52 protein-coding genes (1 of these 52 only partly in view) are annotated in these 57,279 nt (G+C 65.4%); 26 read left to right on the top strand and 26 right to left on the bottom strand.

What is annotated here, in order from left to right:
* Positions 1–433, top strand: a 433-nt coding sequence (locus ACFFWD_RS34850; RefSeq protein ID WP_376973298.1) for a hypothetical protein, incomplete at its 5' end; no start/stop codon positions are given.
* A 192-nt stretch (positions 434–625) separates the two neighbouring features.
* Complete coding sequence (locus ACFFWD_RS34855) at positions 626–1,792, top strand: NADH:flavin oxidoreductase/NADH oxidase (RefSeq protein WP_376973300.1); 1,167 nt, start codon at positions 626–628, stop codon at positions 1,790–1,792.
* A gap of 1,115 nt (positions 1,793–2,907) precedes the next feature.
* Here the strand turns inward: ACFFWD_RS34855 and ACFFWD_RS34860 are convergent.
* From ACFFWD_RS34860 to ACFFWD_RS34895, 8 genes are all read right to left on the bottom strand, one after another.
* Positions 2,908–4,077, bottom strand: coding sequence for a cytochrome P450 (locus ACFFWD_RS34860; RefSeq protein ID WP_376973302.1), 1,170 nt, complete (start codon positions 4,075–4,077; stop codon positions 2,908–2,910).
* 97 nt (positions 4,078–4,174) lie between these two features.
* A complete protein-coding gene (locus ACFFWD_RS34865) occupies positions 4,175–4,924 on the bottom strand; it encodes a haloacid dehalogenase type II (RefSeq protein WP_376973304.1) in 750 nt (249 codons plus the stop codon).
* A 237-nt stretch (positions 4,925–5,161) separates the two neighbouring features.
* Positions 5,162–5,959, bottom strand: coding sequence for a helix-turn-helix transcriptional regulator (locus ACFFWD_RS34870; RefSeq protein WP_376973306.1), 798 nt, complete (start codon positions 5,957–5,959; stop codon positions 5,162–5,164).
* Positions 5,960–6,016: 57 nt separating this feature from the next.
* Entirely contained in the window at positions 6,017–6,379 is a 363-nt protein-coding gene (locus tag ACFFWD_RS34875) for a nuclear transport factor 2 family protein (RefSeq protein ID WP_376973308.1), read from the bottom strand.
* Positions 6,380–6,474: 95 nt separating this feature from the next.
* Entirely contained in the window at positions 6,475–6,795 is a 321-nt protein-coding gene (locus ACFFWD_RS34880) for a cupredoxin domain-containing protein (RefSeq protein WP_376973310.1), read from the bottom strand.
* Between the two features lie 11 nt (positions 6,796–6,806).
* Entirely contained in the window at positions 6,807–7,331 is a 525-nt protein-coding gene (locus ACFFWD_RS34885; protein ID WP_376973312.1) for a DUF4142 domain-containing protein, read from the bottom strand.
* A 114-nt stretch (positions 7,332–7,445) separates the two neighbouring features.
* On the bottom strand, positions 7,446–8,135 hold the full coding sequence (locus tag ACFFWD_RS34890) for an RNA polymerase sigma factor (protein WP_376973314.1): 690 nt from the start codon (positions 8,133–8,135) through the stop codon (positions 7,446–7,448).
* A gap of 105 nt (positions 8,136–8,240) precedes the next feature.
* Positions 8,241–9,149 (bottom strand): LysR family transcriptional regulator, encoded by a 909-nt coding sequence (locus tag ACFFWD_RS34895; protein WP_376973316.1) that lies wholly within the window; start codon positions 9,147–9,149, stop codon positions 8,241–8,243.
* A gap of 108 nt (positions 9,150–9,257) precedes the next feature.
* Between ACFFWD_RS34895 and ACFFWD_RS34900 the strand changes: the two genes are divergently transcribed.
* Together ACFFWD_RS34900 and ACFFWD_RS34905 are read left to right on the top strand one after the other, a co-directional pair.
* Positions 9,258–10,325 (top strand): aromatic ring-hydroxylating dioxygenase subunit alpha, encoded by a 1,068-nt coding sequence (locus ACFFWD_RS34900; protein ID WP_376973318.1) that lies wholly within the window; start codon positions 9,258–9,260, stop codon positions 10,323–10,325.
* Positions 10,326–10,522: 197 nt separating this feature from the next.
* The gene (locus ACFFWD_RS34905) at positions 10,523–11,665 is read left to right on the top strand and encodes an alpha/beta fold hydrolase (RefSeq protein WP_376973320.1); all 1,143 of its coding nucleotides are present in this window, start codon (positions 10,523–10,525) and stop codon (positions 11,663–11,665) included.
* Positions 11,666–11,740: 75 nt separating this feature from the next.
* On the opposite strand, the gene ACFFWD_RS34910 is transcribed toward ACFFWD_RS34905, so the two are convergent.
* The 3 genes from ACFFWD_RS34910 to ACFFWD_RS34920 form a co-directional block, all read right to left on the bottom strand.
* Positions 11,741–12,091, bottom strand: a complete 351-nt coding sequence (locus ACFFWD_RS34910) for a RidA family protein (RefSeq protein ID WP_376973322.1) — start codon at positions 12,089–12,091, stop codon at positions 11,741–11,743.
* Positions 12,092–12,170: 79 nt separating this feature from the next.
* Positions 12,171–13,151 (bottom strand): CE1 family esterase, encoded by a 981-nt coding sequence (locus ACFFWD_RS34915; protein ID WP_376973324.1) that lies wholly within the window; start codon positions 13,149–13,151, stop codon positions 12,171–12,173.
* Positions 13,117–14,775: an FAD-binding dehydrogenase gene (locus ACFFWD_RS34920; protein ID WP_376973326.1), complete on the bottom strand. Its 1,659-nt coding sequence runs from the start codon at positions 14,773–14,775 to the stop codon at positions 13,117–13,119. The genes ACFFWD_RS34915 and ACFFWD_RS34920 overlap by 35 nt, the downstream gene beginning before the upstream one ends.
* 274 nt (positions 14,776–15,049) lie before the next feature.
* On the opposite strand from ACFFWD_RS34920, the gene ACFFWD_RS34925 reads away from it, so the two are divergent.
* From ACFFWD_RS34925 to ACFFWD_RS34945, 5 genes are all read left to right on the top strand, one after another.
* Complete coding sequence (locus ACFFWD_RS34925) at positions 15,050–15,520, top strand: hypothetical protein (RefSeq protein WP_376973328.1); 471 nt, start codon at positions 15,050–15,052, stop codon at positions 15,518–15,520.
* Between the two features lie 258 nt (positions 15,521–15,778).
* Entirely contained in the window at positions 15,779–15,913 is a 135-nt protein-coding gene (locus tag ACFFWD_RS34930; RefSeq protein ID WP_376973330.1) for a hypothetical protein, read from the top strand.
* 22 nt (positions 15,914–15,935) lie between these two features.
* Positions 15,936–16,526, top strand: coding sequence for an SCO family protein (locus ACFFWD_RS34935; RefSeq protein ID WP_376973332.1), 591 nt, complete (start codon positions 15,936–15,938; stop codon positions 16,524–16,526).
* A 92-nt stretch (positions 16,527–16,618) separates the two neighbouring features.
* The gene (locus ACFFWD_RS34940; RefSeq protein ID WP_376973334.1) at positions 16,619–17,656 is read left to right on the top strand and encodes an ABC transporter substrate-binding protein; all 1,038 of its coding nucleotides are present in this window, start codon (positions 16,619–16,621) and stop codon (positions 17,654–17,656) included.
* 184 nt (positions 17,657–17,840) lie between these two features.
* Positions 17,841–19,484 (top strand): lysine--tRNA ligase, encoded by a 1,644-nt coding sequence (locus ACFFWD_RS34945; protein WP_376973336.1) that lies wholly within the window; start codon positions 17,841–17,843, stop codon positions 19,482–19,484.
* Positions 19,485–19,636: 152 nt separating this feature from the next.
* Here the strand turns inward: ACFFWD_RS34945 and ACFFWD_RS34950 are convergent, their stop codons facing one another.
* A complete protein-coding gene (locus ACFFWD_RS34950) occupies positions 19,637–20,392 on the bottom strand; it encodes a carbonic anhydrase (RefSeq protein ID WP_376973338.1) in 756 nt (251 codons plus the stop codon).
* 239 nt (positions 20,393–20,631) lie between these two features.
* Between ACFFWD_RS34950 and ACFFWD_RS34955 the strand changes: the two genes are divergently transcribed.
* Positions 20,632–21,417 carry a class II aldolase/adducin family protein gene (locus ACFFWD_RS34955; protein WP_376973340.1) on the top strand — a complete coding sequence of 262 codons (786 nt, stop codon included), beginning with the start codon at positions 20,632–20,634 and terminating at the stop codon, positions 21,415–21,417.
* A gap of 153 nt (positions 21,418–21,570) precedes the next feature.
* On the opposite strand, the gene ACFFWD_RS34960 is transcribed toward ACFFWD_RS34955, so the two are convergent.
* A complete protein-coding gene (locus ACFFWD_RS34960; protein WP_376973342.1) occupies positions 21,571–22,224 on the bottom strand; it encodes a S24 family peptidase in 654 nt (217 codons plus the stop codon).
* Between the two features lie 202 nt (positions 22,225–22,426).
* On the opposite strand from ACFFWD_RS34960, the gene ACFFWD_RS34965 reads away from it, so the two are divergent.
* On the top strand, positions 22,427–22,771 hold the full coding sequence (locus ACFFWD_RS34965) for a DUF952 domain-containing protein (RefSeq protein ID WP_376973473.1): 345 nt from the start codon (positions 22,427–22,429) through the stop codon (positions 22,769–22,771).
* Positions 22,768–23,865, top strand: coding sequence for a quinone-dependent dihydroorotate dehydrogenase (locus ACFFWD_RS34970; RefSeq protein WP_376973344.1), 1,098 nt, complete (start codon positions 22,768–22,770; stop codon positions 23,863–23,865). Before ACFFWD_RS34965 ends, ACFFWD_RS34970 begins: the two co-directional genes overlap by 4 nt.
* A 103-nt stretch (positions 23,866–23,968) precedes the next feature.
* Here ACFFWD_RS34970 and ACFFWD_RS34975 read toward each other — a convergent pair whose 3' ends face one another.
* From ACFFWD_RS34975 to ACFFWD_RS34995, 5 genes are all read right to left on the bottom strand, one after another.
* Positions 23,969–25,294 (bottom strand): MATE family efflux transporter, encoded by a 1,326-nt coding sequence (locus tag ACFFWD_RS34975; protein WP_376973346.1) that lies wholly within the window; start codon positions 25,292–25,294, stop codon positions 23,969–23,971.
* A 2-nt stretch (positions 25,295–25,296) separates the two neighbouring features.
* Positions 25,297–26,031, bottom strand: a complete 735-nt coding sequence (locus tag ACFFWD_RS34980; protein ID WP_376973348.1) for an MBL fold metallo-hydrolase — start codon at positions 26,029–26,031, stop codon at positions 25,297–25,299.
* A 20-nt stretch (positions 26,032–26,051) separates the two neighbouring features.
* On the bottom strand, positions 26,052–26,357 hold the full coding sequence (locus ACFFWD_RS34985) for a DUF6460 domain-containing protein (RefSeq protein WP_376973350.1): 306 nt from the start codon (positions 26,355–26,357) through the stop codon (positions 26,052–26,054).
* Between the two features lie 99 nt (positions 26,358–26,456).
* On the bottom strand, positions 26,457–28,265 hold the full coding sequence (locus ACFFWD_RS34990; RefSeq protein ID WP_376973352.1) for an ATP-dependent DNA ligase: 1,809 nt from the start codon (positions 28,263–28,265) through the stop codon (positions 26,457–26,459).
* Positions 28,262–29,299 carry a ligase-associated DNA damage response exonuclease gene (locus ACFFWD_RS34995; RefSeq protein ID WP_376973475.1) on the bottom strand — a complete coding sequence of 346 codons (1,038 nt, stop codon included), beginning with the start codon at positions 29,297–29,299 and terminating at the stop codon, positions 28,262–28,264. The genes ACFFWD_RS34990 and ACFFWD_RS34995 overlap by 4 nt, the downstream gene beginning before the upstream one ends.
* 140 nt (positions 29,300–29,439) lie before the next feature.
* Between ACFFWD_RS34995 and ACFFWD_RS35000 the strand changes: the two genes are divergently transcribed.
* The 4 genes from ACFFWD_RS35000 (at position 29,440) to pdeM (ending at position 35,519) form a co-directional block, all read left to right on the top strand.
* Positions 29,440–30,366, top strand: a complete 927-nt coding sequence (locus tag ACFFWD_RS35000; RefSeq protein ID WP_376973354.1) for a class I SAM-dependent DNA methyltransferase — start codon at positions 29,440–29,442, stop codon at positions 30,364–30,366.
* Between the two features lie 177 nt (positions 30,367–30,543).
* A complete protein-coding gene (locus tag ACFFWD_RS35005; RefSeq protein WP_376973356.1) occupies positions 30,544–31,770 on the top strand; it encodes an ABC transporter substrate-binding protein in 1,227 nt (408 codons plus the stop codon).
* Positions 31,771–32,065: 295 nt separating this feature from the next.
* Positions 32,066–34,792 carry a ligase-associated DNA damage response DEXH box helicase gene (locus ACFFWD_RS35010; protein WP_376973477.1) on the top strand — a complete coding sequence of 909 codons (2,727 nt, stop codon included), beginning with the start codon at positions 32,066–32,068 and terminating at the stop codon, positions 34,790–34,792.
* Positions 34,793–34,847: 55 nt separating this feature from the next.
* Entirely contained in the window at positions 34,848–35,519 is a 672-nt protein-coding gene (gene pdeM / locus ACFFWD_RS35015) for a ligase-associated DNA damage response endonuclease PdeM (RefSeq protein ID WP_376973358.1), read from the top strand.
* Positions 35,520–35,650: 131 nt separating this feature from the next.
* On the opposite strand, the gene ACFFWD_RS35020 is transcribed toward pdeM, so the two are convergent.
* Complete coding sequence (locus ACFFWD_RS35020) at positions 35,651–36,514, bottom strand: LysR family transcriptional regulator (RefSeq protein WP_376973360.1); 864 nt, start codon at positions 36,512–36,514, stop codon at positions 35,651–35,653.
* 109 nt (positions 36,515–36,623) lie between these two features.
* On the opposite strand from ACFFWD_RS35020, the gene ACFFWD_RS35025 reads away from it, so the two are divergent.
* The 3 genes from ACFFWD_RS35025 to ACFFWD_RS35035 all read left to right on the top strand — a co-directional run bounded on the left by ACFFWD_RS35025 (position 36,624) and on the right by ACFFWD_RS35035 (position 39,755).
* The gene (locus ACFFWD_RS35025; RefSeq protein WP_376973362.1) at positions 36,624–37,553 is read left to right on the top strand and encodes a DMT family transporter; all 930 of its coding nucleotides are present in this window, start codon (positions 36,624–36,626) and stop codon (positions 37,551–37,553) included.
* Positions 37,550–38,329 carry an MBL fold metallo-hydrolase gene (locus tag ACFFWD_RS35030; protein ID WP_376973364.1) on the top strand — a complete coding sequence of 260 codons (780 nt, stop codon included), beginning with the start codon at positions 37,550–37,552 and terminating at the stop codon, positions 38,327–38,329. Before ACFFWD_RS35025 ends, ACFFWD_RS35030 begins: the two co-directional genes overlap by 4 nt.
* An 85-nt stretch (positions 38,330–38,414) precedes the next feature.
* Complete coding sequence (locus tag ACFFWD_RS35035) at positions 38,415–39,755, top strand: NRAMP family divalent metal transporter (RefSeq protein ID WP_376973366.1); 1,341 nt, start codon at positions 38,415–38,417, stop codon at positions 39,753–39,755.
* Here the strand turns inward: ACFFWD_RS35035 and ACFFWD_RS35040 are convergent.
* The 5 genes from ACFFWD_RS35040 to ACFFWD_RS35060 all read right to left on the bottom strand — a co-directional run bounded on the left by ACFFWD_RS35040 (position 39,752) and on the right by ACFFWD_RS35060 (position 46,977).
* Positions 39,752–40,489, bottom strand: coding sequence for a TIGR02186 family protein (locus tag ACFFWD_RS35040; RefSeq protein WP_376973479.1), 738 nt, complete (start codon positions 40,487–40,489; stop codon positions 39,752–39,754). The genes ACFFWD_RS35035 and ACFFWD_RS35040 overlap by 4 nt on opposite strands.
* 41 nt (positions 40,490–40,530) lie before the next feature.
* Complete coding sequence (locus ACFFWD_RS35045) at positions 40,531–41,463, bottom strand: sulfite exporter TauE/SafE family protein (protein WP_376973368.1); 933 nt, start codon at positions 41,461–41,463, stop codon at positions 40,531–40,533.
* Positions 41,464–41,726: 263 nt separating this feature from the next.
* Positions 41,727–42,563, bottom strand: coding sequence for a COG3904 family protein (locus ACFFWD_RS35050; RefSeq protein ID WP_376973370.1), 837 nt, complete (start codon positions 42,561–42,563; stop codon positions 41,727–41,729).
* A 111-nt stretch (positions 42,564–42,674) separates the two neighbouring features.
* Complete coding sequence (locus tag ACFFWD_RS35055) at positions 42,675–46,169, bottom strand: hypothetical protein (protein WP_376973372.1); 3,495 nt, start codon at positions 46,167–46,169, stop codon at positions 42,675–42,677.
* Positions 46,170–46,386: 217 nt separating this feature from the next.
* Positions 46,387–46,977 (bottom strand): PadR family transcriptional regulator, encoded by a 591-nt coding sequence (locus ACFFWD_RS35060; protein WP_376973374.1) that lies wholly within the window; start codon positions 46,975–46,977, stop codon positions 46,387–46,389.
* Between the two features lie 159 nt (positions 46,978–47,136).
* Between ACFFWD_RS35060 and ACFFWD_RS35065 the strand changes: the two genes are divergently transcribed.
* The 4 genes from ACFFWD_RS35065 to ACFFWD_RS35080 all read left to right on the top strand — a co-directional run bounded on the left by ACFFWD_RS35065 (position 47,137) and on the right by ACFFWD_RS35080 (position 53,090).
* Positions 47,137–47,553: a nuclear transport factor 2 family protein gene (locus ACFFWD_RS35065; RefSeq protein WP_376973376.1), complete on the top strand. Its 417-nt coding sequence runs from the start codon at positions 47,137–47,139 to the stop codon at positions 47,551–47,553.
* 94 nt (positions 47,554–47,647) lie between these two features.
* Positions 47,648–49,438, top strand: a complete 1,791-nt coding sequence (locus ACFFWD_RS35070) for an acyl-CoA dehydrogenase C-terminal domain-containing protein (protein ID WP_376973378.1) — start codon at positions 47,648–47,650, stop codon at positions 49,436–49,438.
* 75 nt (positions 49,439–49,513) lie between these two features.
* Positions 49,514–50,722, top strand: coding sequence for an acetyl-CoA C-acetyltransferase (locus ACFFWD_RS35075; protein ID WP_376973380.1), 1,209 nt, complete (start codon positions 49,514–49,516; stop codon positions 50,720–50,722).
* A gap of 142 nt (positions 50,723–50,864) precedes the next feature.
* A complete protein-coding gene (locus ACFFWD_RS35080) occupies positions 50,865–53,090 on the top strand; it encodes an FAD-dependent oxidoreductase (protein ID WP_376973382.1) in 2,226 nt (741 codons plus the stop codon).
* Between the two features lie 310 nt (positions 53,091–53,400).
* Here the strand turns inward: ACFFWD_RS35080 and gstA are convergent, their stop codons facing one another.
* A complete protein-coding gene (gene gstA, locus ACFFWD_RS35085; RefSeq protein WP_376973384.1) occupies positions 53,401–54,018 on the bottom strand; it encodes a glutathione transferase GstA in 618 nt (205 codons plus the stop codon).
* Positions 54,019–54,147: 129 nt separating this feature from the next.
* Between gstA and ACFFWD_RS35090 the strand changes: the two genes are divergently transcribed.
* From ACFFWD_RS35090 to ACFFWD_RS35100, 3 genes are all read left to right on the top strand, one after another.
* Positions 54,148–54,672: a MarR family winged helix-turn-helix transcriptional regulator gene (locus ACFFWD_RS35090; protein ID WP_376973386.1), complete on the top strand. Its 525-nt coding sequence runs from the start codon at positions 54,148–54,150 to the stop codon at positions 54,670–54,672.
* A gap of 93 nt (positions 54,673–54,765) precedes the next feature.
* Positions 54,766–56,136: a glutamate--cysteine ligase gene (locus ACFFWD_RS35095; protein ID WP_376973388.1), complete on the top strand. Its 1,371-nt coding sequence runs from the start codon at positions 54,766–54,768 to the stop codon at positions 56,134–56,136.
* A gap of 405 nt (positions 56,137–56,541) precedes the next feature.
* Positions 56,542–57,096 carry a PAN domain-containing protein gene (locus ACFFWD_RS35100; RefSeq protein WP_376973390.1) on the top strand — a complete coding sequence of 185 codons (555 nt, stop codon included), beginning with the start codon at positions 56,542–56,544 and terminating at the stop codon, positions 57,094–57,096.
* 40 nt (positions 57,097–57,136) lie between these two features.
* On the opposite strand, the gene ACFFWD_RS35105 is transcribed toward ACFFWD_RS35100, so the two are convergent.
* Positions 57,137–57,279: the 3' portion of a nucleotidyltransferase family protein gene (locus ACFFWD_RS35105; protein ID WP_376973392.1), read on the bottom strand. 487 nt of this gene lie beyond the right edge of the window; 143 of the gene's 630 nt are visible here — the last part of the coding sequence; the start codon falls outside the window, past its right edge — the gene reads right to left on this strand; it ends in the stop codon at positions 57,137–57,139.

Raw genomic sequence — 57,279 nt, forward strand, 5'->3', positions numbered from 1 at the left:
CACCTGCCCAAACACACAGCAATGCTTCAATTTCTGGGTTTTTCAGCAGACTGCTAGACCAATCGGTATAGTCGTCTGTCATCACGTTGTTATGCCCGCAATTGAAGTTTGGGTCGCTGGGGAATTTCAGCATCACCAGCTAGGAAGCGATGCCGCGCCGGCGAAGATAGTCCGTCAGCGCGACATTGCCTTTCAGAGTCTTGTCCCGGGAAATCGAGCCATGTGGTACGCGCTGCTGGGTCTGGGTGTTGGTCTTTGCGCTGTGATCGTCGCTACGCTTCTCTCGCCCGTTTGGCTTGGTGCGCTGGTCACCGATGACGTTCCGGACTTGTTGGGAAGCGACCGCAACAGTGAACCAACGGATACAGGATCCCGCACGCAGGAGAGCGCTATCGACTCCGATGCCCAACAGGATCTAGCGCTTCCCGGTTGAACTCGCGACGTAGCCAACAACTGGCCGGAATGGTTGGATCTGCATCCAAGGGTTCGATTACCTTCGGCTGCTCCGAGGCTCCTCGCATGCATCGAGGTCGGGGCGCGTACGTCGTTGCGTGGCTTGCGGTGAAGCGGACTGTCGCCTAGCTTCTTGCGATAAATTCCCCGTCATCACGCACCCAAGGTCCCGATGTCGCAGCCGCTTCTGTTTCAGCCCATCACGCTTCGCGGGGTGTCCGCAAAGAACCGCGTCCTGATTTCGCCGATGTGCCAGTATTCGGCGATCGATGGTGTCGCCAATGACTGGCATCTCGTGCATCTCGGCAAGTTCGCGCAAGGCGGCGCCGGGCTTGTGATGGTCGAGGCCGCGGCGGTCGCGGCCGAAGGGCGGATCACCCATGGCGACCTCGGCATCTGGAACGATGCCCAGGTCGCGCCGCTGAAGCGCATCGCCGCGTTCCTGAAGGCGAACGGCGCCGTGCCGTCGATCCAGCTCGCGCATGCCGGGCGCAAGGCGAGCATGCAGCGGCCCTGGTACGGCAACGCCGCGCTCGATGATGCCGACCGCGCCCGCGGCGATTTGCCGTGGCGGGTGGTGGCGCCGAGTGCGATCCCGATGGACGAGGGCTGGCTGTTGCCGCACGCGCTCGAGGCGGGCGATCTTGCCGCTCTGCGCGAGCAATGGCGGCTCGCGACCTTGCGTGCCGTCGAGGCCGGTTTCGAGTTCGCCGAGGTGCACTGCGCGCACGGCTATCTGCTGCACGAATTCCTTTCGCCGCTGTCGAACCGCCGCACCGACGCCTATGGCGGTGATCGTGCGGGGCGCATGCGCTATCCGCTCGAGATCATCGAGACCGTGCGCGCGGCCTGGCCGGCGGACCGCCCGCTGTCGGTGCGGATCTCCTCGGTTGACGGCGTCGATGGCGGCTTGCAGCTCGAGGACCAGATCGCCTTTGCCCGCGAAGCCAAAGCACGCGGCGTCGACCTGATCGACTGCTCGTCCGGCGGATTGCTCGGCTCCGCCACCGCGGCGCGGATTCCGCGCGGCTACAGTTTCCAGGTGCCCTATGCCGACGAAATCCGCCGCTCCGCCGATATTGCGACGATCGCCGTCGGCCTGATCCTGCATCCGCAGCAGGCGGAGGACATTTTGGCGAGAGGCCACGCCGATCTCGTTGCGATCGGACGCGAGGCGCTGTTCGATCCGAACTGGCCGCTGCACGCTGAACTCGAGCTCTCCGGCGGACGCGGCGAGATTTTCGCCTCGTGGCCGAAGCAATATGGATGGTGGTTGGAGCGGCGCGAGCCTGGCCTGCGCAAGCTCGACGGGCCGCCGCTGCCGTTCCGCAAGGTGTGAGGCGTCGCGCGAGGCTTGCGCCCTGCAAGCGCGTCGGGCTGATCGAGATCGCGCGGATGCTGGCCGGGCGTGCTGTGCTGGAGCGTGAGCGAGGTGCCTGATCAGGCGCCCTCGCGCAGCATCGGCACTTCCTCGTTCCCGCGCAGGGCCATGGCGACACGGAGCAGCCGGCAACATTATATTAGGACATCGGCCTCATAGTCATCTGGCCTGGTCGGTCACCCGGCATTTTCATTTGGAATTGGAATTTCGGCGCCGCCACGTTCTCAGCGTGGAGGGCCATCTCCTTTTGACGATGAAATCGAAGGACTAGCGGTGTGGACGACCACGATACGCCTCTAGAACGGCTGACCGTTCGGATCTGGGTGACTGTCCTCGTTGTCAGCTCGATGGCCCTTGCCGCTTGGGTGGCACATGAAGTGGGACCGTAATCAGTCGAAACGATCTTGGGGCTGCAACGCGATGGGGACGCTCTTACAAACCTGGTATGTATCCTTTAGAGCATCGAAAGATCCGCGATCGGATCGCAGATACCATGCTCGGAAAACCAGAACCTTCGCGAATGAAAGCGAAGCAAAACGCTTTGCCGGCGAGCTGCTTGCCGGAAGCATTGCCGACGTATCGGCCGGGACGATAAATCCGCATCAGCCAAAGCGCGTGATCGCCTCGACCAATATGACGGGGTGGCTTCTAGGCGAGAGTGCATAGCAGCGCACGAAGAGACCGCTGGCGCTGGACAGCGGTCTCCTGGACCCGCCTCAAATGTCTTCGAGATAAAAGCCCTTAGCCCGGGTCCGCGAATATCAAACGCCGGACACGCTGCACAGTGAAGTCGAAATCGGCTTGAAGACCGATGGAACAGTTGTGACGTTGCGAACGCGACACACTTAAATCCAGCAACGTGCAAACAGAGCCGGCGGCGATGCCGTGTCCAGGCTCACCGCGAAGAAAGCCCGCCATTCGCGACGGGCTCAAGGTCAAGGAGAGTGCGCCATGAAGGCGCGGCCAGAGCCTATCGTGAGTCGCGCCCCCGGCGATGCGGCTCGACCAGCATGTGCACAGCAAAAGTCCTCCGAACTCCGCGAGCGGGCGCAACTGACATGGGACGCGGTATCTCAGGCGTCCCACGTCACCGGCAGATCGAGCAATCCGCGGAACGCCCAGCCGCCGATCCGCGGCGGCTTGCCGTCCACCAGCCGCAGGTTCTTGAGCCGCTTGAAGATCGCGGGCAGCGCGACGTCGGCGACCATCGCGCGCGAGGCCCAGGCGCCGGCGCAGAAATGCGGGCCGGCGCCGAACGCGATGCTCCTCGAGGCGTCGCGGCGGATGTCGAAGCCTTCAGGGTTCTGAAAATGCTTCTCGTCGCGATTGGCCGAGCCGAACATCAGGAACACGCGCTCATTGGTCTCGAAGGCGATGTCCCGGATGGTCCAGGGTTTTGCGATCCGCCGCGGCGACATGCCGATCGGCGAGATCCAGCGGGCATATTCCTCGAACGCCTGCAGCCACGGGATGTCGCCGTTTCTGACCAGCGCGAGCTGGTCGGGATGGATCAACAGCGCCCACACCGTGCCGGCGATGGCGTCGCGCGGCTCGTTCTGGCCGCCGGAGATCGCAAGCTTGATATTGGCGCGGACGCTTTCCATCGGCATGCCCGATTGCAGCATGACGCCGAGCAGGCTGAGGTCCGGCGTCTTGCGCAGAACCGGTACCATGTCGTCGATCGCAGCATCGATGCCTGAGGTCGCGGCGTGGCAGCGCGCTTCGACGGCGGAATCGCCGGTATAGTTGGCGATGCCGTCGATCATGCCCTGCGACCACGCATTCATGTCCTGGAAGCGCATGTTGGTGAGGCCGGTGATCGATTTCAGGCACTCGGCCGAGAACGGCAGCGCGAAGGCCTGCACGAAATCGATCGTGCCATCCGGCTTGAGTTCATCGAGGATGCGCGCGGCGTGTCCCTCGAATTGCGCGGTCCAGTGCGATTTCACCGTCTTCGGCGAGATCGCCGGGAAGATCGCCTTGCGCTCGTTCATGTGCGCATCGCCGTCTTTGCGCATCATGTTGTGGCCCATCAGTCTGTTCATCAGCCCTTCCGGTTGATGCGACGAGAACACGTCGATCTGCTTTTCCGAGACGAAGATGTCGTCGCGATTGCAGAGCAGGGTGCTGCCGAGCTGCGGCACGAAGGCGATCGGCGCCTGTTTCCGCAGCCGCGCCAGCGTTGGATAGGGGTCCTGCCAGAACGCAGTTACGTCGATGTCGATGCGGGGCGCGGTGCTCACGGCGGTGTCCTCGGGGCTCGATCTTCGCGCGAAGATAGGCCGAAGCCCGTCTTCTGTCTGTCCCCACGGCATGGGACAGGCCGCCGCGCCCGCGAGCTCAGGACAAGGAATCCGCGCCGAGCGCGTCGGCGAGCGCGGTGAAGGTGTCGACATGGATGTCGAACCAATCCTCCGGCGCCACATCGGGCTTCACGTCCGGACCAAACTCGAGAGGACGCGCAACGAACGCCGTGCGCATGCCGAAGGCCCGCGCGGCGTTCAGATCATATTTGTGGCAAGCTACCATCACGATTTGATCCGGCTGATAGCCGAGGAAATCGACCGCCAATTGGTAGACTGCCGGTGCCGGCTTGTAGCTCCGGGCGAGCTCTGCGGTGAGGATCGCATCGAACGGCAGGCCAGCATGCTTGACGACGGCGACCACCGCCGCCATTCCGGCATTCGACAACGTTGTCGTCGTGAACCGCCGGCGCAGGCGGGCAAGTCCCGCAACGGCATCAGGCCAGGCATCGAGCCTGGTCCAGACGTTGTTCAGTTCGTCGCGCTCCTGCCGGGTGAAGGCGTCGGCGAGGCCGCGTCGCTCCAGCAGGATATCAAGCGCTTCGCGGTAGATCTGGTCGACCCGCAGCCACGGCCGCTGTCCGGCGATGACAGCATCAAGCGCCACGCGATAGAGGTCGCGCCACTCGGCTAAAAGCGTCGTCCAGTCGATCGCCAGCCCCTTGTCGCGATTGATTGCCGCGCCGGCGCGCAGGACCGGCTGATAGAAGTCGACGCAGGTGCCCTGGACGTCGAATGCGAGCGCCTTGATATCGTTGGCGTCGCGAAACTGCGTGAATGCCTGCACCTGCACTGTCCTTCCAATTCCTGCGGCGGCCAGCTAATCCCGCGGGATCGTCAGCCGCGTGTTTGAAGGGCACACCACTAGCAGCCGCGCCGGGAAAGGGCATCTCGTGGGGACGCAAAAGAAAGAGAGGATGTCACAAGTGTCACGCGCATTCTGTAAGGTTGTCACATCCGGATACGCGTATCCGTTGCTCCGGTGCGCGTGTGACACCGGATGCCCGCGCGAGCGATCAGCGCTTTAGTTCAGGCTGCGGGTCGAGGCCATCAGGCGCAACGCGATGCCGAACAGCCCGTTCTGCGAGGAGATGCCGAGCTTGTCATAGGCGCGCTTGCGGTAGGTGAGGGCGGAGTGCAGGCCGATGCCGAGCTCGGCGGCGATCGCTTCCGAGCTGAGGCCGGAGAGGATGCCAAGGCACACCTCCTTTTCGCGCCCGGTCAGCGCCGCGAGCGGTGCGGCGGTTGCGAATAGCGACTTCAGCCGGCCCATCGGATCGTTGTCCGGTAACGCCTCATGCTGGAAGTGACGCGCCACGGCGGCGCTCACTGCCGGTGCCACCGCGGTCAGGCGCTGGATCTGCTCGCGAGTGAAGCGGCCCTGCGCGGTGACGCGGTAGAAATTCACGTAGAAGCAGGTGTCGTCGACCCAGATCGCGGAAGCGAATTTGTCGACGATGTCGGAATCGTCGAAGAAGAGCTTGCGGTAGCTGTCAGAGTACATGCGGCGCGCAAAGGTCGGCAGCACGATCGGCACCGCACGCGCCTGCCCCTCGAACACTGCGTCGCGGTTGGGGTCGGACTGGTGAAAGTGCTCGGCATAGGCGATGCCAAGGTCGCGCCCGGTCGGGATGTTGCCGACGTCGAGCAAACACGCGGTGGAGCGCGCGCCTGCAAACGAGAACACCATGCAGTGGCCGACATCGCCGACGCGCCGGAGCGCGCCGATCAGCGCCTGCGGAAACGCCTCGCGCCCGATCGCCAGCAGCGTCGGCGTGATGTCGCTGATCACAGAACTCTTGAAGGCCAAATCTGCCTTCATGGCGTCCTCCCCGGTGTTTCGGGGAAGACTAGCAGCGACATCGTTCGCGTGGAAGCGTTACGCCCCTGGCACCTGGTCCAGGAAGCCCGTGATGCTCCTGATACGGCCCTCCTTCAGCACGGCGAAATCAGTGCCCTTGATCGGGCTGTCGACGCCCTCGGGGCCGAGGCCCCAGGAGAAACGGACATGGTCGCCGAATCCGTTCGGCTCGCCGATCAGCTTGAAGGTGAAGTCGGGGAACTTCTGCTGGACGCCGGCGATCAAAGCATCGACGCCGTCGTGCCCGTCGCCGCTCATCAGCGGGTCGACATAGCGCGCATCCGCGGTCCAGTTCTCGCTCAGCATCTCGCGGCGCCGGCTCGCCGTCCGCTCGTTCCAGAGCGCGATATAGCGGCGGGCGACGGTTGCGTGGTCGGTCATGTGTGCTCTCCTTCGATGGCGCCGGACTGTTCGGCTGACCGCACTATCGAAGGTTCGTGCATGCCGATCGATTACCTCTGACGTCATCGCACGCGCTACGGCGCGATGGTCAGCACCGCCTTCATGTTGGGATGGTAGCGGCAATAATATTCGACGGTGCCAGGCTTGCTCAGAACCGAAGTGGCCGTCTTCTTCGGTGCGATCGTCACGTCGAAATCGCCGTTCATCGCGGTGGCGGTGTGGGCGAAGATGTCGTTGTTGACCCATTCGATGGTGTCGCCGACCTTGGCTGACGCCTCGGCCGGCGAGATCACGAGATTCTCCATCACGATCTGGATGGTGGCCGCATGTGCCGGGACGGCCATCATGCCGAGCACGAGCAAGGTGAGCGTTGCGAGATGGCGTCCTGGCGACATGCGATCATTCTCTACTTCAAGCTGGCCGCAACGTGCTCGGCGTGCTGCTGGTGGCCCTGGAAGATCTTCAGGCCGGTCTGCAGCAGGCCTTTCAATTCGGCATTGCTTGCCGACGGGATCAACTGCGTCTCCAGCGCGCTGTTGACGGCCTTGTGGTAGGCGACCTCATTGGCGATGTAGGCCTTGTCGTACTCGGCCCCCTTCAGCTTGCTGAGTTCGGCGAGCTTGTCGGCGGCCTGTTTCGACAGCGCCTTGCTGGTGTCGTTGTCCTCGGGCGTCACATTCAGTTTCTTGACGAGGTCGAGCGCCTGCTTGTTCACCGCCTCATGGTCGCGCTCCATGTCCTTGGCGAACGCCTTGATCTCCTTGTTGGAGGCCTTTGAGTCCGCCTGCTTGGCGGCGTTGATGTCGAGCACGCCCGCCGTATAGGCGATGTGCGCGATCTGCGGGTCGGTCAGCTTGGCGGCGCCTTGCGCGAGCGCGGCGCTGCTCGCGAGGCTGAGGGCCGCGGCCGCAATGGTCAATCGAACGAACATGGTTTGACACTCCTGTGGCGCCGTGCGTGGAGCCGGCGCGTGGTTGGTTTCACAGGCATTGGATGATGCTGATATGAGGAGGTTCCCGAAAAAACCTGCGAGGTTCCCAGAAACCTAGGCCGGGTAGCCGAGCCGCTTCAGCACCGCTTCGGTCAGGCGCTCGCAGCGCTTGCCGGCGAAGGGAAAGGCTTCCAGCACCACCGGGCCGATCTTCTTCTCGACGATGTCGCGCAGCATGGCGCGGGCGCGGTGCAGGCGGGTCTTCACCGTCTCCGGTTTCAGTCCGAGAATGTCGGCGGTTTCCTCGGTCGTCATGCCCTCGATCACGCGGGTGATGAAGACGAGGCGGAAGGCCTCGGGCAACTCGTCGATGGCGTGCTCGACGACATGCTGGATCTCGCGCTGCGCCATGGATCTTTCCGGATCATCCGCTGACGATAGGGGGAATTGGATGATTTGGGCCTCGAGCGTGCCAGGCGGCAGCGCCGACCACTCGACGCCCGCTCGCTTGCGGCGCAGGCGGCCGAGCGCCTCGTTTATCGCGATCCGGGACAGCCAGGTCGACAGGCTGGAGTCGCCGCGGAACTGGTCGAGATGGCTGAAGGCGCGGACATAGGTGTCCTGGACCACGTCCTCGGCTTCCGCGTCGTTGCGCAGGATGCCACGTGCCAGCCGGAACAGCCGGCGATTGTTCGCCTGCATGATGGCGCGGGCCGCGGCCTCGTCGCGGGCGAGCGCGCGCCGCACCAGCTCGGCATCGCTTGAGCCGATCGGCGCTACGGTCGTTGGCTGGGCCTGATGCATGGTCGAGATGCCTTCACCGGTTGCGGGATATTGGCATTGGATGCCGCCGGCTTGAACAGGTTCCCGAAAAAATTGGCGATTGGCAAAAACCCACCCGATCGCCGTTTATGGCCTGATATAGGCCTCGGGATCGCCGCGCGCATGGGCTTCCATCGCGTCGAGGAAGCAGCGCACCTTGGCCGGGACGAATTGTCGCGCCGGCAGCAATGCATGCACGTTGAGCGGCTCGCAGCCGTGGTCCGGCAGCAGCCGCCGCAACTGCCCGGCCTCGACCGCGGCGCGGGTGTAGCTTGCGGTCACCCGCAAGACGCCGTGGCCGGCGAGCGCCGCCTGGAGGCGGACATGGGCGTTCGACGAGGTGAGGCGGGCATGATCGACCGCAAGCTGCTCCACCGCGCCGCCGGGCGCGGTGATCGCCCATGGCGGGTCGTTGGGACCGGTCAAGAGCGGCAGCTTCCTTAAGTCCTCCAGCGTGCGCGGTTCGCCAAATCGCTCCAGCAGCGCCGGCGCCGCGAACAGGCCGCGCTCGAGGGTGAAGACGCGACGGATCACGATGCCGGCCGACGGCAGGGGCGCCTCCAGCATCGCGAACACGATGTCGTAGTTCTCGGCGATGGGATTGACGATATCGTGCTCGACATCGATCCGGATCGCGAGCTCCGGATAGCGGCTCATCACGTCGCAGGCGACGGGGCCGGCATGATGCGCGCCGAATTCATAGGGCGCCTTGATGCGCAGCGTGCCGGCGATCGCGCTGCTCATGGCGAGCGCCTCGCTGTGCGTGTCATGCAGCGCGGCGAACAGCGGGCGGACCTTGCGATAGATGGTCTCGCCGGCGTCGGTCAGCCGCAAATGGCGCGTGGTGCGCTCGATCAGCCGCAGGCCGAGATTGCCTTCCAGTCGCTGCACCGCAGCACTCAGGCTCGATTTGGGATGGCCGAGCACGCGCGCAGCAGCGGTGAAGCCGCCATGCTCGACAACCTCGCAAAACAGCTCCCAGTCGCGCCACTCCATGGGAACGATTGTCCATGCAGCGGTACAGTGTGTCCAGATAAATCGGATTATCGAGAGATCACCGATCACCTAACGTCGCCGCAACCAACATTGCATCGGGAGGGTGAGATGGCTGATGACGACGGAATTTTCCTTCGCAACGCCTGGTACGTGGCGGCGCTGAACCAGGAGCTGATCGACGGCAAGATGGTGGCGCGCACCATTCTGGAACGGCCGATCGTGCTCTATCGCGGTTCGAGCGGAAAGGTGGTTGCGCTCGACGACCGTTGCTGCCATCGCGCCGCGCCGCTGTCGATGGGGCGCATCGAGGGTGACGACATCCGCTGCATGTATCACGGCATGAAGTTCGCCGCCGACGGCAAGTGCATCCAGATCCCCGGCCAGGACGCCATTCCCGCCAAGCTCGGCGTGCGCAGCTATCCCGTGGTCGAGCGCTACAACATGGTCTTCATCTGGACCGGCGATCCCGAGAAGGCCGATCCGAAATTGATCCTCGACTATCCGCCGCTGGAGGACGCCAAATGGCGGGGCCTGCCGGGCTATATGCACTACAAGGCCAATTGGCTGTTGATCGTCGACAATCTGAGCGACTTCGCCCATCTCGCCTTCGTGCACACCAACACGCTCGGCGGCTCCGAGGAATATGCCTACAAGACCAAGCCGGTTGCGATCGAGAAGCTGGATGACGGTTTCCGCGTCGAGCGCTGGCACATGGACGCCGAGCCGCCGCCCTACCACAAGAAGGTGATCCCGAACAAAGCCGACAGGATCGATCGCCGCAACATCGGCCGTATGATCGTTCCGGGCATCTTCACGCTCGACACCACTTTCGCCCCTGCGGGGCAGGGCGTGGAGAAGGGCGTTCAGGTCCCCGGGACACGGCAATACCGCAACGCGCAGTTCATGACGCCGGAAACGCGCTCGACCACGCACTTCTTCTGGAACTATCTGCACGATTTCGACATCGACAATCCGAACATCGCGTTGTCGCTGCGCCACAGCCTCGAGGAAGGCTTCAACGAGGACAAGGCGCTGATCGAAGCGCAGCAGCGCGTGTTCGATGCCGATCCGAACTACCAGATGCTTGCCATCGGCGCCGATGCGCCGCTGACCTATTTCCGCTGGCTGTTCGCGCGGAAACTCGAGGCGGAGCGCACCGCCGCCCGGGCGGCGTAGCAGGAGCGGGCAGGTTTGCGCTCTTTCTGGCCGCAACGCCATGCCGGGATCGCGAGATCGTGAAACCCCGGCATGGCTGGCGCCCGCGCCGGATCGGCGTAGAGTGGTGAAGTTGAATTCGTCGGTTCTTGATCGGGGTCAAGGTTTTGACTCGTGCCGGCCGGACCATATCGGCGGCGATCAATCGGTGAATGAGCTTGACCGAAAAAACGCAGCTTCCCGAACGCGACGCAGGCGCCAGCCCGGCGCAGCACGCCTGGTTGTGGCCGTTCGAGGCTACGAGGGTGGTGCTGGACGCTTATTGGAAGTGGTACGCCGACCACGCGCCCGGGTCTGCGGACGCGCCCGTTGAAGCGTCCTGGACGACGCCAAACACGATCGCGCTGCAGTTGCCGTCGATGCGCCTGCTGGATTTTTCGCAGAGCGCCGAAGGCCGGCCGCTGCTGGTCTGTGCGCCCTATGCGTTGCACCGCGCGTTGATCGCGGATTTCGCACCCGGCCACAGCCTGATCGAGGCGCTGCAAAAGACGGGCGTCGGGCGTCTCTATCTCACCGATTGGCGCTCGGCCACGCCCGAGATGCGCTATTTCTCGATCGATACTTATCTCTCCGATCTCAACGTTGCCGTCGATGCGATCGGGCCTCCGGTCGATCTTGTCGGCCTCTGCCAGGGCGGGTGGCTGTCGCTGCTTTATGCCGCGCGCTTTCCCGGCAAAGTGCGGCGGCTCGTGCTCGCAAGCAGCCCGGTCGACACCTCGGTGCCGTCGCAACTCTCCACAATGGTGAGCTCGCTTCCGCAGCAAGGCTTCGAGGCGCTGGTGCGCCAGGGAGACGGCATCATTAGCGGCAAGTACATGCTGCAATGCTGGAGCATTCCTTTCAGCCCGCATGACGTCGAGGCGGCACTGCAAAGGGATCTCGGCGATCAATCGGAAGAGGCCAGGGCGCTGGTCGATCGATTCGCGCGGTGGAATCGCGAGACGCTGGATTTGCCGGGGACCTATTATCTCCAGGTGACCAACTTGATCTTTCGCGAGAATCGCATCGCCGATGGCGGCTTCGTTGCACTTGGCCGCACGGTCGATCTCGCCGAGGTAAAGGTACCGGTCTTCCTGCTTGCCGCGGAGGACGACATCGTCGTCCCGCGCGACCAGGCGTTTGCGACCAGGCGGCTATTGGGCACGCCATCGGCGTGGCTGGAATGTGCCAGCGAGCCGTGCGGTCACCTCGGTCTTTTCATGGGCTGCAACGCCTTGGACAATTCGTGGCGCCGGGTCGCCCGCTGGCTGCAGGCCGACCTCGGCGATACGTCGGGCGAGACACCGAGGATGAGCGCGTGAGGTGCCGCTGAAGCATGCCCCGAATTGCGATCAGCAATCCGGGGCAGCAGATTCATCTCGGTATGCGCCGCGCGCTTACTTCGCCGCGACCACCATGATCTCGACATTGTACTGCGGCGCCGCCAGCTTGGCCTCGACGGTCGCCCGCGCCGGGGTGTTGCCCTGCGAGACCCAGGTGTCCCACACCGCATTCATTTCAGGGAACGTCTTCATGTCGGTGATGTAGATGGTCGCGCTGAGGAGCTTCGACTTGTCGGTGCCGGCCTTCGCCAGATGGCCGTCGATGATCGACAGGATGTCCTTGGTCTGGTCGGTGACGCTGCCGCCGGCGGCCTTGCCGGCGACGACGCCGGCGAGATAGACGGTGTTGCCGTGCACGACGGCCTGGCTCATGCGCGGGCCGGTTTCGAAACGTTGAATGCTCATTTGGGTCTCCACTTGAATGGCGGGCGTTATCTACCGCGTCAAAGGCGCCGCCGCCACTGCGCAATTTGCAGGCCGCACCTCACGGAAATCGCTTGAAGAAGGCCCAGATCGTCTCGGCGCCGTCGATATCATGGTTCTGCGGGCCGAGGATGTTGTCGGCAAGGCGCGTGAAGCGCGCATCGGCAAAGCCGCCCGGCATGCGGTGGCCGCCGCCATTGACGCGGTAGAGCACGATGTCGCGCCCGACAGGGCAGCGCGAGTCGATCCTGGTCACGGTCGAGCGGTCGGACCTGTCGCGATCCTCGAGCTCGGCCGTTGCGGCGTCCTTGGCGTCGCAGCCGTTGACCCGGCGCCAGAACGCCAGCGTCTTGTCCGTCGACCAGAATCCGTCGACCGCAAAACTGCTGGTGCCGCGGCCGCCCTGATAGGGGACCAGCGGGTCGGTGGTGCCGTTCATCATCAAGAGCGGAACGGGGCGTGACGGCCGGCAGGCGCGGGCCGACTCGTTGGTGAGGTTCATGATCACGCTCGCCGCGGCGGCGAACAATTCGGGACGCTTGCACAGCAGCGTCATCGTCATCGCGCCGCCATTGGAGACGCCGGTGACATACACCCGTTTCGGGTCCGCGGCCCCGTCGTCGATAAATTTCCGGATCAGCTGCGCGATGAAGGCGACGTCGTCGGTGCTTTTTGGCGGCCCATCGCCCGCACGCTCTTCGTCAGGTCGCAGGTCGGCCCAGGCACGGTTGAGCCCGTCGGGAAACACCACGGCAAAACGCTCACGCTTGGCTACCGCGGGCCAGGACGTCCGGCTCATCATGTCTGCCCCGCTCTGGGTCTTGCCGTGCAGCACGATGACGAGAGCGGCGGGCTTCGTGTCCGGCAGCCGCGCCGCGAATGTCCGCGTGGTGCCGTCGATCGAGATCGTGTCCGCATGCGCGGGCAGGATGGAGCAAGCGAGCGCAGCCGCGGTAATGATCCCGATCTGCGGTAATGATCCCGATCTGGGCGTGCCTGCGCACCGCCTAACCCACCGCCTTCGCCGCGGCGCGTCCCGCATTGCGGCCCGAGAACAGGCAGCCGCCGAGGAACGTGCCCTCCAGCGACCGATAGCCGTGCACGCCGCCGCCGCCGAAGCCCGCGGCTTCGCCGGCCGCATAGAGGCCGCGGATGATCTGGTGGTCGTGGCCGAACACCCGCGAAGAGAGGTCGGTCTCGAAGCCACCGAGCGTCTTGCGAGTCAGGATGTTGAGCTTCACCGCGATCAGCGGACCGTGCTCGGGATCGAGGATGCGGTGCGGCTTGGCCGTGCGGATCAGTCTGTCGCCGATATAGCGGCGCGCATTGTGCAGGTTCATCACCTGCGCATCCTTCACATAGGGATTGGTGATCTCGCGGTCGCGCGCCTCGATCTGCGTCTTGATGGCGTCGAGTTTGAGCAGGTCGTTGCCGGCGAGCTTGTTCATCGCGGCGACGAGATCCTCGAGATTGTTACGCACGATGAAGTCGGCGCCGTGCTGCTTGAAGGCCTCCACCGGCGCCGGCGCGCCTTTGTTGGTGGCGCGCTTGATGGTCATGCGCCAGCTCTTTCCGGTCAGGTCCGGGTTCTGCTCCGAGCCTGAAAGGGCGAACTCCTTCTTGATGATGCTCTGGGTCAGGATGAACCACGAATAATCGTAGCCCGTGCTCATGATGTACTGCAGTTGCCCGAGCGTATCGGAGCCGGGGAACAGCGGTGCGGGCAGGCGCTTGCCTGACGCGTCGAACCACAGCGACGACGGCCCCGGCAGAATACGGATGCCATGGCGCGGCCAGATCGGGTTCCAGTTCTGGATGCCCTCGACGTAATGCCACATGCGGTCGCGGTTGATCAGCCGCCCGCCGGCGGCCTCGGTGATGCCGATCATGCGGCCGTCGACATGTTCGGGCACGCCCGAGATCATGAATTTGGGCGGCTCGCCCAGACGTTTGGGCCAGTTCTGCCGCACCAGGTCGTGGTTGCCGCCGATGCCGCCGGAGGCGACGATCACCGCCGGGGCGCGAAGGGAGAAGTCGCCGACCACCTTGCGCGAGGAGCTCTTGCCGCGTTCGACAGCGGTCGGTTCCAGGATTGAGCCACTGACGCCATCGACCGCGCCGTTGGTGGCGCTGAGCGCATCGACGCGATGGCGGAACTTGAAGGTCAAGCGCCCGGTTTTCGCCGCCTCGCGCGCGCGGCGCTCGAACGGCTCGACAATGCCGGGTCCGGTGCCCCAGGTGACATGAAAGCGCGGCACCGAATTGCCGTGGCCCATCGCGTCATAGCCGCCGCGCTCGGCCCAGCCGACGATTGGGAAGATGCGATGGCCCATCGCGCGCAGCCAGTCGCGCTTCTCGCCGGCGGCGAAGGCGACGTAGGCCTCGGCCCATTTGCGCGGCCAGTGATCCTCGTCACGGTCGAAGCCCGCGGTGCCCATCCAGTCCTGCAGCGCGAGCTCGAAGGAGTCCTTGATGCCGAGCCGGCGCTGCTCCGGCGAATCGACCAGGAATAGTCCGCCGAACGACCAGAAGGCCTGGCCGCCGAGGCTCTGTTCGCCTTCCTGGTCGAGCACGATGACGCGTCTGCCGGCGTCGGCGATCTCGGTTGCGGCGACCAGTCCCGCCAGTCCGCCGCCAACCACGATCACATCTGCATCGTCTGCCATCCCGATCCTCCCCAGCCTGCCGCGATTCAAGACCGTGTCTTTGCGTGCGGTCAACGCCAAATGGCTCTTGCCTGTGGCGGTCGCGCATCAAACGGAAGCGGCAAGCTGTTCCAGTTTGGGACCTTAAGGAGTGTGACTGCAGCGCGCGCGCAACACCCAATTTGAATTTGTTTTGACGTGGTTCGCTTGGCTGGACAAATTTCGACTCTCGCAACACGCTGACGCCAATCTTGCATCACAAGACGAACAGATTCGGTTTCGACTGGGGCAGGCAATGAAGTTGATCACGGGGGTGCTCGCGGCGGTCCTTCTGCTGGCGGGGATGGGGGCGTCTCACGCAGTGGTCCGGATCGCCGACGATCGTGGCGGCCGGATCGGCACCTACGTCGACAAATATCAAGGCCTGCGTACATCGGGCGAAACTGTCATCATCGATGGCCTCTGCGCGTCAGCCTGCACCATCGTGCTCGGCGCGGTTCCCCACGACCGGATCTGCGTTACCTCGCACGCCAATCTCGGTTTCCATGCCGCCTGGGATTTCGGCGCCAACGGCCGCGCCATCACCAATCCCGAAGCCACCCAGATGCTGTACTCGATGTATCCGCCGGCGGTGCGCCGATGGATCGCAGCCCGCGGTGGCCTGACCCCGCGCATGATCTTCCTGCGCGGCAAGCAGCTGCAGGCGCTCTACAAACCCTGTTATCTCGACGCCCAGGCCTCCGCGAACCGGCCGTCGTCGCGCTAGACATCTCCCGCGTTTCTTCGTCATGCCCGGCCTTGGGCCGGGCATCCACGTCTCTCTTGTCGCGCAGGCAAGGCGTGGATGGCCGGGACAAGCCCGGCCATGACGAGTCGGGGCGAATGCCGGAAAATCGCTCCCCATGATGTGACGTTCACGGCTGCCATTATGCTTGCCGCCCGGCGGAACCGGCCTTATCTGAACCGTATGGTTCAGCCGATCTCCGCCCAGCCTCATCTCGTCGTCGCCCCGGCGCAGAGCAGGGTGGCATCCGCACTGATTTGGGGTGCGGCAGGCCTCGGCGGGCTTGCGCTATTGGCCGCCGGCGCGCTCTGGTTCCACTACAGGACCGCGGTGTTCTTCGAGATGATCACCGCCGGCGTGTCCGCCTGCTTCTGACGATTAAGGAATCCTTCCCATCATGCCCCAGACCACGCGCCCGCTGGTGATCTTTGCCGCCTTCGCCGGCAGCCTCGTGGTCGGGCTTGTCATCATGCTGTGGGCGCTCGGCGGCCTGCGGACCGTCACCGCGCCGGCCGCGATCGGTGGTCCGTTCCAGCTCACCGATCAGGCCGGCCAGGTCATCACCGACCAGAGCCTGAAGGGCAAGCCGACGCTGATCTTCTTCGGCTTCACCCACTGCCCCGACATCTGCCCGACCTCGCTGTTCGAGATTTCCGAGGTGCTGAAGGCGATGGGCAAAGACGCCGACCGCGTGAACGCCTATTTCGTCTCGGTTGATCCCGAGCGCGACACCACGGCCGCGATGAAGGGCTATCTCTCGAGCTTCGATCCGCACCTGAAAGGGCTCACTGGCGACCCGCAAGCGGTCGGCAAGGTGCTGTCGGCCTATCGCGTCTATGCCAAGAAGGTGCCGCTGAAGGATGGCGACTACACGATGGACCACACCGCGCTGATCTACCTGATGGATCGCGACGGCCGCTTCATCTCGCCGTTCAACCTGAAACGGACGCCCGAGGACGCAGCGGCCGATCTGAAACGGTATCTCTGACCTGTTCTGCCGTTCGGAATTAACCAATCGGCGCTCGCATCAGGCGCTGGATGGTCTATAAGGCCGTCCAATTCCCTCGAAATCGTCGGTTTATGCCTGTTTTGACCACAAAGCCCTTTGCGATCCTGCCATGCCCGGCCGCCCGGCTGGCCGGGTGGCTGATTGCGGCCGTGGTCCTGGCCACCGCCGGCACGGCGACGGCGCAGACGCCTCCGGCCCCGGCCGCGCCCCAGCCCCCAGCTGCAAGGCCGGCTCCGTCTCCGGCCCCAGCTGCGCAGTCCCCCCCGGCAAAGCCAGCCCCGGCGCAGACTGCGCCGGCGCCATCGGCGCAAGCCGCGCCGTCCAAGCCGGCCGTGGAGGCCGCGCCCCAGGCGGTGCCGGGCTTCTGGGATCCGCGGCGGCGGCCGGACCGGCCCGACCTGTCGCGCATCACCGTGATCCGCTTCCTGACCGAGACCGATTATCCGCCGTTCAACTTCACCGGTCCGGACGGCAACCCGGCCGGCTTCAACGTCGACCTCGCGCGCGCGCTCTGCGACGAGATCAAGGTCACCTGCACGATCCAGATGCGCCGCTTCGAGACGCTGGTCGATGCGCTCGCGACCAATCGCGGCGATGCCATCATCGCGTCGCTGGCGGTGACGCCGCAGCTTCGCGCCAAGGTCGATTTCACCGATCCCTATTACCGCGCGCCGGCGCGCTTCGTGTCGCGGCGCGACGCCGTGATGCCGGAGATCCGTCCCGAATATCTCGAGGGCAAGAAGGTCGGCGTGATCGGCGGTACGGCGCACGAGGCCTATTTGAAGGCGATGTTCACCGACGCCGAGATCAAGTCCTATACCAATGACGATGCGCTGCGCGCAGCACTGCGCCGCGGCGAGGTCGACTTCATCTTCGGCGACGCGATCTCGCTGGCGTTCTGGATCAACGGCACCGATTCCGGCGAATGCTGCGCGTTCTCGGGCGGCCCCTTCGTCGAGAGCCGCTATTTCGGCGAGGGCATCGGCATTGCCGTGCGCAAAGGCAACGACCTGTTGCGGCAGTCGCTGAACTGGGCGCTGTTCCGGCTTTGGGAAAAAGGCCGCTTCACCGATCTGTGGCTGCGCTATTTCTCGATCAGCCCGTTCTGAGGGAATAAGCGCCGTGCTGTCGGCCGTCATTGCGAGCGAAGCGAAGCAATCCACGCCTCAACGCGGGGATAGATGGATTGCTTCGTCGCTTCGCTCCTCGCAATGACGGATGGAGCCGGCCGCTCGTCATTTTGCATTTTGCCGCAAAAACGCTAGTTTTCGTGGCCTTGGAGAGAACCGAAAGATGTCCGTGATTGACCTTGCCGCCAGCCCGAGCGACCTGCGTGCGCTCGCCGAACAATCCAACGCCTGGCCGTTCGAGCAGGCGAAGGCGATCGTGGCGCGGCTGAAGAAAAATCCGAAGGACGAGGTGCTGTTCGAGACCGGCTACGGTCCGTCGGGCCTGCCGCATATCGGCACCTTCGGCGAGGTCGCGCGCACCACCATGGTGCGCCACGCCTTCCGCGTGCTCACCGAGGACAAGATCAAGACGCGTCTGCTCGCCTTCTCCGACGACATGGACGGCCTGCGCAAGGTGCCGGACAACGTGCCCAATCGCGAGATGATGGCATCCCATCTCGGCAAGCCGCTGACGCGTGTGCCGGACCCGTTCTCGAACGAACATCCGTCGTTCGGCGCCGCCAACAATGCGCGGCTGCGCGCCTTCCTCGATCATTTCGGCTTCGACTACGAGTTCGCGAGCGCGACCGACTTCTACACGTCGGGCCGCTTCGACACGACGCTGCTCAAGATGCTCGCCGCCTACGACAAGGTGATGGCGATCATCCTGCCGACGCTGGGGCCGGACCGCCGCGCGACCTATTCGCCGTTCCTGCCGATCAGCAAGACCACCGGCGTCGTGCTGCAGGTGCCGATGATCCGTCGCGACGTCGCGGCCGGCACGGTCACCTATGTGGATCCGGACGCTGGCCAGGAGGTCGAAACCCCGGTCACCGGCGGCAACGTGAAGTGCCAGTGGAAGGCTGACTGGGCGATGCGCTGGGTCGCACTCGGCGTCGACTATGAGATGGCCGGCAAGGACCTGATCGACTCGGTCAAGCTCTCGGGCCCGATCGCCAGGGCGCTCGGCGGCACGCCGCCGGAGGGCTTCAACTACGAGCTCTTCCTCGACGACAAGGGCCAAAAGATCTCGAAGTCGAAGGGCAATGGCCTGACCATCGACGAGTGGCTGCGCTACGCCTCACCGGAATCGCTGTCGCTGTTCATGTATCGCGAGCCGAAGGCGGCGAAGCGCCTCTACTTCGACGTCATCCCGCGTAATGTCGACGACTACCAGCAATTCCTCGACGGCTTCCCGAAGCAGGAAGCGCGGCAGCAGCTGCAGAACCCGGTCTGGCACATCCATTCCGGCACGCCGCCGCAGGCCGACATGCCCGTCACCTTCCAGCTTCTGTTGACGCTGGTATCGTCGTCGAACGCGGAGAACGCCGAGACGCTGTGGGGCTTCATCGGCCGCTATCGGCCGGGCGTGACGCCGCAGTCGCATCCGAAGCTCGATGCGATGGTCGGCTACGCCATCAATTACTACCGCGACTTCGTGGCGCCGACGAAGCAGTTCCGCGAGCCGACTGAGGGCGAGCGCGCCGCGCTGCAGGACCTGCGCGACGCGCTCTCCAACATGCCGGCCGGCGCGACCGCGGAAGACATCCAGAACGTCGTCTACGAGATCGGCCGCCGCGAGCCGTTCCTCGACCTGAACAAGAAGGGCAAGGACGGCCGCCCCGGCGTCTCGCTCGACTGGTTCAACATGCTCTACCAGGTGCTGCTCGGCCAGGAGAAGGGGCCGCGCTTCGGCTCCTTCGTTGCTGTCTATGGCGTGCAGAACGCGGTGAACATGATCGACGGCGCGCTGGCGCGGTCGTTGTAGCGGTCGCGTAGGGTGGCACAGGCGCGTAAGCGCCTTGCCCAGTGTTCACGAACGGTGCAAGAAAGGGCGGGCACGCTCGCGCTTTTTGCCCACCCTGTGGCTCCGGTCATTGGGCCGGTTGAGCCCCTCGCAATGACGGGTTCGTATCGCGGTCAGCTCGATTGCAGCACGTAGCGGCGGTTGCTCTTCTGCGCCGGTCGCGCGTTCATCGGATAGAGCTTGGCGAAGCCGGCGACGTCGGAGGCCGCGACCTGGATCGGGTCTGACAGCACCAGCCATTCGACGACTTCAGCGCAAGGCGGTGTGGTCAGCGATCCCGAATAGCGGTAGTAGCCGAGCTTCGCCGGCAACAGCCCGTTCGGGTTGATCGCGGCGTCCGCCTTGACCGCCGGACCTTCCTTGGCCGGCATGGTCGCGACGATCTTGCCGAACGTCGCATTCGCCTTACCCTCCGCCATCAGCACGCCGACCACGGCCAGGGCGCCGGACTCGGCGCGATGGACGAAATGCGCCTCCATCGCGAAATTCATGCCACCGATCAGGTGCTCGCTCGGCCGATGGAAGTGAAGCTGCACCAGCTTGTAGGTGGTGTCGCCGAGCTTGAGCGTGCTGCCCTCGGAGAAATTGAGCTGGATGGTGTGGCCGTTGTTGACGATGCTGTCCGCCGTCTTGGCCCATGAAAGCTTGAGCGGCGGCAACTGCGACTTGACCGGCGCGATGATGTCGATCGGCGATTGCTGGGAGCCGATCGAGCACGCCTTGTTGGCCGCGTCGAGATCACCCCATTTGGCGGGGCCGGCGTCTCCCTCGTAGCTCCAATGCGCGCCCTCCGCGGCGAAGCCGGTGGCTGAACAGAGCGGACAAACCGCAAGCCCGGCGAGTGCTTTCAATAAATTTCGACGATCCAAGTGAGCCCCCTATGGTTGAAAGAACGAGTTTGCAGATACCTGATTCCGGGTAAACGCAAGCTTGCACTGCAGCCAGTCCGATCTCATTCCTTCGCGGCGCATCATCACACGACCCAGGCGGGCCCGCAAAATCCGGATGGCTGGTCATCGGCAATGTCGGCCGAGGCCGGCGCTGGATTGCGCTAGACTGGCCCCTACAAAAACAGCCGGCAAGGGCCGGCATAGATGGGAGCACGCGCATGCAGTTCAGGATTTCGCCGCAATCGCTGCAGAACGACAGCAGCGCCGAGGAATGGCAGGCACGGGTCGATCTCGCCGCTGCCCATCGGCTCGCCTTCATCCACGGTTTCTCGGAAGGCATCTTCAACCATCTCACCTTCGTGGTGCCCGGTCGCACCGACCGCTACTATCAGATTCCGTTCGGCATGCACTGGTCGGAGGTGACGGCGTCGTCCTTCATGGAGGTCGGCATCGACGACGGTCTGGTGAAGCGCGGTGAGGGCGAGGTCGAGCGCTCCTGCTATTGCATCCACGCGCCGATCCACCAGGCGCTGCCGCAGGCGAAAGCCGTGTTCCACACCCACATGCCGTTTGCCAGTGCGCTGACGCGGCTCGAAGACCCGCGGATCAAGGAGATCGGCCAGACCGAGGTCGGACTGTCGGAAGCGATCGCCTATGACGACCTTTACACCGGGCCTGCGCTCGATCCCGCCGAAGGCGCGCGGCTCGCCAAGGTGATCGGCGACAAGACCGTGCTGTTCATGGCCAACCATGGCATCTCGACCGTCGGCGAGACCATCGCGGACGCCTACGATAAGCTCTATTACATCGAGCGCGCCGCGCAGGTGCAGATCTACGCGATGTGGACCCACCAGCCGCTGAAGAAACTGCCGCCGCACGTGGTCGAGAAGACCAAGCGCGATTTCCGCGACGATCATCTCTACAAGGGCCCAACCCCGGCGCAGCGCCATTTCGACGCGCTGAAGCGGATGCTGGATCGGAAAGAGCCGGACTACGCGACGTAGGCTAAGTGGTGGGACAAACACCGCGGTCGTCCCGGCGAAAGCCTGGACCCATACTCCGCGGCTTGTGTTGTGAACGGGGCTCGTCGATCCAGCGTCGCGCAACAATCAGCATTTGTGGTTATGGGTCCCGGCCTTCGCCGGGACGACAACTAACTACTGGCTCGCCCACACGATCCGCGCAATCCACTCGACCTCCTCGGCATCGAAGGTGCGGTCTTCATGCGCCGGATTGAGGGAGGCGAGCTCCAGCAGCTTGGCGGTGCGGCGCTTCAATTCCTTCACCATCACCTCGCCGCCGGTCGTGCGCACCACTACGCGGTCGCCGCGGCGGATCGGCGTGCCCGGTGAGACCACGATGATGTCACCCTCGCGATAGGCGGGTTTCATCGAGTCGCCCTCGATCTCGAGCGCGTAGGCATGCTCGTCATTGGTGGCTGGCAGCGCCACCTCGTCCCAGCCCTTGCCGGCGGGAAAGCCGCTGTCATCGAAATAGCCGCCGGCGCCGGCCTGGGCGAAGCCGATCAGCGGCACCGACTGGGCGGCGCGGCCACCGTCCCCGATCAACTGGACGAAGGTGTCGATCGAGGTGTTGGTTGCAGCCAGCGCCTTGGAGACCGATTCGGTCGAGGGCCAGCGTTCGCGGCCGTCGCCGGTGACGCGCTTCGACCTGTTGAAGGTGGTGGGGTCGAGGCCGGACCGCTTCGCGAGGGCAGAGGGCGACAGGCCGGCACGCTCGGCGAGCCGATCGAGCGCGGCCCAGACCTGGGCGTGGGTAAGGGGGCGGGAAGATTTGGGTTGTTTGACCATCGCGTAAATCCGCTGCAATCTAGGAATTATTACCTCAATCCGGCGGTTTCCGCAATTCTGACGTGATGCGCCGCCAAGCACCGCTTGAGTTGCGCCGCAGCCGCCGATACGGTCGCTCGCTCGCCCGGTGACCGTCTGGGGCAACCCCATCAAATCCGGACAAAACCCCAAGAGACTCAACGACAAAAGGGACTGCCGGCACGTGCCTATGATCTACAAAATCACCCCCGCTTCGGCTTGGCGCGAGGCCGAACGACAGGGCGTGTACCGGGGCAGTGCGGACGACACACGCGACGGCTTCATCCATTTTTCCACGGCCTCTCAGGTCGCCGAGACCGCGCGAAAGCATTTTTTTGGCCAGACCGGCCTGTTCCTGGTCGCAGTCGATGCTGATGCGCTGGGCGATGCGCTGCGCTGGGAGCCGTCCCGCAACGACGAGTTGTTTCCCCATCTCTATGGCGAGCTCGACCTCGGCGCGGTCACCGAGATTCTCGACCTGCGCGCCCGCTCCGATGGCGGCCATGACGTTCCGGAGCTCAAGCCGTGATTCGCGCCTTCGACGCCTTCTCGCTGCCGCTGCTCCGCTGGTTCGATCCCGAGGATGCCCATCGCATGGCGATCCGGGGCCTCAGGCTGCTGCCGCCGATCCGGCAGCGGCCGGACGATCCCAAGCTTGCGGTGCGCGCCTTCGGGCTTAACTTCCCGAACCCGATCGGCATGGCGGCCGGCTTCGACAAGAGCGCCGAGGCGCCGGACGCGCTGCTGCGGCTTGGCTTCGGCTTTGTCGAGATCGGCTCGGTGACGCCGAAGCCGCAAGCCGGCAATCCGCGGCCGCGCCTGTTCCGGCTGGAGCGGGACGAAGCCGTCATCAACCGCATGGGCTTCAACAATGACGGTGCCGACGCCGTGCTGCGGCGGCTGGCCTCCCGCGCCGGCCACGGCGGCATCGTCGGCGTCAATGTCGGGGCCAACAAGGATTCGCCCGATCGTGTCGCCGATTATGTGAAGCTGATCGAGACGTTTGCGCCGGTCGCGAGCTATTTCACGGTCAACGTCTCCTCGCCGAACACGCCGGGCCTGCGGAATCTGCAGCAATCGGCGGCGCTCGACGATCTGCTCGCGCGTGTCATCGACACCCGCGAGCGCGTGCGCAAGAATGCGGGCGACTCGCCGGTGCTGCTCAAGATCGCGCCGGATCTGAGCCTCGCCGAGCTCGACGATGTCGTGCACATCGCGCGCTCGCGCCGTGTCGACGGCATGATCGTCGCCAACACCACGCTGGCGCGTCCGTCGACGCTGCGCGAAGAGAATCGCGCCAAGGAGCAGGGTGGCCTGTCGGGTCGGCCGCTGTTCCGCCTCTCGACGCGAATGGTGGCGGAGACCTATGTGCGCGTCGAGGGCGCGTTTCCCCTGATCGGCGTCGGCGGCATCGACTCTGGCGGCGCCGCGCTGACCAAGATCCGCGCCGGCGCCAGCCTGATCCAGCTCTATTCCTCGCTGGTCTACAAGGGCCTCGGCCTGGTCGACGACATCAAGCGCGACCTCTCCTCGACGTTGCTGCGCACCGGCCGTGACTCGCTTTCCGAAATCGTCGGCGCCGATGCGGCGACGATCACGGCCGAGGACTGGCCGGTAAAGTAGCTGCTTTGCGTAGCCCGGATGGAGCGCAGCGAAATCCGGGGACCCTGTACGCGCGGGGCGCACTTATCCCGGATTGCGCTGCGCTCCATCCGGGCTACGGGGGCTACGGCGCCTTGAACGTCTTCCTCAACAGCGTCGGGTAGCGCAGGCCCTGCAGGCCGCCGCGCGCGACATAGAAGCCGAGCATTGCGGTCCACAGCCCGGCATTGCCGAACGAGTTCAGCGCCCACCAGGTCACAAGGAAGATCAGCAGCGAAGTCAGCATCAGGTTGCGCATCTCGCGCGCCCAGGTCGCGCCGACATAGATGCCGTCGAAGCCGAAGGCGAAGACGCCCGGCAATGGTGCGAGGATCACGAACAGCAGGAAATCACGCGCGCTGCGGCGGACGTCGTCGCTGGTCGTCATCAGGTCGATCAGGGCCGGGCCGAACAGCGCGAACAGCACCGAGACCACGATCGCAAAGCCTAATCCCCAAAGGAGCACCAGCCGGGTCGAGTCCGCAAAGCCTCTCGCGTCGCGCGCGCCGAAGGTCTTGCCGCAGAGCTGCTGGGCGGCGTTGGCGAGGCCGTCGAGGAAGAAGGCCGAGACCAGCAGGAAGTTGTTCAGCACCGAATTGGCCGCCAGCGTCACGTCGCCGGCGCGCGCGCCCTTCGCGGTGAAGAACAGGAACACCGTGATCAGGGCCGCGGTGCGGATCATGATGTCGCGGTTGACCGCGAGCATGCGCATCAGCTTCTCGCGATCGAACAGCGTCGCGCGCGGCACCGCGAAGCCGCCCTGTGCGATCCGCCAGGCAACGACGATGCCGGCAACGAATCCGGCCGTTTCGGCCAGCACGGCGGCGATCGCGGCCCCCGCGATGCCGGTGTGATAGGCCTGCACCAGCAGCACCGTGGCGATCATGTTGATGATGTTGATCACGATTTGCAGCGCCAGCGCCAGATTGGCGCGCGCCTGGCCGACCAGCCAGCCCAGGATCACGTAATTGGCGAGCGCCAGCGGCGCCGACCAGATCCGGATCTTGAAATAGGTCTTTGCGGCGCGCGTGACGCCCTCGCTGCCGCCCATCGCGTCGAAGGTGACTGACGCGAGCGGGATCTGCAGCGCAATCAAGGCGGCGCCGATCAATCCGGCCACGATGAAGCCGCGCACCAGGATCGCGCTGAACTCGCCCGTCTCGCCGGCGCCCTGGGCCTGCGCCGTGAAGGCCAGCGTGCTCATGCGCAGGAAGGCGAACAGCCAGAACAGGCAGTCGAAGATCACCGAGGCCATCGCGACACCGCCGAGCAGCGCCGCATCGTTGAGGCGGCCGATCGCGGTAGTCGAGACGATGCCGATCAGTGGCGTCGTCAGGTTCGCGACCATCGCGGGGCCTGCGATGGCGAATACCTGCCGCGTCGTGATCCTGGGATGAATGGGCGCGTGCATAGTCAGAATTCGATCGTCGCGCCGTCGCGCGCTGCCACGTAGGGCAGGCTGTCGACGCGGCCGAGCATGTCGTCGCTCATGTGGGTGAGCACCACGCGCCTGGCGTTGATGGCAGGCAGATGCGCTTCGAGCACCTTCAGGCTGAGGTGGTTCTTGACCATTTTGTCGTAAGTATAGGCTTCCGCGATGAAGAGATCGGCGTCTCTGGCCGCAGGGATCAGCGCATCGGTCCATTCGGTGTCGGCGCTGTAGGTGATGATGCGGCCGTCCGCCTCGATGCGGTAGGCGAGAAAAGGTCCCCCGGATTCGCCGTGCACCACCGCATAAGGTGTTACCGTCACGTCACCGAAGCTGCGCGTCTGTTCCGGCGTGAGCGCGACCACCGAGAGATCAAAGCGTTGCTTGGTCTTCGAGGAATGCTCGAACATCACCTCCATCAGCTGCGGCAGCTTGGCCTCGATGCCTTGCGGTCCCGCAATCGTCAGCGGCCGGGTGCGGCGAGAGAATTGTGCGTCGAGCAGCAAAAACGGCAGGCCGGCGAAATGGTCGCCGTGGAAATGCGTGATCAGGATCAGGTCGATCGCATCGCGATCGATCCCGAGCTGTTTCATCGCCGGCAGCGACGAGGCGCCGCAGTCGATCAGGAGATTGACGCGCGCTCCGGTGACGTGGAAGCAGGTGTTGAAGCGGCCGCCGGAGCCGAACGCATCACCGCAGCCGACAAATCGTACCTGCATCGGCTGTCAGCTTTCCTCGATTACCGGCCGCGCGGCGCGCCGAACAGCCGCGACAGGAACCAGACCGGGACCACGATCACGGCGCCGAGCAGGAAGTAGCGCCAGGCCCAGTTGATGGCGTCGAAGCCGAAATCCCAGATGCGCTGGAACAGCATACGGATGCTGTGGATGATGTTCCAGGGATCGAATCCGATCGCGGCGAGCACGACGCCGACCAGGATCGACAACAGGATCAGCCGAAACGCCACCGACAGCGGCGAGCCACCGAGGAAGCGGTGCAGCCCGTCGGCGTTGCTGGCCGGCAAGTCTCTGACGTCGTTTTGCATCATCCTCTCCTGGCGGAATCGCCCGCCCATTATAGGCCACGGCAGGGCACATGGGGAACCCGGGAACCGCGGTCAATGGCTGCCATGCATCTGCGCGGCTTAATTTCCCGTCAAGGTCATTAACAGCCGTTCAAGCGTCTCCAGCCGGTCGGCCTCGCGCGGCGGCTTGTCCCAGCGCAGCCGGTTGATCCGCGGAAAGCGCATCGCGACGCCGGATTTGTGACGCGGCGAGCGTTGCAATCCCTCGAACGCGACCTCCAGCACCAGCCCCTGGTCCGGCTCATGCACGACATGGCGCACCGGGCCGAATTTCTCCGTCGTGTTGCGGCGAACGAAGCGGTCGATCTGCAGGAGCTCCTCGTCGGTGAAGCCGAAATAGGCTTTGCCGACCGGCACGAGCTGTTCGCCGCCCTCGCCGGAGGTCCAGACGCCGAAGGTGTAGTCGGAATAATAGGACGAGCGCTTGCCGTGGCCGCGCTGCGCATACATCAGCACCGCGTCGATGATGTGCGGATCGCGCTTCCACTTCCACCATGGGCCCTTCGGCCGTCCTGGCAGATAGGGCGCGTCGCGCCGCTTGAGCATCACGCCTTCGACCGCGTCGGCGTCGTCGCCGGCACCCGCGCTCCTGGGATCGGCGCGCGCCGCGGTCAGTTCCTCCCAGCTTGCGAACGGAACCGTCGGCGACAGGTCGATGCGCGGATCGTTCAGCTTCCCGACGAAGTCCTCCAATCGTGTGCGCCGCTCGGTGAACGGCAGCTCGCGCAGGTCGTTCGCGTCGTCGCCGAGCAGGTCGTAGGCGCGCAGATGGATCGGAAATTCCTTGATCAGCTTCGGCGATACCACTTTGCGATTGAGCCGCTGCTGCAGCACGTTGAATGTCTGCACGCGGCCGTCGCGCAGCACCAACAGTTCGCCGTCGATCGCGCCGGGCAGATGCAGCGACGGCACGAGGTCCGGGAAGCTGCCGGTGATGTCCTCGCCGGTGCGCGAATAGAGCCGCGTCTGGACGTGGCCGCGCGCGTCGCGGCCGGACACGGCCTGCACACGGATGCCGTCCCACTTCCACTCCGCGCTGAAATCGGCGGCGTCGAGATTGGCAAAGTCCGCATCCTCGATCGCATGCGCCAGCATCACCGGGCGGAACGGCGTCGGATCGCGGTTAACCGGCTTATCGCTGCGGCCCTCCAGCCAGGCGAACAGATCGAGATAGGGCGGCGACAGGCCCGGCCACATCAGTTCGATCTCGTGCGGATCCTTGTTGCCGAGCGCGGCTGCCGCCGTCTTCGCCAGCCGCGCCGAGATCCCGATCCGCATCGCGCCGGTGACGAGTTTTAGCAGCGCCCAGCGTCCGGTCTCGTCGAGCTCATCCAGCCAGCGCGCGAGCTGCGCCGGCAGCTCGGCCTTGCCGAGCGTGCGCAGGGTGGTGACGACCTCGGTGAGGGTGGGGGGAGGCGGGTTGTTGTGGCGGCTGTTGGACGGCTGGCTTTCTTCACCTCTCCCGCTTGCGGGGGAGGTCGGATCGTTCGACGGCGCGTAAGCGCGGTCGGGCAATCCGGGTGGGGGTTCTTTCCGCTTGTCGACTGTGGGGAGAGACCCCCACCCCGACCCTCCCCCGCAAGCGGGAGAGGGAGAAGATTTCGGCCACATCAGCGCCACCGTCTCGGAGAGATCGCCGACATAGTCGTAGGACAATCCGAACAGCACCGGATCGGTGCGCTCCGTGATCAGGTCGCGGATCAACCCCGGTTTCGCGTGCTTGAACGACAGCGCGCCGGTCAGCGCCGCCAGCGCATAGCCGCGATCGGGATCTTCGGTCTCGCGAAAATAGGCGGCGAGCAGCTTGATCTTGTTGTTGCGGCCGGGCTCGTAGGCGAGGCGGTCGAGCAGTTCGGCGAAGCGGTTCATGTCTCGGCCTCGCCGGCAGGCGCGGCCTCGCCTTCGTCCTCGTCGCCATAACCGACGAGGTCGAGTGGCCGCGCCGCAAGACCTTTGGTCTTGCACCAGTGCACCAGCGCGTCTTCCTGACCATGCGTGACCCAGATCTCGCCGGCGCCGGTCGCGCCGATCGTCGCGGTCAGCCCGTCCCAATCGGCATGGTCCGAGATCACCAGCGGCAGCTCGATGCCACCCTGGCGGGCGCGGGCGCGCACGCGCATCCAGCCCGAGGCGAACGCGGTGACCGGATCAGGAAAACGCCGCGTCCAGACATCCGACGTCGCGCTCGGCGGCGCCAGTGTGATGGTGCCGGCGAGCTCGGCCTTCTTCATGCCGCGCACCGGCTTCAGCTCGCCGAGCGCAATGCCGCGCTCCTGATAGTAATAGGTGATTTTTTCCATCGCGCCGTGCAGATAGATCGGTGCGTCGTAGCCGGCCTCGCGCAACAGCGCGATCACGCGCTGCGCCTTGCCGAGTGAGTAGGCGCCGACCAGATGCGCACGCTCCGGAAACAGTTTCACCGAGGCAAGCAGCTTGTTCACTTCAATGGCCGCATCGCCATGGCGGAAGACCGGCAGGCCAAAGGTTGCCTCGGTGATGAAGACGTCGCACGGCACGAGCTCGAACGGCACGCAGGTCGGATCGCGCGCGTCCTTGTAGTCGCCGGAGGCGACGATGCGGGTGTCCTTGCAGGTCACGGCGATCTGCGCCGAGCCGAGCACATGGCCCGCGGGATGGAATGTCGCGGTGACGTCGCCAAGCCTGGTTTCCTCGCCGTAGGCGATCGCCTGCGTGCTGCCTGCAAAATGGTCGCCATAGCGCAGCCGCATCATGTAGAGCGTCTCCTGCGTGGCGAGCACCGCGCCATGGCCGGGTCGGGCGTGGTCGGAATGGCCGTGTGTGATCAGCGCGCGCTCGACGGGCCTGACAGGGTCGATAAGAAAGCCGCCCGCCTTGCAGGCGAGGCCGGCCGGAACGGGCATCAGGATGTCTTGCGGGCGCATTGCTCGTATATAGGCGTTCGATCCGCGATGTTTAGCCGTCATGCGCGGGCTTGACCCGCGCGCCCATCTTCGGAAGAGTCCGGCTTTCTTGATGGATTGCCGGGCTTCGCCGGGCAATGACGAGTTCGGTTCCTGCAAAAATGCCTGCGCGCCTCTTCCTGTCCTCCGGCGATCTCGTCGCCGACCGCCGCTATGAGTTCGCGCGCGACCTGCAATTGAAAGGCGATTTGCCGGCCGCGGCCGACCTGCTCGAGCAGGCGATCGAGCTAGCGCCAAAATTCACCTCCGCCTGGTTCACGCTCGGCGAAATTCGCCGGCAGCTCGGCCAGCGCGATGCGGCCATCAAAGCCTTCTGCGCCGCGCGCGATGCGGATCCCGAGGACCGCCACGGCGCCAGCCTACGTCTGATGCAGCTCGGCGCCGAAGCCGTCGCGTCAATGCCGTCGGCCTATGTGCAGGTGCTGTTCGACCAATATGCGCCTCGCTTCGAGAACGCGCTGGTCGGCGATCTCGGCTATCGTGGCCCGGCGCTGTTGTTCAAGGCGGTACTGTCGGTCCGTGCTGCGGCGAAGAAACCCGCCTTCTTCAAGTGCGCGATCGATCTCGGCTGTGGCACCGGCCTTGCTGCGGGCGCGTTCGCCAAGAATGTCGACCGCTTCATCGGCATCGACTTGTCGCCGCGCATGATCGACAAGGCGCGCGCAACCGGCCTCTATGCCGAGCTCGAGGTCGACGACATGCTGAAGGGTATTTCGAGCAAGCCAGATGCCAGCGCCGAGTTGATCCTTGCGGCAGATGCGATGGTCTACGTCGCCGATCTCGCCCCCGTGCTCGCGGAAGCGAGGCGCGTTCTGGTCGGAGGCGGCGTGCTGGCGTTCACCACCGAGACCCATGACGGCGAAGGCGTCATCGTCGGCGAAGGGCTCCGCTACGCGCACGGCGCGGCCCATGTGCGCGCCTCCGTTGCGGCGGCGGGGCTGACACTGGCGCAGCTTGAAGACCTCTGGGCTCGCAAGGAAGACAATGTTCCGGCACCCGGACTGGTCGCGGTCGCGATCAAGCCGTGAGCTTTCACCTCACCATGAGCTTTCACCTTCTCTCACAAGGGGAGCAGGGAAACCCAAAACTTGAGTCTAGACGCTACGCGCGTGCCGTATAGCGGCATTGCGTCGCAAAGCCGCGAGATCGCGCTTGCCCGTCGTGAGGTGGAATGCGAGAGCTTTCCCATCAGGGAGAGAACAACAATGAAAAAGCAAACCCGGCGCGAGTTCGGCGCCACCGCATTGTCGGCCATCGCAGCGTCCGTCCTGCCGGCGCCATTCGTCTGGGCCGCGGACAAGAAATACGATCCGGGTGCGAGCGACACCGAGATCAAGCTCGGCCAGACTGTGCCGCATTCCGGCCCCGGCTCGCTCTATGGCGTGCTCGGGCGCGTCGGCGAAGCCTATTTCCAGATGCTGAACGAGAAGGGCGGCATCAACGGCCGCAAGGTGAAATTCCTCACCATGGATGATGCCTACAGCGCGCCGAAATGCGTGGAGGCGACGCGCCGACTGGTCGAGCAGGAGGAGGTGCTGGCGCTCTACGGCTCGCTCGGCACCGCGCCGCAGACCGCCGTGCACAAATATCTCAATTCCAAGGGCGTCCCTCAATTGTTGCTGAACACCGGCGCCTCGAAGTGGAACGATCCGAAGACCTACAAATGGACCATGGCGGGCCTGCCGCTCTATCCGACCGAAGCGCGCATCCTCGCCAAGCACGTCGTCAGCGTGAAGCCGAGCGCCAAGGTCGGCATCCTCTACCAGAACGACGATTTCGGCCGTGACTTCCTCGGTCCCTTCAAGAAGGTGCTGGCCGATGCCGGCGGTACCGCGCAGGTGATCATGGAGCAGACCTACGATCTCACCGATCCGACGATCGATTCCCAGCTCATCAACCTCTCGAAGTCCGGCGCCGACGTCTTCTATAACATCACCACCGGCAAGGCGACGTCGCAGTCGATCCGCAAGGTCGCCGAGCTCGGCTGGAAGCCGCTGCAATTGCTGTCGGCAGGCTCAACCGGCCGCTCGATCCTCAGCGCCGCGGGGTTGGAGAACGCCAAGGACATCGTCGCGATCCGCTACAACAAGGAAGTCGGCGTGCCCCGCTACGAGAAGGACCCGGACGTGATCGCGTTCGAGGAGCTGCGCAAGAAATATCTGCCGAACATCGATCCCGACAACACCATCGCCTTCGCCGGGTACGGCCAGGTGGTGACGATGTCGGAAATCCTGCGCCGCTGCGGCGACGATCTGACGCGCGCCAACGTGCTGAAGCACGCGGCAACGCTCGCCGGCTTCCACTCGCCCTATTTCCTCGACGGCATCAACTACAGCTACACGCCCGACGACTACACGCCGATGAAGACGCTCTATGTCTCGATCTTCAACGGCAAGGACTGGGACCTCGCCGGCGAGCCGATGACGGAGTAGTGGCGGGCAGTCTGCCTCCTCTCCCTCGCCCCGCTCTTGCGGGTCGAGACGAGCGAAGCTTGCTCTTAGAGGGTTGAGGTGAGGGGCTGTCTCCGCGAGGCGGTGTGAGCCGAGAGACCTGTACCCCCTCACCCGGATCGCATCTTGCGATGCGATCAGACCTCTCCCCGCGAGCGGGGCGAGGTGACTTCTAGGCAATCGCCTTGCAGTCTCCGCAAACGGGAGCGAGGTCGTGCCACCTGCTGCCATTCTCGCGCCCCTCGACGAAGCCTCCCCAACCGCTTACCTCTTGGGCGTGTCGACGCTCGATCTATTCTCCGTCACGCCGTCGGAAACGGCCGATTTGCTGCCGCGCCGGTTTCGCGACTGGTTCGCCTCGCGCGGCTGGTCGCCGCGCGAGCATCAGCTCGCGCTGCTCGCCAAAGCGCGCGAGGAGCGCTCGGCGTTATTGATCGCGCCCACCGGCGCCGGCAAGACGCTGGCGGGATTTTTGCCGACATTGGTGGAGTTGAGTGAGAGCGTGAACCTCCCCCTGAAAGGGGGAGGTCGGCGCGCGCTTGCGCGCGACGGGTGGGGGTCAGCCGCAGGCGCGGAGCAAGCGGCTGACCCCCACCCCAACCCTCCCCCTTTCAGGGGGAGGGAGCCTGACGAACTCGCAGGTGGAGAAGGAACTGGATCGGAGAACGTCCGCCCAGCCCTCATCTCCACCGGCCGCTCGGTCCGCCGCAGCGGGGGCCTGCACACGCTCTACATCTCGCCGTTGAAGGCGCTCGCGGTCGACATCGCGCGCAACCTCGAGACGCCGGTTGCCGAGATGGGGCTGCCGATCAGGATCGAGACCCGCACCGGCGACACGCCGGTGTCGCGGCGGCAGCGGCAGCGGCGCTATCCGCCGGATATCCTGCTCACCACGCCGGAGCAGCTCGCGCTGCTGCTCGCCTCCGACGATGCGCCTTATCTGTTCTCGTCGCTGAAGCGCATCGTGCTCGATGAGCTGCACGCGCTCGTCACCTCCAAGCGCGGCGATCTCTTGTCGCTCGGGCTCGCCCGCCTCTGGAAGATCGCGCCGCAGCTGCGGGCCATCGGCCTGTCGGCGACGGTCGCCGAGCCCGAGCAGCTTGCGTGCTTCCTCGTGCCGCAGCCGGGTGGCGACAGCGCATCCGCCGACGTCGTCATCGCGGGCGGCGCCGCGCCGCCGGTCGTCGAGATGCTCGACACGCGAGAGCGCCTGCCGTGGTCGGGCCACAGCGCGCGTCATGCGTTGCCTGAGGTCTATGAGCTGATCAAGCGCAACAAGACCACGCTGGTGTTCGTCAACACGCGCAGCCAGGCCGAGATGCTGTTCCAGGATCTCTGGCGCATGAACGACGATGGGCTGGCGATCGCGCTGCATCACGGCTCGCTCGACGTCGCGCAGCGCCGCAAGGTCGAGGACGCGATGGCGGCAGGCCGCCTGCGCGGCGTGGTCTGCACCTCCTCGCTCGACCTCGGCGTCGACTGGGGCGATGTCGATCTCGTCATCAACATCGGCGCGCCGAAGGGATCGTCGCGGCTGATGCAACGGATCGGCCGCGCCAATCACCGGTTCGACGAGGCCTCGCGCGCGGTGCTGGTGCCGGCCAACCGCTTCGAGGTGCTGGAGTGTCGTGTGGCGATCGATGCGATCGCGGAGAATGCTCAGGATACACCGCCGCTGCGATCGGGCGCGCTCGACGTGCTGGCCCAGCATGTGCTCGGTTGTGCCTGCGGCGCGCCGTTTCTGTCGGACGAGCTCTACGCCGAGGTCAGGACCGCGGCGCCCTATGCACCGCTATCGCGCACGGATTTCGACGACGTCGTCGAGTTCGTCGCGACCGGCGGCTACGCGCTGAAAACCTATGAACGCTTTGCCCGCATCAAGCAGGACAAGCAGGGCCGCTGGCGGGTCGCCAATCCCAAGGTGCGGCAGACTTACCGCCTCAACGTCGGCACCATCGTTGAAGAGACCATGCTCAAGGTGCGGCTGGTGCGCTCGCGCGCCGGCGGTACCGGCTCGACCGGCGCGATTGCGCGCGGCGGGCGCATGCTGGGCGAGATCGAAGAGGTGTTCATCGAAGGCCTCGTGGTCGGCGACACCTTTGTGTTCGGCGGCGAGGTGGTGCGCTACGAGGCCCTGGTCGAGGACCAGGTCTATGTCTCCCGCGCCAATGACAAGGATGCGAAGGTGCCGTCCTACATGGGCGGCAAGTTCCCGCTCTCGACCTATCTCGCCGAGCGCGTCCGCAAGCTACTCGATAACAGCCGTGCGTGGAAAGCGCTGCCGGATCAGGTCCATGAATGGCTGTCGCTGCAGCGGAAATTCTCGCGCGTGCCGGCGGTGCGCGAACTCCTGGTCGAAACCTTCCCGCGCGGCGGCAAGCACTATTTCATCTGCTACCCCTTCGAGGGCCGGCTCGCGCACCAGACGCTCGGCATGCTCCTGACGCGGCGGCTGGAGCGCGCCCGTGCCCGTCCGCTTGGCTTCGTCGCCAATGAATATGCGCTCGCGATCTGGGGCGTCGGCGACCTCTCTTTCATGGTCCGGCGCGGTCAGCTCGATCTCAACGCGCTGTTCGACCCCGACATGCTCGGCGACGACCTCGAGGCGTGGCTTGCCGAATCGGCGCTGATGAAGCGGACCTTCCGCAACTGCGCCATCATCTCCGGCCTGATCGCGCGCCGCTTCACCGACGAGGAGAAGTCGCGCCGCCAGGTGCTGTTCTCGACCGACCTGATCTACGACGTGCTGCGCAAGCACCAGGCCGACCACGTGCTGCTGCGCGCCGCGCGCGGCGATGCCGCAACTGGATTGCTCGATCTGCGCCGTCTTGGCGACATGCTGTCGCGCATCCACGGCCGAATCACCCACAAGGAACTCGACCACGTTTCGCCGCTCGCCGTTCCCGTGCTGCTGGAAATCGGCCGCGAGTCAGTTTATGGCGAAGCTTCCGACGAACTCCTGGCCGAAGCTGCCGAGGAGCTCGTGCGGGAGGCGATGACATAACGCGACGGGACAGAAAGTGACGGCAAACGCGCAGGCTTCGGGAGACGTTGACGACATGCGCGTTTCGAGGGTCACGGTTGCGGACATCGGCTTTGTTGCCGATTTCTCCGGCGCGCTGTTCTGGGAAGAGCAGAGCCTGCTGGTCGTCTCCGACCTGCATCTGGAAAAGGGCTCGAGCTTTGCCGCGCGCGGCGTGCTGCTGCCGCCCTATGATACGGTTGCGACCTTGAGTCGGCTCGCCGCCGTGATCGCGCGGCACGACCCGCGCCGGGTGATTGGGCTCGGCGACAGCTTTCACGATCGCGATGCCCATGAGCGTTTGTCGACGTCCGATCGCGAGGCGCTGGCCGCATTGCAGGCGCGGCGCAACTGGATCTGGATTTCGGGCAATCACGATCCGGCGCTGCCGTCCGATCTCGGCGGCGTGGTCGCGACCGAAGTCGCGATCGGCCCGATCGTCTTCCGCCACGAGCCGACCGGGTCGAGCGGCGAAATCGCCGGCCATTTGCATCCCAAGGCGCGCGTGCCGACCCGCGGCCGCTCGATCGAGCGCCGTTGCTTTGCCAGTGACGGCGAACGCGCGGTGATGCCTGCCTTCGGCGCATACACCGGAGGCTTGAGCATCCGCGACGCCGCGTTCGCGAAAGTGTTCGGATCGTCCGGCTTCACCGCCCACGTGCTCGGCGACAACCGCGTCCACGCGTTTGATGCGGCACGGTGCTATTAACGCTTGGCGCGTGCCGAGGAGCGCGTTGCTCCGTAGGGCGGATTAGCGTAAGCGTAATCCGCCGCCCTGTATGGAGTGGCGGATTACGCCTCCGGCCAATCCGCCCTACACGCGTTTGCGCTATCTCGGCCCTACGCTGCCTTCGCCTGCACCGAATCGCAGAACTCCGCGAGCCGGTCCGCCAGCCGCAATGTCGCAGGGCTGGCCTCGGGGGCTGCGACGAGGGCGACCTCGGTCTTGTCGATCGGCGCAAAGCCGTCCTTCGCCGTCAACACGCGATGATCGGCCTGGATCGACATCTCCGACAGGATGCTCAGCCCGAGCCCTGCGGCGACCGCGGCCTGGATGCCGGCGAGGCTGGAGGAGGTGTAGGCCATGTGCCAGTTGCGGCCGGCGCTCTCCAGCGCGTGGATGGCGCGGGCGCGATAGAGACAACCCGAGGCGAAGCCGATCAGCGGCACCGAGCCGGTGGACGTGTCGCGCGGATGGCTCTTGCTGGTGACCCAGTGCACGCGCTCCGGCCACACCGCGATGCCGCCCTTCTCGTTGGCGTCGCGCTTGACCAGCGCGAGATCGAGATCGCCCCGCTCGAGATCGCGGTATAGAAAGAGGCTCTGGCCGGCGCGCACGTCGAGCCGCAGGTTCGGATGGCTGCGCAGGAAGGTCGCGAGCAATTTCGTCAGCCGATAGGCGGCGAAATCCTCGGTGATGCCGAGCCGGATCGCGCCTTCGCTGCCGGGACGCGAGAGCACGTCGCGCGCTTCCTCGGCGAGCGACAAGAGCCGCCGCGCATAGGTCAACAGCCGTTCGCCGGCCTCGGTCAGGGTCACGTCCTTGCCGCTGCGGATCAGCAGCGGCTGACCGACATCCTCCTCCAGCCGCTTGATCTGCTGGCTCACCGTCGATTGCGTGCGGTGGACACGCTCGCCGGCGCGGGTGAAGCCGCCGGCATCGACCACCGAGACGAAACTGCGCAGCAGCTCCAGATCGAGCATCGCAGCCTCCATTCATAAATCAACTGAATGTCAGTCTATCATTTAATTTCCAAATAGCAAGGTATGCGCCTAGATCAGGGGCAAGGGAGAATTCCCAGGAGAAAATCCCATGTCAGCCGCCCCCGCCGTTGCAATGCCACGCACTCGCTTCAACACGCTGCCGTTCCTGATCGCGCTGTTCTGCCTGCTCTGGAGCTATGCCTTCGTCGCCGGCAAGATCGGCGTCACCGATTGCCCGCCGCTGATCATGCTGGCCGCGCGGTTCTCGCTGGCCGGCGTCCTGATCCTCGGCATCTCGCTTCTGCGCCGGGACAAGTGGGACCTCTCCTTGCGCGACGTGGCGGTTTTCGCCGTGCTCGGCGTCGCCAACAACGCGCTCTATCTCGGCCTCGGCTACACCGGCCTGAAGACAGTGTCGGCCGGGCTCGGGGCCCTGATCGTGTCGGCCAATCCCGTCTTCACCGCGGTTCTGGCGGCGCTGTTTCTTGGCGAAGCGCTGACCTTGCGCAAGGTGACGGGCCTGGTGCTCGGCATCGCCGGCGTCGCCTTCATCGTCTGGCACCGCCTGTCGGTCGGGTCGGACAGTCCGCACGGCATCCTGTTCACGCTGGCCTCGCTCGCGTCCATCGTCGCCGGCACCATTTTGTTCAAGGTGCTGGCGCCGAAGGGGAGCCTGTGGATCGGCAACGGTATCCAGAACATCGCCGGCGGCCTTGCGGTGATGCCGTTCGCCTTCGCGTTCTCCTCTGTCAGCGACATCGTACCGAGCATGCGGCTCGCCGGCGCCTTCGCCTTCCTGGTGCTGGGCGGCTCGATCCTCGCCTATCTGCTCTGGTTTCATCTCCTGAAGGTGTGTGGCGCCACCGCCGCGAGCGCCTATCACTTCCTGATGCCGCCGCTCGGCATGCTGTTCGCCTTCCTGGTGCTCGGTGAGCACGTCGAATTTCGCGATCTGCTCGGGATCATTCCGGTGGCGCTCGGCATTTACCTGGTAACCCGGCCCGCGGCGGTTGCGTCGCCCGAGAGGAGCGCATCATGACCCTCACCATCACCCTGATCGGTGGCCCCACCGCCCTGATCGAGATCGACGGCTTCCGGCTCCTCACCGATCCGACCTTCGACGCGCCCGGCGACTATCAATTGCCGCATGTGACACTGGAGAAGCTGACGGGGCCGGCGCTCAGCGCACGCGATGTCGGCGAGATCGATGCGGTGCTGCTGAGCCACGATCAGCATTCGGACAATCTCGACCATTCCGGCCGCGATTTCCTGAAAGACGCGAAGCGCGTGCTGACGACGGAAGCCGGCGCAAAGCGGCTCGGTGGCAAGACCGAAGGCTTTGCCCCCTGGCGGTCGACCGAGCTGACCAAGGCCGGTCAGTCGCTGACCATCACCGCGACGCCGGCGCGGCACGGGCCGGCCGGCATCGAGCCGCTGTCAGGCGACGTCATCGGCTTCGTGGTGGAGTCGCGCAAGGCGGGCAACCGTCCGATCTATATCAGCGGCGACACCACCTGGTTCGACGGCGTTGCCGAGGTCGCGCGCCGCTTCAAGGCCGGCGTGGTGCTGCCCTTCGCGGGCGCGGCGCAGACCCGCGGGCCGTTCCATCTCACCATGGACACCAACGACACGATCGAGACCGCACGCGCCTTTGCCGACGCCGTCATCGTCCCCGTGCATACCGATGGCTGGGCGCATTTCCGGCAGAATGCCAACGACCTGCGCTCGACCTTCGATACGCTCGGCTTCGGCCGTCGCCTGCGTATCCTCGAGCCCGGCGTCGCCACCGTCATCGAGCTGTTATCGAAAGGTTGATCCAGCGCAATGCTGGCGAGCGACCATCCCGGCGAACCTCAATGATGGAACCGGGCGATATCCGGTTCGTTGTCGCGATACCGGCATGACGCAGCACACACCAATCTCGCGGAAGCAACACGACAAGTCTGGCCATGCGCCGGCAGCCAAGGCCAAGTCGCGCGAACCCTTCAGTTTCAGCCGCGCCGTGAAGGCGCTTGGTCCTGGCCTGATCACCGGCGCGTCCGACGATGATCCGTCCGGGATCGGTACCTACAGCCAGGCCGGCGCGCAGCTCGGCTACGGCATCGGCTGGACCATGCTGCTGACATTTCCGCTGATGGCCGCGATCCAGGAGATTTCCGCGCGGGTCGGCCGCGTCACCGGGCACGGCATCTCCGGCAATGTCTGCCGGCATTATCCACGCTGGCTCTTGATCGCCGTCGTGACCATGCTGTGCGTCGCCAACACGATCAACATCGCGGCCGACCTTGCCGCGATGGCGGATGCAGCGAAGCTGCTGGTCGGCGGACCCGCGCTGCTCTACGTGATGCTGTTCGGCGTGACCTCGGTGATTGCGCAGATCTTCATGGACTACAGGCGCTACGTCGCGGTGCTGAAATGGCTGACGCTCAGCCTGTTCGCCTATGTCGCAGCGCTGGCGTTTGCCAAGATCTCCTGGAGCGAGGCGCTGCTCGGTACGCTCGTTCCGCGCCTCGCCTGGAGTGCGGATTACTTCACCACCATCGTCGCGATCTTCGGCACCACGATCTCGCCCTATCTGTTCTTCTGGCAGGCCTCGCAGGAGGCCGAGGATCAGCGTGTCGATGCCGCCAAGCATCCGCTGATCGAAAAGCACTACGGCGCGCGCAGGGAGTTTTCCCGGATTCGCGCCGACACCGTCGTCGGCATGGCGTTCTCGAACCTGATCGCGCTGTCGATCATCGTCACCGCCGCGGCGACGCTGCACGCCTCAGGCAGGACCGATATCCAAACCTCGGCGCAGGCGGCCGAGGCGTTGCGGCCGATCGCCGGGCCGTTGGCGGAAGTGATCTTTGCGCTCGGCATCATCGGCACCGGCCTGCTCGCGATCCCGGTGCTCGCGGGTGCGACGGCCTACGCGGTGGGCGAAGGGCGGCAATGGCCGGTCGGGCTGGCGCGCAAGCCGAAGGAAGCGATCGCGTTCTATTCGGTGCTGGCGCTGTCGGGCGCGATCGGGATCGCGCTCAACTTCACCTCGATCAACCCGATCGCGGCCTTGTACTGGAGCGCGGTCGTCAACGGCGTGCTCGCGGTCCCCGTGATGGTGCTGCTGATGTTGATGGTCCGCCACGGGGACGTGATGGGCCATTTCGTGATCGGCGGGCCGCTGTACTGGCTCGGCTGGGTCTCGACGGGCGCGATGCTCGCCAGCGTGCTCGCGATGGGGGCGGGGCTCTTCCTCTAATCCTTCCGAAACACGATCGAGGCCATCCAGCCGGTCATCAGCGCCATGAATGCGGTGACGAGGCCGTAGGCAAATCCGTTCTGCCGTGCGGTGGTGGCGACGAACTGCTCGAAGCCGACCTTGACGATCTCGAAGGCGGTGTCGGTCTTGGTCACCAGCGCGCCGTCGGAAAACAGCTTGATCTCGACGTTATAGGTGCCGATCGGCACTTCGGCAGGCAGCGGGATGCCGGTGCGGAACAGCGTCGGCGTCAGGAAGGTGACCGCGGAGGTTGCCTCGCGGTAGAGCCCGTGCTCCGAGCGCAGCCTCACGAAGGCGCTGCGGAACGGGTCGTTCGGCACCACGTCGGCATAGTCGGCACCGACCCGCTGCATCAACAGCACGTTGTTGAGGCCGAGCTGCTGGCGTCGCTGCACCTCGGGCGAGGCGATCTGGTCGAACGGACGGTTGGAGAACAGCGCGAGATAGCCCGGCACCTGCAGGAACTGCCGGGAGTCGGTGTTGATCCAGATGCCGAATTTGCGCTCCTTGCGCCGCGTCACCATGTCGGCGCGCGGACCGGAGACGGTGACGACGAGATCGTAATTGCCGCGATTGGGCGGCGTCTTGTCGTCCCTCTCGACCGAGCCGAACAGCACCAGCTCGCCGCCGGAGTAGTTCGGCGTCACCGTGACGCGGTGGTTCGAGACCGACACGATCAACCGCTCGGCACGAACAGGCGCAGCCACCAGCATGGCGATCACGAGGCCTGCGATGGCGAGCGGCGCGCGCGATCTCACGGCGGGCCTCCGCCGCTGCTTTCGCGGATGGTGAAGAGGTCCTGCGGCCGGATCACGAGCTCGATCGCAAAGCGGATGCCGACCGCCAGCACCAAAAGGCCGAGCAGGAGGCGCAGATGCTCGCCGCGGATCCTCTGACCGGCGCGCGCGCCGAACTGCGCGCCGGTGACGCCGCCGACCATCAGGATCAGCGCCAGCACGGCGTCGACCAGGTGGTTGGTCATGGCGTGCAGCATGGTGGCGAACACCATGGTGACGAGCGTGAGCACCATCGAGGTGCCGATCACGGTCGAGGTCGGCACCCTGAGCAGATAGATCATCAGCGGCACCAGGATGAAGCCGCCGCCGATGCCCATGACCGCGCCGATGAAGCCGATGACCAGGCCGACGACGACGACAGGGATAACCGAAAGATAGATCTTGGAGCGCTTGAAGCGCATCTTCAGCGGCAGGCCGTGGATCCAGCCATGACTGCCCGGCTTGCGGACCGAGACCGCGCCGCCGCGGCGGACGCGGACCATCGCGCGCAGGCCTTCCCAGAACATCAGCCCGCCCACGGTGCTCAGCAGGACGACGTAGGACAGCGCGATCATTAGGTCGAGCTGGCCGAGCGAACGCAGGAAGGTGAAGGTACCGACCCCGAGTGCGGTGCCTATCGTGCCTCCGGTCAACAGCACCATGGCCAGCACGGGATCGATCGCACGTCTTCGCCAGTAGGAGATCGCGCCGGAGAACGAGGAGGCCGCGATGTGGCTCGCGACCGAGGCGACCGCAACCGCCGGCGCGATGCCGACAAAGATCAGGAGCGGGGTCATCAGGAAGCCGCCGCCGATGCCGAACATGCCGGAGACGAAGCCGACGGCCGCGCCCATCGCCAGGATGAGGAAGACATTGACCGGAATGTCGGCGATCGGGAGGTAGAGCTGCACGCGCGTCGCTTCTTGTCGGTTTTCGCCGCAAGAAGGGCGCGAGGCCGCGTCACGGCGTGGTGTCCTGGTCGGGGCATTCTCCGGCAGAACAATCCGGTTGGCGCGCAAGAAGCAGGCGAACGCGGGTCGATTGCCGCGTCCCTGCATAACCGAAATCGGCGGGAGGAGGGACTAAAGAATCCGCTTCCCGCTGCTTTTTTGCCGCAGGTCGCCTAAGGTCCTGCGGACGTGGTTGATGATTCAGATTAATGACGGCCGCCGGCTCAGTGCGGGTTGACCGGGGTGGTGACGAGGTTGATCGCGAGAGCTTCCTTCGGGGTCAGCCAGCGAATGTCCGATGTCTGCGACATCGCTTCCACGATTGTGGAGGAGACGCCCATGTCCGTCATGTAGCCGAGCACCATGCCCTGGATGCGCTGGGCCTCGGCCACGGGATCGTCGATCGGAGTTGAGTAGGTAAAGCGGTGGACGCCGAGCATCGACCCGTGGATGCCGTAACGGGTCTTGCCGCCGGCAAAGACCAGCACACAGGCGCTAGCGCAGGAAGCAGGCCGCACCTGTCCGGATGGGCCGGCCGTGCCGACGGCGGTGACGAGCCCGCGCTTGCGAATGATCTCGCCCATGAGGGCGGCCTGGTTCAGTGCGCCGCCGCCGGACGACAACAGCACCGCGTCACCTGCCGAGAGGCGGGCCTTGTCGAGCTGATCGCGGAACCAGCTCGTGCTGGCGGTGCCGATCCTGCCGCTGATCGCAAGCGCACGCCGGCCACGACCCGATCCATCGATGTCGGCATTGGGAACGACGGTCGCTGTCATGCTCGCCGAGACATAGGTCTCGCGCCAATAGTCCCAGGTGCTCGGCTGCGACAGGTCCCGATAGGCGCGGATGCCGACGCCCGACAGCAGCAGCACGAAGATGACGACGGACCAGACGGAGGGGCGGAAGACGCCGTGCGAGAAGACTGCGTTTGCCCGGCGAGATGGCTGCGGCCGCGGCGGCATCGGAGGCGGCGGCTCCTGCCGCGGCGGCACTATCCGGGGGCCGGTCGGCGAGGCGCGGTGCAAACCCGGTCCTTCGTCCTGACGATCGTCGACAGACAAGCGTGATCCTCCCGCCACCATGGGCCGCTCGCGCGGTGCGTGTCTGTCTACACGGCTGGCGTGTGGAGGTACAGGTCAGCGACGCCAGGGCGGCGTCGTGAAAGGGTTAAATCAATGCGCGGCCAGTGCCGCGGTCCGCTTCGTGGGCTGCTTGGCGGGCTTGGCGGCTGCGGGCTGCGGTTGCGCGGGGGCAGAGTCCCAGCCGCCGGCCGGCGCGGCGACGTTGATCGCGTCGGTCGGCTGCGGCTCGGCGGTGAAGGTCTGGATCGCGAGCTTCGCCGCCGCCAGCGACTGGGCGTCGAGGCGCTTGGCGATGTCGTCGCGTTTGTGTCCGGCGTCGGCATCGCCCTGGGCAGCGGCCAGGCTGAACCACTTGAAGGACTCGGCGAGGTTCTGTTCGACGCCGATGCCGCGGGCATAGAGGATGCCGAGGTTGAACTGGCTGTCGGCGACGCCGCGGTCGGCGGCCTTGCGGAACCACTGCGCCGCGCTCTTGTAGTCGGCGCCCTTGCCGCCGCCATCGGCGTCGAGCACGGCGAGGTTATGCATCGCCTTGGCGTTGCCGCGCTCGGCCGCTTGCACGTAGTAGCGCCGCGCGACATCGACGTCGCGTTTCACGCTCAGGCCCTTCTCGTAGAAGGTGCCGAGCCGGAAGATCGCCGGCACCACGCCGGCCTGCGCGGCGCGGTTATACCATTTGGCGGCTTCATCGAAGTTGGAGGGAACGCCCTTGCCCTCGGCGTAGCGCATGCCGACCTCATAGGCCGCGGCCGGGTCACCCTTCAGCGCGGCCGCACGCAGCACCGGTCCGCCGATCGTGTCGGGCAGCTTCTCGCCCTGCGGGATCTGGATCGTCGCAAGCCTGCCGGCGGCAGGCTGCGGCGTTGATGGTGTCGGGATCGCTCCGGTGATGTCGCTCGCGCTGATCGGCGTTGCCGTGATGGGGGCTGCGGCAGGCGCCGGGGCTGGCGGGATCGTGACCTGCGCGCTGTCGAGCGTGTTCGGCGCGGAGCTGTTGTTCGACTGCCGGCCGAGCGGGGTCGGCGTGGTCATCGACGGCGCGGGCGCAGCCGACGGCGCGGCGGGCGCCGGCGCCGGAGCGGCGGAATTCTCGGCGGGGGCCTGCAGCGGTGCCGCAGCCGGCTCGCTGCTTTCCATCGCTGGCATCTGCGGCGGCGTGCCGGTGTCGAGCAGGTTCATCGCCATCTTGAAGGTGCCAAGCACGATCACGACCACGCTCGCGCCGACCAGCAGCGAGCGGATCTTGGATGTGATGGTCGACGGCTCCGCCTCGGTGCCACCGGCCTTGATCGCGGCCTTGGCCTTCTCGGCCTTCTCTTCCTTGGCCTTGGCCTTGGCGGCCGCCTTGCTGGCGGCGCGCGCGGCCTTCTCATTGACCGGCTGGGCCGCGGCGGCGGCCTGCGCGGCGCGGCGCGCGGCGGCGATGAAGCTCGAGGTGGAGACCGGCTCCTTCTTGCCGGCGGGAATCTCGCTGATCGCACTTTCGGACGCGGCGATCCGCTCCGACGGCGACGACGTGCGTCCGCTGGGACGGGTGCCCGGCTCGAGCGGATGATCGGGCGGCAATTCCGGCGCGATCGCGGCGCGCGCCGGCGCGGCGTGCGGCTCGAGGATCTCGCTTATGGCGCGCGGCGGGGCAGGCGGCATCGGCGGCGGCATTGCTGCGGCCGGCGGTTGCGCGGCATGGAATTCGCGCGGCGCGGACGCGAAATGCTCCTGCGCCAGGGCGGGATTGGGCAGCTCGGGCTTCGGCTGGGCGACCGGCTGCGGCATCACCGGCCGCGGCATCTCGATCCGCGGTTCGAACACCGGGGCGGGCGGCGGTGGCGGCGGCGCGGTGCGGACCGTGCGCAGGTCGTTCTCGATCATCGCCAGGCGGTCGACGACATGACCGAGCGTGTTGTGCACGGTTTCCAGCGAATCCTGGGTGCGGCGATCGGTTTCCGACTGGCTGAAGCGGATGTCGGACAGCTCGCGCTTCATCATGTCGACGATGCCGGAGTCCATCATCGGCTGCGCCGACGGGGCGCTGAAATTGCGCGTGGCGTCGGCAAGCGAGGCGATATGGGCGTGCTGGGCCTCGAGGTGCCGCATGATGTCATGCAGCCCTTCCTCGACCCGGCCGAGATTACCGGCGCGCTGGTCGGAGGGCGAGGTGGCCTCCAGCCGCTCGAGCAGATACGACACGCGCTGTTCGAGATGGGCGAATGCCGACGCGCTGTCATTGCCGACCTGCAGGCGGTCGATCCGTTCCGACAGCGCGCGCACCGCGTTCTCGATGGCGTCGGAATTGTCGTAGCCGGCCGGCCGCTCGCGGCTCTCCAGCGTCGAGCTCAGCGCGGCGATGCGCTGTTCGAGCATGGCGAAGGCATCGCCGTGGCTGTCGGATCGCGACATCTGCGAGAGCTGATCGACTTTCGCCGACAGCATGTGCACGTCCTCCGACAGCCGCAGCAGCGCGTCGTTGGAGGCGACATTGGAGACGATGGCGCGCAGCGCTGCGATCGCGCCTTCGAGCTGATGCACCGTCGACGGATCGTCGTTGGCGCGCAGGATCATGTCGAGCTTGGCGCCGAGATTGCGGATCGCCTCGTCATACCCGGTGAGCTGCTCGGCCGGGGTCAGCGTGCGCAGCACCTCGCGGATCTCCGACAAGGCGCGCTCGATGCCGGCGATCGCCTGGCCGTTGCCGTTGTTGCTTTCCAGCCTGATCTCGTCGATCCGACGGTGCAGCGAGCGGATTTCGTTCTCGATCGATTCGATCGCCCGCCGCGGCATCGCTTCGGTGATAGCCTGGCGGATCTCGGAGAGCTCGCCGCGGAAGGCGGCGATCGACTGCTCGATATGGTCGGGACGCTGCAGCGCCTCGATCTGGCTCGTGATCTTGAGCAGATGACGCTCGAGCGAGGAGAAGTCCGGACCCGGTGGCGCGGGCGGGGGTGGCGGCGCGTAGGCGGCCGCAGACGCCATCGGTGGTGCGCTGCGCGGCGGCATCTGCCGCGGCGCGGGCGCATCGAGTTCGGTCTGGCGGGCCGCGATTTCCGCGATTGCGGAATCGAACGAGGCCGGGCTCAGCGGCGGCGAGGGTCGATAGACCTGCGCAGCGGCGCGCTCGACCGCGTCGGCCTGGCGCTGCCGTTCCTGCTGCTGGCGGTCCTGCAGCGGCCGATCCTGCATCTGCGGCTCGCGGGGCTGCGGCCGCGCAATCTGCGACAGCCGCGCGTCGAGGCGCGAGATGGCGTCGTTCAACTGGCGTGCGACGGCAGGCTGGCCGCGCAGCGCGTCGGCGCGCGTGGCATCGTTGCGCTGCGCGGCATCGTTTCGCTGCGCGGGCCTGGCAATCTGCTCGATTTGGCGGGTGATCGCGTCGAGCCGCTGATGGATGTCGGCGACCTCGCGGCTTTCGCGACTCGGCATCGGCGGCCGTTCGTCATAGGGGGTGCGGAAGTCCGGTGGCGCGGCTTCGCCGACGGTCGAATTGAGCCAGTCGTTCAGCGACATGCCGGCACGGCGCGCAGCCGCTTCAGCCCTTTCGCGGACGGAGGGATCGATGCCGTCAACACTCCACGATACGCGCGAATTCATGATTCCGTCCGGTCCCGACTCCGGCGCCACACCCTGCGCCTGCAGCCTCCCCGCGCGTCCCAGTTAAGAGACAATCGAATTCTGCGCAGGTCGTCTGCCTCAGGTGCTGACTTTTTCCCGTCACGGTAAATAACGGGTTAAGGAATTGGACCAGCGCGCCCGAAAGTTGCTGGCGCTGGAACCAATTGCGCCGGATCAGGACAGGCTGTGCGCGAACTCAGCCTTTGCTTTCGCGCCCGCTGTTGTCGTCGAATGACAGCACGTTGCGGCGGCCTGTGATCGCCGACAGTGCGTCGAGCGCCTCCTCGCACCACTCGACCACCACGCGCTCGTGGCGCATGCCGAGACGCAGGCTGAGCATCTTGCCGAGATCGGCCGGCGGTGCCGCGCCGTCCGGGAAGCGCTTGTTGAGCAGCCGCTCGTAACGCTCGTAGCGGTCGCGGTGGTGCTCCAGCCGGGCCATCAGGTCGGTGCGCAACGACTCGACGTCGACGCAGTCCAGCGCGTAGAGCCGGACCAACAGGTCGTCCTTGATCGAGGGCGGCACGCTCGGCCGCGCCGCCCAGTACTTCAGCGCCGCGCGGCCCTCGGCCGTTAGCGTATAGACCAGCTTGTTGGGCTTGCCGGTCTGCACCACCTCGCGGCCCTGGACGTGGCCCTTGTCGCGCAGCCGGGAGAGCTCGCGGTAGATCTGCTGGTGGTCGGCCTTCCAGAAGAAGCCGATCGAGGCGTCAAACGTCTTGGCGAGCTCGTAGCCCGTCATTGGACGTTCCGTCAGGCAGGCAAGGATTGCGTCACCGAGTGCCAACGCCCACCTCCATGTCAGTTCCCGAGTCCGCTTTCCAAGATCGCTTGACTTTATGCGTCGTGGTGCATATGCGTCAATATGCATATGGAGATCGGCGCGCCGCCTGTTGCGGGCGCCGATCTGTGTTCAGGCTTCCCAACCCACCTTAGGAGACGTCCGATGAGCAAGCCGGGCCTCGACAAGTGGTACGCCTACATGAAGTCCCACGACACCGCCGGTTTGTGGGACCTGCTGCACCCCGATGCGGTGTTCGAAAGTCCCGTCGTGCACACGCCGCAGCGCGGCCGCGACATCACCTTCAAATATCTGACCAGCGCCGCCAAGGTGCTCGGCGGTCCCACCTTCAAATATACGGGCGAATGGACCAGCGATCGCGGTGCCGTGCTCGAATTCGAGAACGAGATCGAAGGCATCAAGATCAATGGCGTCGACATCATCTCCTTCGATGCCGACGGCCGGATCACGCATTTCAAGGTGATGGTGCGCCCGCTCAAGGGCATCAACCTGCTGCATCGGCTGATGGGAGACGAGCTGATGAAGCAGGGCGGCGCAACGTCGCAAGCGCAATCTCGATAGTCACTGCCGCGGACCTCCGGAAGCGGATAAGGTCCATTCAAGGAAACCCCAGGAAAAAACTGCGCTGCCAACGCCAGCCAGCCGGGAGAACATCATGCCGACTTACAAAGCCCCCGTCGAAGACGTCAGCTTCCTGCTCAACGACGTCTTCCAGATCGATCGCTACGACAATCTTCCGGGCTTCACCGACGCGTCGGCCGACGTGCGCGAAGCGATCCTCGGCGAAGCCGCAAAGCTCGCTGAAGAGGTGCTGCAGCCGCTCAACCGTGTCGGCGATCTCGAAGGCTGCAAGCGCAGCGACGACGGCAGCGTCTCCACGCCGAAGGGATTCAAGGACGCCTTCAAGCAGGTCGCCGAGGGCGGCTGGCTCGGCCTGTCGGCGCCGACGGAATATGGCGGGCAGGGCCTGCCGGTGACGCTCTCCCAGGCGGTCAACGAATTCCAGATCTCCGCCAACATGGCGTTCTCGATGTATGGCGGCCTCACCATGGGCGCGACTGCGGCGCTGCTGGTGCACGGCACCCCCGAGCAGAAGAAAACCTACGTGCCGAAGATGGTGGCGGGTGAGTGGACCGGCACCATGAACCTGACCGAGCCGCATTGCGGCACCGACCTCGGCCTGCTCCGCACCAAGGCAGCGCGGCAAGCCGACGGCAGCTTCAAGATCACCGGCACCAAGATCTTCATCTCGGCCGGTGAGCACGACCTCGCCGACAACATCATCCATTTGGTGCTGGCGCGCATCGAGGGTGCGCCCGCCGGCATCAAGGGCGTCTCGCTGTTCGTGGTGCCGAAGGTGCTGGTCAATGCCGACGGCTCGCTGGGGGCGCGCAACGGCGTCACCTGTGGCTCGATCGAGCACAAGATGGGCATCCACGGCAACTCGACCTGCGTGATGAACTACGACAACGCCACCGGCTGGCTGATCGGCGAAGAGAACAAGGGCATGCAGGGCATGTTCGTGATGATGAACGAGGCTCGCCTCGGTGTCGCCGTGCAGGGCCTCGCGCAATCCGAGGTCGCCTATCAGAACGCGGTCGCCTATGCGCGCGAGCGCTTGCAGGGTCGCGCGCTGACCGGCGTGCAGGCGCCCGACAAGCCGGCCGATCCGATCATCGTGCATCCCGACGTGCGCCGCACGCTGCTCACCATCCGCGCCTTCAACGAGGCGGCGCGGGCCATGGTGATCTGGACTGCGCTGAAGAGCGACGTCGCCCATCGCTCCGACGACCCGAAGGATCGCCAGGCCGCCGACGACCATATGGGCTTGATGACGCCGGTGCTGAAGGGCGTCCTGACCGACACCGGTTTCGCCAACACGGTCTCTGCCCAGCAGATGTTCGGCGGTCACGGCTACATCGCCGAGCACGGCATGGAGCAGTTCGTGCGCGATTCGCGCATCGCCATGATCTATGAGGGCGCCAACGGCATCCAGGCGCTCGACCTCGTCGGCCGCAAGCTGCCGCGCGACGGCGGCCGTGCCGTGATGGCGTTCTTCGGCGAGGTCTCGGCCTATGCCAAGGAGCATGGCGGAGACGAGGCGATGAAGCCGTTCCTCACCCCGGTTGCGACCGCGCTCGGCCATTTGCAGCAGGCGACCGGCTGGCTGATGCAGAATGCGCTGACCAAGCCCGACAACGCCGGCGCCGCTGCGACCGACTTCATGAAGCTGTTCGGCCTGGTCGCGCTCGGCTACATGTGGGCGAAGATGGCCAAGGTGGCGCAGGACAAGATCGCCGCCGGCGACAAGTCCTCCTACCTCGCAACCAAGCTCGTGACCGGCCGCTTCTTCATGGAGAAGCTGCTGCCGGAAACCGCCGTGCATCTGGCGCGGATCCAGAGCGGCAGCGCGACCACGATGGAATTGGCCGCGGAAGCGTTCTGAAAAATTGCCGCCGCACCCCCCTGCGACGGCGGCCCGTTTGGCTATATATTATGATCCTCATATAAGGAGGGCGTCATGCCTGAGGCATATATCTACGATCACGTTCGCACCCCGCGCGGCCGCGGCAAGGCCGATGGCGCGCTCCATGAAGTCACCGCGCTGGCGCTCGCCACCGTGCCGCTGAAGGCGCTGAAGGAGCGCAACAACCTGCCTGAGGACTCCGTCGACGACGTCATCCTCGGCGTGGTCGATCCGGTCGGCGAGGCCGGGTCCGACCTCGCTCGCTTCGCCGCGCTGAAGGCCGGTCTCGGCGAGAAGGTGCCGGGCGTGCAGATCAGTCGCTTCTGCGCCTCCGGCCTCGACGCCGTGAATTTCGCGGCCGCGCAGATCATGAGCGGCCAGCATGAGCTCGTGATCGGCGGCGGCGCCGAATCGATGAGCCGCGTCGGCATCGGCGCCTCCGGCGGCGCCTGGCCGATGGACCCCTCGATGGCGGTGCCGGCCTATTTCATGCCGCAGGGTATCTCGGCCGATCTGATCGCGACCAAATACGGCTTCTCACGCGATGACGTCGACGCCTATGCCGTGCAGAGCCAGCAGCGTGCGGCTAAGGCTTGGGACGAGGGCCGCTTCAACAAGTCGGTCGTCCCGGTGAAGGACATCAACGGGCTGACCATCCTCGCCAAGGACGAGCACATGCGCCCCACCACGACGATGCAGTCGCTGGCGCAGCTGCAGCCGTCGTTTGCGGCAATGGCCGCGATGGCCGGCTTCGATGCGGTGGCGACCCAGTCGCATCCCGAGGTCGAGAAGGTCAACTACGTGCATCACGCCGGCAACTCGTCCGGCATCGTCGACGGCGCCGGCGCGGTGCTGCTCGGCAGCAAGGAGGCCGGCGCCAAGCATGGCCTGAAGCCGCGGGCAAAGATCCGGGCGTTCGCCAATATCGGCTCGGAGCCCGCGATGATGCTGACCGGCCCGGTTGACGTCACCGAGAAGCTGTTCGCGCGCTCCGGCATGAAGACGTCGGATATCGACCTGTTCGAGCTCAACGAGGCCTTTGCCTCGGTGGTGCTGCGCTACATCCAGGCCTTCGACATCGACAACGCCCAGATCAACGTCAATGGCGGCGCGATCGCGCTCGGCCATCCGCTCGGCGCGACCGGCGCGATGATCCTCGGCACCGTGCTCGACGAGCTCGAGCGCACCAACAAGCAGACCGCGCTGGTGACGCTGTGCATCGGCGGCGGCATGGGCACCGCGACCATCATCGAGCGCGTGTAACTGCCGTAGGGTGGGTTAGCCGAAGGCGTAACCCACCATGCCACGGAAAGAAGCGGTGGGTTACGCTTCGCTGACCCACCCTACGAGATCGCAGTCAACCCGCCGCGCCTGAGATCGGCCGCCGGCATTGAGGGAGCAGCATATGGCTTACAAGAATTTCAAGTTCGAAACCGACGCCGACGGCATTGCGCTCGTCACCTGGGATATCCCGGGCCGTTCGATGAATGTGCTCGACGAAACCTCGATCAACGAGCTCGAGGAGATCGTCAAGCAGACGACCAATGATGCCGCCATCAAGGGCGTCGTCATCACCTCGGCCAAGGACGCGTTCTGCGCCGGCGCCGACTTGTCGATGCTCGAGGGCATGAGCCGCACCTATGCGCAGCTCCTGAAGGAGAAGGGCGAGGAAGCCGCCAACCAGGTGCTGTTCGACCAGAGCCGCCGCTTCTCGCAGGTGTTCCGCGGAATCGAAACCTCGGGCAAGCCGTGGGCCGCCGCGATCAATGGGCTGGCGCTCGGCGGCGGTTTCGAGATCACGCTGTCCTGCCACTACCGCGTCGCCGCCGAGAATCCGAAGACCCGGCTCGGCTTGCCGGAAATCAAGGTCGGTCTGTTCCCCGGCGCCGGCGGAACCCAGCGCGTGCCGCGCATCGTGCCGCCGCAGGATGCGATGCAGATGCTGCTGAAGGGCGAGGCGCTCAACCTCAGCCGCGCCAAGGCGCTCAACCTGATCCACGCCGTCGTGCCGGCCGCCGACCTGATCAAGGCCGCGAAGGACTGGATCAAGGGCGGCGGCAAGGCGGTCGCGCCGTGGGACGAGAAGGGCTTCAAGCTGCCCGGCGGCCCCGTCTTCTCCAAGATGGGCATGCAGATGTTCCCGGCCGGCAACGCGATCTATCGCCGCGAGACCTACGACAATTATCCGGCCGCGCGCGCCATCATGAGCTGCGTCTATGAGGGCCTGCAGCTGCCGATCGACGCCGCGCTACGGGTCGAGTCGCGCTATTTCACCCAGATCCTGCGCTCGAAGGAAGCGGCGGCGATGATCCGCTCGCTGTTCCTGTCGATGCAGGAACTGAACAAGGGCGCGCGCCGCCCGGCCAATGTGCCGCCGACCAAGGTGAAGAAGCTCGCCGTGATCGGCGCCGGCTTCATGGGCGCGAGCGTCGGCTACGTTTCGGCGCAAGCCGGCATCGACGTGGTGCTGGTCGACCGCGACCAGGAGAGCGCCGACAAGGGCAAGGGTCATGCGAAGACCGTGATCGACGGGCAGATTGCCAAGGGCCGGATGAAGCAGGAGGCGGGCGACGCCATCCTGGCGCGGATTTCGGCGACCGCGGATTACAACGCGATCAGGGATTGCGACCTCGTCATCGAGGCGGTGTTCGAGGACCGCAAGGTCAAGGCGGACACCTATGCCAAGGCGCAGCCGCTGTTGAAGGACGGCGCGGTCTTCGCCTCCAACACCTCGACATTGCCGATCAACTCGCTGGCCGAGGAGTTCAAGGACCAGGGCAAGTTCATCGGCATCCATTTCTTCTCGCCGGTCGAGAAGATGATGCTGGTCGAGATCATCATGGGCAAGAACACCGGCGACGTGGCGCTGGCGACCGCGCTGGACTACGTGCGCGCGATCGGCAAGACGCCGATCGTGGTCAACGACTCCCGTGGCTTCTTCGCCAACCGCTGCGTGATGCGCTACATCGCCGAAGGCAACGAGATGCTGCTCGAAGGCGTGCCGCCGGCGATGATCGAGAACACCGCCAAGATGGCCGGCATGCCGGTCGGCCCGCTGTCGCTGCAGGACGAGGTCGCGCTCGACCTCGGCTTGAAGATCACCAAGGCGACCGAGGCCGACCTCGGCCCCAACGCCGTCGACCAGGCGCAGAAGAAGCTGATGGTCGAGATGGTCGAGAAGCAGGGCCGCTTCGGCCGCAAGAACGGCAAGGGCTTCTACGATTATCCGGAGAAGGGCAAGGGCCAGAAGAGCCTGTGGCCGGGGCTCGCCAATTTGCAGCCGAAGCATCTCGATCCCGATACGCTCGATGTCGAGGAGTTGAAGCAGCGCTTCCTGGTGGCACAGGCGGTGGAGGCCGCGCGCACCGTCGAGGACCACGTCATCACCGACGTGCGCGAGGCGGATGTCGGCTCGATCTTAGGCTTCGGCTTCGCGCCGTTCACCGGCGGCACGCTGTCCTATATCGACTTCATGGGCACGAAGAAGTTCGTCGAGCTTTGCCACACGTTCGAGAAGAAGTACGGCTCGCGCTTCACGCCGCCGAAGCTCCTGGAAGAGATGGCCGCCAAGGGCGAAACCTTCTACGGCCGCTTCCCGCCGAAGAAGCCGGCGGCGCAGGCCGCGGAGTAGTCTCTACCCCGCATGGTGGTTCTCAACCTCCCCTTGAAAAGGGGAGGTCGCTTTGCTCGTCAGAGCAAAGCGGGTGGGGATCATGTCTCCACATCCGCCGTCGCCTGTGGCTTGACCCCCATCCCGACCTTCCCCCTTTCAGGGGGAAGGAGAAGAGTTCGTAGCCCGGATGGAGCGAAGCGAAATCCGGGACCGGTTTTTCCGCGGATAGACCTGCCCCGGATTGCGCTGCGCTGCATCCGGGCTACGCAACAAACAAAAAGGGCCGGATCATCGATCCGGCCCTTTCGTTATTCGAGAAGCGAACAGCTTACGCCGCCTTCAAGAGCCCTTCCTTCTTCAGCGCCTCCTGCACCTGCGGACGCGCGGCGACGCGGGCCTTGTAGGCCATCAGGTTGGGCAGGCCGGAGAGATCGAAGCCGAGCCGCTCTTTCGCCCACAGCAGCATGGTGAAGAGATAGCCGTCGGCCACCGTGAACTGCTTGCCCATGAGGTAATCGCGATCGCCGAGCTGGGTCTCCAGATATTTGAACTTGCCCATCGCGCGATCCTTGAAGAAGGCCTTGGCGTCGTCGGCCAGAACAGGCGAGAACATCGGTCCGAGGTTCTTGTGCAGCTCGGTCGTGATGTAGTTCAGCCATTCGAGCAGCTTGTAGCGCTCGTTGGAGTCGCGGGCGGGGGCGAGGTTCTTGCCCGCGGCCTTGTCGGCGATCATCTGGACGATGATCGGCCCCTCGGTGACGAGCTCGCCCGAATCCAGCGCCAGCGCGGGCACCTGGCCCTTGGGGTTCACCTTCAGGAAATCGTCACCGTTTTCGAGCTTCTTGGCGCGCAGATCGACCTTGACCAGGTCGTAGGGAAGGCCGGCTTCGAGCAGTGCGATGTGGGGGGAGAGGGAACAGGCCCCGGGGGAGTAATAGAGCTTCATCGGTATTTTCCTTCCCTTGTTCTTGGCGTCCGGAGGTGGAATGACTACATGCACCTGCATGAAATAGTCAAGATTGATGCAGGTGCATCGAGTGCGGTAGACTTGTCCGTGGGACCAATGGAATAGACCATGAAGCGCAAGCCGTCGACCGAGGCCACCGCGGCCTGGATCCGCCTGATGCGGGTGCCGAGCCGGGTGCTGGATTGCGTCGAGCATGATTTGAAGAAGGCCGGCTTTCCGCCGCTTGCCTGGTACGACGCGCTGCTCGAGCTGTCGCGCGCGCCGTCCGGCGAGCTGCGCCCGGTCGAGCTCGAGCGGCACATGCTGATCCCGCAATATTCGACGTCGCGGCTGATCGAGCGCCTGGTCGACGAGGGCCTCGCCGCGCGGCGCGAATGCAAGATCGACAAGCGCGGCCAGTTCGTCGAGATCACGGAAGCCGGGCGCGAGCTGCAGAAGAAGATGTGGAGCGCCTATTCCGCAGCGATCGAGAAGCATATCGGCTCGAAGCTGTCGGATGCCGAGGCGACGAAACTCTGCGGTCTGCTCGACCGGCTGGGTTGCTCATGCAGTGACGCCAAGGCAGATACCAAGGCAGATACCAAAGCCGAGACCAAGGCGGCCTCAACGCGAGACGGCGTGCCCGCCCGATGATATCCTTGTCCCCATCATCCGCAGCCCTTCGGGCCCGCGGATGTCCCTGCCACCGCGCGCGTTCGATCGAAGCGCCCTTGAGTTGGATTTCGTATGGCGCGTGACCAGATCGATATGACGCCGCTGCAGTCGCGCGACGAGCTCGTGGCGTGGCTCGAAGCCGGCGTGAAACCCGAGTCCGAATTCCGGATCGGCACCGAGCACGAGAAGACGCCGTTCACGCTCGAAGGCCACGAGCCGGTACCCTACGCGGGTGCGAAGGGCATCGGCGCGCTCCTGGAAGGCATGAAGCTCCTGCTCGGCTGGGAGCCGATCATGGAGCGCGGCAACATCATCGGGCTCTACGACGTCACCGGCGGCGGCGCGATCTCGCTGGAGCCGGGCGGCCAGTTCGAACTGTCGGGCGCGCCGGTCGAGACCGTGCACCAGACGCAGTCCGAATTGATGGCGCACTTGGCGCAGGTGCGCGAGATCGCGACTCCATTGGGCATCGGCTTCCTCGGCCTCGGCATGACGCCGTCCTGGTCGCGGGCGCAGATTCCTGTCATGCCCAAGGGCCGCTACAAGATCATGACCAACTACATGCCGAAGGTCGGCAAATACGGCCTCGACATGATGTACCGGACCTGCACGGTACAGACCAACCTCGACTTCTCCTGCGAAGCCGACATGGTGAAGAAGCTGCGCGTGTCGCTGGCGCTGCAGCCGGTCGCGACCGCGCTGTTCGCCAACTCGCCCTTCACCGAAGGCAAGCCCAACGGCTTCCTCTCGTTCCGCTCCGAAATCTGGCGCGACACCGACAATGCACGCGCGGGCATGCTGCCGTTCGCGTTCGAGGACGGCATGGGCTTCGAGCGCTATGTCGACTACGCGCTCGACGTTCCGATGTATTTCGTCAAGCGCGGCGATGAATATATCGACGTGGCCGGCTCGTCGTTCCGCGCCTTCTTCGACGGACGGAACAACCGCTTGCCGGGCGAGCGCCCGACCTTGTCGGACTGGGCCAATCATCTCTCGACGATCTTCCCCGAGGTGCGATTGAAGCGTTATCTCGAGATGCGCGGCGCCGATGGCGTGCCGTGGGGCCGGCTGCCGGCGCTGCCGGCGTTCTGGGTCGGCCTGCTCTACGACAATGACAGTCTGAATGCGGCCTGGGACATCGTCCGGCACTGGACCGCGGCCGAGCGGCAGGCGTTGCGCGACGATGTGCCGCGTTTCGGCTTCAAGGCGCGGATCAAGGACCGCTATCTGTTCGAGATCGCCAAGGAATGCCTCGTGCTGTCGCATGCCGGATTGCGGCGGCGCGGCCGCATCGACCATCTCGGACGCGACGAGAGCCGCTACCTCGAGCCGCTGGAACGCATCCTCGAATCCGGCCGCTCGCCGGCGGAAGAGATGCTGGAGAAGTTCAACGGGCCCTGGCAGGGTTCGGTGGAACCGGCGTATCAGGAATACGCTTTCTGATCTGACAGTGTCATAGCGCCCTAACCGTCACCCTGAGAGCCTGACTCACAAGCGATCGATGAGAGCAGGCTCTTTCACTTAGTTCCGTCATGCCCGGCCTTGTGCCCGCCTTCGCTGAAGCTCTGGCGAGGCTGAGAGCTGAGCACGGCGAAGCCTTGGCGTAGCCGGCTGCCGGGCATCCACGTCTTTGCTCCAACCACAGAAGAAAGACGTGGATGGCCGGGACAAGCCCGGCCATGACGAAAACGAGTCGCTTTCGTCGGCGGGCTGGGGGTCCTCTCGCAGGAGAGCGCCTCCTGCGTAATCACGCCTCCGTTGCCGGCCGTTCATCCACCGTACAGGTTGATGGCGCTCAAATGACGGATCGTCAAAGGCGCGGGGCTGCGCGAATTTGAAAGCAATATCATGGAGATAGGCCGCCTCTTGAGGGCGTCGGTGGTGACGTTCGCCGTTTTGGCGGCGGTTCTCGCCACGCGTCCGGCGTTGGCGCAGACCAATTTCGATCGTCCCGGCAGCGACTACCAGAGCGCGCCGGTGACGTCGGGCGATCCCGCCGATTGCGCGCTCACTTGCGAGCGCGACCGGCGCTGCCGGGCGTGGAGCTTCAACTATCCGACCGACGTGACCTCGAGCGCGGTGTGCTGGCTCAAGAGCAGCGTGCCGCCGCGGGTGCAGAGCGATTGCTGCGTCTCCGGCGTGCGCGGCGCCGGCGTGGTCGAACCGCGCAACGGCGCGATCGAAAGCTCGATCGACCGCTTCGGCGGCGACTACAAGAACTTTGAATTGAAGAGCAGCGACGGCGATGAAGCCTGCCAGGCCGCCTGCACCGCCGACAACAAATGCCGCGCCTGGACCTATGCCCGCCCCGGCTATGCCGGCCGCGACGCGCATTGCTTCCTGAAGAAGGACATCAAGCCGCCGCGAAGGAAGGCCGGGTTTACCTCGGGCGTGGTGCGGTGAATGCGTAGCCCGGATGGAGCGAAGCGCAATCCGGGAACACTTAATCCGCGTTGGACGGCCCCGGATTTCGCTTCGCTTCATCCGGGCTACAAAGTACGCGCTCATCCTGCGCAGCCATCACCGTGATCTCCGGCCACAGCGCCTTCCACCGTGCGGCCTTCGTCGTGTAATTCGCCGCCGAAA

Source organism: Bradyrhizobium erythrophlei, assembly GCF_042430365.1.
GTDB lineage: Bacteria > Pseudomonadota > Alphaproteobacteria > Rhizobiales > Xanthobacteraceae > Bradyrhizobium > Bradyrhizobium erythrophlei.

Coding starts and splice junctions, on each gene's coding strand:
- ACFFWD_RS34925 (WP_376973328.1), top strand. CDS start 15,050: ATGAAGTTGATCACGGGGGTGCTCGCGGCGGTCCTTCTGCTGGCGGGG.
- ACFFWD_RS35040 (WP_376973479.1), bottom strand. CDS start 40,489: ATGCTGGTGGCTGCGCCTGTTCGTGCCGAGCGGTTGATCGTGTCGGTC.
- ACFFWD_RS34975 (WP_376973346.1), bottom strand. CDS start 25,294: ATGCACGCGCCCATTCATCCCAGGATCACGACGCGGCAGGTATTCGCC.
- ACFFWD_RS34990 (WP_376973352.1), bottom strand. CDS start 28,265: ATGAACCGCTTCGCCGAACTGCTCGACCGCCTCGCCTACGAGCCCGGC.
- pdeM (WP_376973358.1), top strand. CDS start 34,848: ATGCGCGTTTCGAGGGTCACGGTTGCGGACATCGGCTTTGTTGCCGAT.
- ACFFWD_RS34855 (WP_376973300.1), top strand. CDS start 626: ATGTCGCAGCCGCTTCTGTTTCAGCCCATCACGCTTCGCGGGGTGTCC.
- ACFFWD_RS35095 (WP_376973388.1), top strand. CDS start 54,766: ATGGCGCGTGACCAGATCGATATGACGCCGCTGCAGTCGCGCGACGAG.
- ACFFWD_RS35035 (WP_376973366.1), top strand. CDS start 38,415: ATGACGCAGCACACACCAATCTCGCGGAAGCAACACGACAAGTCTGGC.
- ACFFWD_RS34900 (WP_376973318.1), top strand. CDS start 9,258: ATGGCTGATGACGACGGAATTTTCCTTCGCAACGCCTGGTACGTGGCG.
- ACFFWD_RS34980 (WP_376973348.1), bottom strand. CDS start 26,031: ATGCAGGTACGATTTGTCGGCTGCGGTGATGCGTTCGGCTCCGGCGGC.
- ACFFWD_RS34995 (WP_376973475.1), bottom strand. CDS start 29,299: ATGCGCCCGCAAGACATCCTGATGCCCGTTCCGGCCGGCCTCGCCTGC.
- ACFFWD_RS35000 (WP_376973354.1), top strand. CDS start 29,440: ATGCCTGCGCGCCTCTTCCTGTCCTCCGGCGATCTCGTCGCCGACCGC.
- ACFFWD_RS35075 (WP_376973380.1), top strand. CDS start 49,514: ATGCCTGAGGCATATATCTACGATCACGTTCGCACCCCGCGCGGCCGC.
- ACFFWD_RS34885 (WP_376973312.1), bottom strand. CDS start 7,331: ATGTTCGTTCGATTGACCATTGCGGCCGCGGCCCTCAGCCTCGCGAGC.
- ACFFWD_RS34895 (WP_376973316.1), bottom strand. CDS start 9,149: ATGGAGTGGCGCGACTGGGAGCTGTTTTGCGAGGTTGTCGAGCATGGC.
- ACFFWD_RS34935 (WP_376973332.1), top strand. CDS start 15,936: ATGCCCCAGACCACGCGCCCGCTGGTGATCTTTGCCGCCTTCGCCGGC.
- ACFFWD_RS34915 (WP_376973324.1), bottom strand. CDS start 13,151: ATGCGGGACGCGCCGCGGCGAAGGCGGTGGGTTAGGCGGTGCGCAGGC.
- gstA (WP_376973384.1), bottom strand. CDS start 54,018: ATGAAGCTCTATTACTCCCCCGGGGCCTGTTCCCTCTCCCCCCACATC.
- ACFFWD_RS35055 (WP_376973372.1), bottom strand. CDS start 46,169: ATGAATTCGCGCGTATCGTGGAGTGTTGACGGCATCGATCCCTCCGTC.
- ACFFWD_RS34955 (WP_376973340.1), top strand. CDS start 20,632: ATGCAGTTCAGGATTTCGCCGCAATCGCTGCAGAACGACAGCAGCGCC.
- ACFFWD_RS34940 (WP_376973334.1), top strand. CDS start 16,619: ATGCCTGTTTTGACCACAAAGCCCTTTGCGATCCTGCCATGCCCGGCC.
- ACFFWD_RS35080 (WP_376973382.1), top strand. CDS start 50,865: ATGGCTTACAAGAATTTCAAGTTCGAAACCGACGCCGACGGCATTGCG.
- ACFFWD_RS35020 (WP_376973360.1), bottom strand. CDS start 36,514: ATGCTCGATCTGGAGCTGCTGCGCAGTTTCGTCTCGGTGGTCGATGCC.
- ACFFWD_RS35005 (WP_376973356.1), top strand. CDS start 30,544: ATGAAAAAGCAAACCCGGCGCGAGTTCGGCGCCACCGCATTGTCGGCC.
- ACFFWD_RS34945 (WP_376973336.1), top strand. CDS start 17,841: ATGTCCGTGATTGACCTTGCCGCCAGCCCGAGCGACCTGCGTGCGCTC.
- ACFFWD_RS35090 (WP_376973386.1), top strand. CDS start 54,148: ATGAAGCGCAAGCCGTCGACCGAGGCCACCGCGGCCTGGATCCGCCTG.
- ACFFWD_RS34985 (WP_376973350.1), bottom strand. CDS start 26,357: ATGCAAAACGACGTCAGAGACTTGCCGGCCAGCAACGCCGACGGGCTG.
- ACFFWD_RS34870 (WP_376973306.1), bottom strand. CDS start 5,959: ATGAAGGCAGATTTGGCCTTCAAGAGTTCTGTGATCAGCGACATCACG.
- ACFFWD_RS35030 (WP_376973364.1), top strand. CDS start 37,550: ATGACCCTCACCATCACCCTGATCGGTGGCCCCACCGCCCTGATCGAG.
- ACFFWD_RS35070 (WP_376973378.1), top strand. CDS start 47,648: ATGCCGACTTACAAAGCCCCCGTCGAAGACGTCAGCTTCCTGCTCAAC.
- ACFFWD_RS34890 (WP_376973314.1), bottom strand. CDS start 8,135: ATGCATCAGGCCCAGCCAACGACCGTAGCGCCGATCGGCTCAAGCGAT.
- ACFFWD_RS34910 (WP_376973322.1), bottom strand. CDS start 12,091: ATGAGCATTCAACGTTTCGAAACCGGCCCGCGCATGAGCCAGGCCGTC.
- ACFFWD_RS34880 (WP_376973310.1), bottom strand. CDS start 6,795: ATGTCGCCAGGACGCCATCTCGCAACGCTCACCTTGCTCGTGCTCGGC.
- ACFFWD_RS35100 (WP_376973390.1), top strand. CDS start 56,542: ATGGAGATAGGCCGCCTCTTGAGGGCGTCGGTGGTGACGTTCGCCGTT.
- ACFFWD_RS34920 (WP_376973326.1), bottom strand. CDS start 14,775: ATGGCAGACGATGCAGATGTGATCGTGGTTGGCGGCGGACTGGCGGGA.
- ACFFWD_RS34960 (WP_376973342.1), bottom strand. CDS start 22,224: ATGGTCAAACAACCCAAATCTTCCCGCCCCCTTACCCACGCCCAGGTC.
- ACFFWD_RS34875 (WP_376973308.1), bottom strand. CDS start 6,379: ATGACCGACCACGCAACCGTCGCCCGCCGCTATATCGCGCTCTGGAAC.
- ACFFWD_RS35025 (WP_376973362.1), top strand. CDS start 36,624: ATGTCAGCCGCCCCCGCCGTTGCAATGCCACGCACTCGCTTCAACACG.
- ACFFWD_RS35065 (WP_376973376.1), top strand. CDS start 47,137: ATGAGCAAGCCGGGCCTCGACAAGTGGTACGCCTACATGAAGTCCCAC.